The sequence below is a fragment of the Mesorhizobium sp. M0227 genome (assembly GCF_040321855.1).
In the GTDB taxonomy this organism is placed as follows: Bacteria; Pseudomonadota; Alphaproteobacteria; order Rhizobiales; family Rhizobiaceae; genus Mesorhizobium.
This window is the reverse complement of sequence record NZ_JAMYSJ010000014.1, coordinates 1-56,369: the sequence shown is the minus strand read 5'-3', so window position 1 is coordinate 56,369 and position 56,369 is coordinate 1. Positions and strand designations below refer to the sequence as shown.

The following is a 56,369-nucleotide window of genomic DNA, read 5'->3' as shown; positions in this document are numbered from 1 at the left end:
CATTATCTTCGCTGCCTACCATCATCGGTTTGCCGGGATTTCGGGGGAAGTCACCCTGCCAGCCGATTCACACAAGAGCCGCGCCCTCGGGCTGGAGAAGCGGACCTAGGCATTACGGGCTTATGGGGATTGTCTTGCACGACTATCAGACGACATTGAAGACGCGCGCGTCGCTTACCGGCACCGGCGTCCACAGCGGCAAGGAAGTGTCCATCAGCTTCGTGCCCGCGGATGCTGACACCGGCATCGTTTTCCAGCTTTTCAACGGTGCGGAGCAGGGCCGCGAGTTTCGTGCCCTGGTTTCGGAAGTCGGCGCTACCGACCTGTGCACCATGCTTGGTGATCCCGCCGGCGAGCATATCGCCACGGTCGAGCACATCATGGCGGCGCTGTTTGGGCTCGGCATCGATAATGTCGCTGTCGAGATCGATGGTTCCGAGGTTCCTATCTTCGATGGCAGCGCCATGGCGTTCGTCGAAGCCATCGATCAGGCGGGCATCGAGACGCTTTCGGTCAAGCGCCGCTATATCAGGGTCATCAAGCCGGTCCGCATCGAGAACGGCGCCTCGTGGGCGGAGTTTCGCCCCTATGACGGGACCCGTTTCGAGATCGAGATCGACTTCGAAAGTCCGGCGATCGGCCGTCAGCTGTTTGCCTCCGACCTCAATGCCGATATTTTCCGTCGCGACATCGCGCGCGCCCGCACCTTCGGCTTCATGAAGGATGTCGAGCGGCTGTGGGCTGCAGGCTATGCGCTCGGCTCCTCGCTGGAGAACTCGCTGGTCATCGGCGACGACAACCGCGTCATCAATATGGGCGGCCTGCGCTATCCCAACGAATTCGTGCGCCATAAAACGCTGGACGCCATGGGCGACCTGGCGCTGGCCGGCGCCCGCTTCATCGGCTGCTTCCGCTCCTATCGCGGCGGCCACAGGATGAATGCCGCGGCCCTGCGCCGTCTGCTCTCGGACCGCACGGCATTCGAAATCGTCGAGACGACACGCCGCGAGCGTGGCCGCAGCGCCGAGATGAACGCCGTCAATGCGCCACTCTACGCGCCCTGGATGATCTGATTTCCCGGGTTTTTCGGGTTCCATGGGCGATAGCGCATGTGGCAGGAATGCACCACTCGCCAGTGAAATTGCATTGACGTCCAAGCTGCGTCCGGCCGCCACAAAAATGTGCGATTGGCCGGAGATAGCGTTGTCGGGCAAGGCGGTTATGGTTTATGGCTGCTGCCGTCGATTAATGCATGTCGTTCAAAAGTGGGGACCAGTTTTGAAACAATGGCATGCAACTGGCATTGAAATGGCGCCGAAAGGGCGAGATCCAATCATGTTCTTCAAGCGAGTTGGTCAATTGAAAGCACCGCAGAGGGCTGTTTTCCTGGCGCTTTCAGTAGTTGTTCCATCGCTCTTTCTGTCGGCCTGCATGTCGTCGGAGAAAGATATCGACCTGTCGACCTATGTCGACCAGACCGAGCCGGCCGATGTTCTCTACAATCAGGGCCTTGCCAATCTCAATGCCGGGCGCCTGCAGGAGGCGAGCAAGAAGTTCGACGCCGTCGACCGCCAGCATCCCTATTCAGAATGGGCCCGCAAATCGATGGTGATGGGCGCTTTCGCCGACTATCGCCAGGGCAATTACGATGAGGCGATCGGCTCGGCCAAGCGCTATCTCACGCTTTACCCGTCGACCGATGACGCCGCCTATGCGCAGTACATCATCGGCTTGAGCTACTACCGTCAGATCAAGGACGTGACGCAGGACCAGAAGGAAGCGCGTCAGACCGTCCAGACGATGCAGGATCTGGTCACGCGCTGGCCGACATCGGAATATGTCGACGACGCCAAGGAAAAGATCCGCTTCGCCAACGATCAGCTGGCCGGTAAGGAAATGCAGATCGGCCGCTACTATCTCGAGCGGCGTGAATACATCGCCGCCGTCAAGCGCTTCCGCACCGTGGTCGAGAACTATTCCAACACCCGCCATGTCGAGGAGGCGCTCGCCCGCCTGACCGAAAGCTATTACGCGATGGGTCTGACCTCGGAGGCGCAGACCGCCGCCGCCGTGCTCGGCACCAATTACCCTGACAGTTCATGGTACAAGGATTCATACAAGCTCTTGCAGAGCAATGGGCTTGCACCGCGCGAAAATGCCGGGTCGTGGATATCCAAGGCCGGAAAGATGATCACCGGCGCCTGATCCCAAGCAGACGTTGCAGGCTTCACCAACGCGCCGTCTGCCTGGTTTTGTTGCTTGTCGCGGGTTCTAGCCGCAAAACCGCACGACACTTTTGCGGAACCTGCCTGGAGCACTCGGATCGAAGCGTGCGCTTTTTCGGATTGATCCGGTGCTCAAACAAAAAGATAGTGCGGCGCTGCGACTCCAAACCGTCGCGTGCCGTTCTAGATTTGGGTTCTGATGCTTTCCAGACTGTCGATCCGCGATATCGTCCTGATCGAGAAGCTGGATATCGACTTCCAGCCGGGTCTTTCGGTGCTGACCGGCGAAACCGGTGCCGGAAAATCCATCCTGCTCGATGCCTTGTCGCTGGCGCTCGGAGCGCGCGGCGATGCTTCGCTGGTGCGCCATGGCGCGGCGCAGGGGCAGGTCATCGCCGTCTTCGACGTGCCGCGTAACCATCCGGCGCGTACGCTGCTTGCCGACAATGCGATCGAGGATGACGGCGACATCATCCTGCGCCGCCTGCAGACGGCGGACGGCCGCACCCGCGTCTTCGTCAACGATCAGCCTTCAAGCGTCACCCTGATGCGCGATGTCGGGCGCGCGCTGGTCGAGATCCACGGCCAGCATGACGAGCGCGCGCTGGTCGATCCCGGAGCGCACCGCGAGGTGCTCGACGCTTTCGGTGGCCATCTCGGCGCCGTCCGCTCGACCGGCGAGGCATGGCGGCACTGGCGCGCCTGCGAGCAGGAGCTGTCGCGACACCGCGCCAAGGTGGCGGCGGCGGCGCGCGAGGCTGATTATTTGCGCGCGGCGGTGGCGGAACTGACCAAGCTCGATCCGCAGCCGGGCGAGGAGACTGATCTCGCCGAACTGCGGGCGTCGATGATGCGAGCGGAGAAGATCGCTTCCGAAATCCATGATGCGCAGGATGTGCTATCCGGCCCGTCCTCGCCCTTGCCGCAACTGGCCAGCCTGCTGCGGCGGCTGCAGCGCAAGGTGACGGAGGCGCCCGGCCTGCTCGACGATGTCGTCAAATCGCTCGATGAGGCGATGCTGTCGCTCGACGCGGCGCAATCGGGCGTCGAGGCAGCATTGCGCGCCACCGAATATGATCCGCAACGGCTGGAGAAAGCGGAGGAGCGGCTGTTTTCGCTGCGCGCGGCCTCGCGCAAGCACAGCGTCGCCGTCGACGATTTGGCGCAGCTGCGCGACACGATGTCGGCCGATCTCGCCGATCTCGATGCCGGCGAGGAGCGCCTGCACGGGTTGGAAAAGCAGGCCACCGCCGCGCGCGAGACCTATGACATTGCCGCCGCGCAGCTGTCCTCGCTTCGTCATGCGGCGGCGGTCGGCCTGACCAAGGCGGTGATGGCGGAATTGCCGGCTCTGAAGCTCGAACGCGCCGCCTTTATCGTGGAAATGAAGAGCGAGGTCGAAAGCCGCATGGAAGAGGGGATCGATCAGATCGAATTCTGGGTGCGGACCAATCCAGGCACGCGGCCCGGGCCGATGATGAAAGTGGCCTCCGGCGGGGAGCTTTCGCGCTTCCTTCTGGCGCTGAAGGTGGCGCTGGCTGACCGCGGCTCGGCACCGACGCTGGTGTTCGACGAAATCGACACCGGTGTGGGCGGCGCTGTCGCCGACGCTATCGGCCAGCGGCTGGCGCGGCTGTCGAAGCGCGTGCAGGTGCTGTCGGTGACGCACGCACCACAGGTGGCGGCGCGCGCGGCGACGCATTTCCTGATCTCCAAATCCGGCACCACCGACCGTGTCGCCACGGGCATTGCCGAGATGGACCGGCCGGCGCGGCAGGAAGAGATCGCGCGGATGCTGGCCGGCGCCACCATCACCGACGAGGCGCGCGCCGCCGCCGAGCGATTGCTGCGTGAGAATACCGCCGTTTCCTGATGGCGCTGCTTCCCGATCGGGGGTGCCTCTAACTGGTGAAATTCGACGCACGAACAGAGTCAGCATATGGCTCCATCCTGCTGTTTCGGCGTGGTTTTGTCAGAATTCAGCTCCCTTCCATCCGAATCCTGATCTATTGTCCCGGGCCAACAGCAGCCAGGTGCAAAACCATGTCCGAAAAACCAGTCGATGCCCTGACCGAAAGCGAGGCCGAAGCCGAGCTGAAACGGCTGGCGGAAGAGATCGCCGAGCACGACCGGCGTTACCATACCGAAGATGCGCCTGTTATCACCGATGCGGAGTATGATGCGCTGGCGCGGCGCAACCTTGCCATCGAGGAGCGCTTTCCAGCGCTGGTTCGCGAGGACTCGCCATCGCTGAGGGTTGGTGCAGCACCCGCGGAAGGCTTTACCAAGGTGCGCCATGCGGTGCCGATGCTCAGCCTTGCCAAGGCCTATACCGACGATGACGTCACGGATTTCATCGAACGCGGGCGGCGATTCTTCGATCGCGACAAGGAGCTCGACATCGCCTTCACCGCCGAACCGAAGATCGACGGGCTGTCGGCTTCGCTGCGCTACGAGAACGGTGTGTTCGTGCAGGGCGCAACGCGTGGCAACGGCGCCGTCGGCGAGGACATCACCGCCAATTTGAAGACTATCGCCGACATTCCTTCGAAGTTGAAAGGCTCGGGCTGGCCCGAAACCATCGAGATCCGCGGCGAGGTTTATATGACCTATGCGGAATTCGAGGCGCTGAAGCAACGCTCGGCAGCGGCCGGCGGCCAGGACTATGTCAATCCGCGCAATACGGCGGCCGGGTCGCTGCGCCAGAAGGATCCGTCCGTCACCGCCAGCCGCAATCTCAAATTCTTCGCCTATGCCTGGGGTTACACGACGGCGGATCCCGCTCCGACCCAATATGATTCGGTGCAGAAATTCGCCGAGTGGGGTTTCAAGATCAGTCCGTTGATGGTGCGGGCGAAATCGGCCGAGGAGTTGATCGCGCATTATCATCGGATCGAGGAGCAGCGCTCGGAGCTCGGCTACGATATCGACGGTGTCGTCTACAAGGTCGACCAGCTGGAATTGCAACGCCGATGGGGCTTCGTCACCGGCGAACCGCGCTGGGCGGTCGCGCACAAATTCCCGGCCGAACAGGCGATGACGACCGTGCAGAAGATCGACATCCAGGTCGGTCGTACCGGTACGCTGGCGCCGGTTGCGCGGCTGGCGCCGGTCACTGTCGGCGGCGTCGTGGTCGAGAACGTCACGCTGCACAATGAGGACTACATCAAGGGCCTGGACAGTACCGGCGAGCCGATCCGAGATGGCATCGATGTGCGCATCGGCGATACGGTCGTGATCCAGCGGGCAGGCGATGTCATTCCGCAGATCGTCAGCGTCGTCATCGACAAGCGGCCTGCTGATGCGGTGCCTTACGAGTTCCCTCACACTTGCCCGATCTGCGGCTCGCCGGCGACGCGCGAGATCAACGAAAAGACCGGCAAGGAAGATTCCCGCCGGCGCTGCACCGGCGAACTGATCTGCCCGGCGCAGGCGGTGGAGGGATTGCGCCACTTCGTGTCACGCGGCGCCCTGGACATCGAAGGGCTCGGCGCGGAAAACATAGACACGTTCTTCAATGCGGGATTGATCAAGACCGCCGCCGATATCTTCACGCTCAGGGACCGCCGTCCGGCTGTCACCAGGGCGCTGGCCGAGCGCCGTGAGGAGCAGGCAAGGCAGCGCGAGGCCGCATCGGGCAAGACACGCAAGAATGTGCGCAGCGTCGAGGATCGCAACTATGAGGGCCTCGACAAGCTGTTCGCCGCCATCGATTCGCGCCGCGAGCCGGAGCTGGACCGCTTCATCTTCGCGCTCGGCATCCGCCATATCGGTGAAACGACGGCCGCCGTGCTTGCCCGCACCTTCTCGACCATCGAGGAGCTGATCCGCGTCGGCAAGGAGACAGCGGCAGCGGAGAATCCACATACGGTTTTCCCCTCGGTCAACGGCATCGGCGATACCGTGATCGATGCTTTGCGCGACTTCTTCGGCAATGAGCGCAATGACGACGTGCTTGACGCGTTGCTCCGCCAAGTCAAGCCGAAGCCGTATATCGTCAACGTCTCGGCCGACAGCGAGGTCGCCGGCAAGACGGTCGTGTTCACGGGCTCGCTGGAGAAGATGACACGCTCCGAAGCCAAGGCGATGGCGGAGCGCCTCGGCGCCAAGGTCGCGGGCTCGGTTTCGGCGAAGACCGATCTTGTCGTGGCCGGGCCAGGTGCCGGCTCCAAGCTGAAGCTCGCCAGCGAACTCGGCATCGAGGTGATCGACGAGGATGCCTGGCTGGTGCGGATCGGCAAGGCATGACCGGACCGTTCAGCGGCTTCGGCCCCAAAGCCATTCCGTTCCTCAAGGCGCTGGATTTCCACCAGAGCCGCGAGTGGTTCCTGGAGAATCGCGACCTCTTCGAAAAGGATTTGCGCGATCCATTCGGTGATCTCGTCGAGACGCTGACCGCGCGCTTCGCGGAGGCAGGTCTCGGCCTGCGCGGCGACCGCAAGAAGTCGCTGTTCCGGATCAATCGCGACGTGCGTTTCGCCAAGGACAAGCGGCCCTACAACAGGCATTTGTCGGCCATCCTGTCGCCCGACGGCACCAAGATGGAGCAGGGCGTGTTCTACGTGCATATCGGGCTTGAGCGCTGCTTTGCCGACATTGCCTGGTGGCAGCCGGAGCCTGCGCTGCTGCTGGCGATGCGCAAAGCCGTCGCGACGAAGCCGGACAAGTTTCGCGCCCTGGTGGCGGCGCTGAAGAAGAACCGGCTTGAACTCGAGACCGAAGGCCGTATGAAGCGTACGCCACGCGGCTTCGAGGAAATCAGCGATCCCGATCTGGTCGCCGCCATCCGCCACCGGCATTTCTATGTCCAGCATGTCATCGATCCGGCCGGAATCCATACGGCTGATCTGGTCGATGAACTCGTCGATTTCACCTTGCGCGCCAAGCCGCTGCTCGACTGGGGCAGGGCGATTGAGGGCAAGATCCCGAAGGAATAAGCGTCTAACTCAGCCGATCCAGCGATCATTTCCGCTGATCGTTTGGCTCAAGCGAATTCGTGTGACACGGCGAGGCGCGCCACCTACATACCGCGCTTCCCTTGTTGTTGTGCATGTCGTTATCCCTGCTACGCACTTTTGGGCGACATGTATCAGGAGTGGTTGATGGCGACGGACGCAATTTCGGAGAGCAGCGAAAGAAGCGATTTCTGGCAGGGCGTGCGGCTGTCGATGCCTGTCGTGGTGGCGTCGGCGCCGTTTGCGGTGCTGTTCGGTGCGCTCGCCGTCGACAATGGTTTCTCGGTCCTGGAAGCCTTCCTGATGAGCGCGCTGGTCTATGGCGGCGCCAGCCAGATGGTCGGCATCCAGCTGTTCGGCCAGCATGTGGCGCCGTGGCTGATCGTGCTGTCGATCTTCGCCGTCAATTTCCGCCACGTGCTCTATTCCGCAGGCATCGGCCGGCGCATCGCGCACTGGCCTGTCACCCAGCAGGCACTTGGTTATTTCATCCTCACCGATCCGCAATTCGCGGTAGCCGAAGCGCGGGCGCAATCGGGCCAGACGGTCGGCTTTGCCTGGTATCTGGGGCTTGGCTTGCCGGTCTATCTGTTCTGGATCGTCGAAAGCGCGCTTGGCGCACTGTTCGGCAAGCTGATCCCCGACACGCATGCGCTCGGCATCGATTTCCTGCTGCCGATCTATTTCCTCGGTCTCGTGCTGGGCTTTCGCAAGCGGCCGCTGTGGCTGCCGGTGGTCGTCGCCAGCGCCGCCGCCTCGATCATCGCCTACAAGACGGTCGGCTCGCCTTGGCATGTCTCGATTGGCGCTGTTGCCGGTGTGCTGCTGGCGGTCATCCTGCCTCCCCATCACAGCGGCGTAAAGGCACGGCCATGAGCACGACCTTCTGGATCATCATCGCCGGCGCAATCGCGACCTATCTGACGCGCATCGGTGGGCATCTGGTCATCTCCCGCTTCGACACCATCCACCCGCGCGTTGAGGCCGGCCTCAATGCCGTGCCGGCCGCGGTGCTGACGACGCTGGTGGCGCCGGAACTGTTGAATGCCGGGCCGGCGGAATGGGCGGCTCTGGTGGTCACCGCGGTCGTCTCGCTGCGCGGTGGGTTGATGGCGATGTTTCTGGCGGGTGCGGCAGTGCTGATTTTGGCGCGGCAGTTCGTGGGGTAAAATTCTAAGCGCGAATCGGTTTGGACGTTAGCGCCGCCTTTATTGCCCTGCCGGGCACTTCTCCCCGTAAACGGCCGGGCTGTCACGTATGGATTCTTGCGAAGAAGAACCCCCACCCTAACCCTCCCCACAAGGGGGAGGGAACGCTGCCGCGTGCCTTTAATTCTTCTTGGCGCCGAAAAGACAGGCGATTCTCCTGGGTCAGCGCCAACGGAAGTCTCCCTCCCCCTTGTGGGGAGGGGTTAGGGGTGGGGGTCCGTGCCGGGCAGCCATCTCAAGAATCCATACGCGATAGTCCTGCCGTAAACGGGAGAAAGAAGCTCACCTCAAATCTTCGCGTCGTGCGGCAGCGGCGCTGTCGCCTTCTCCAGCCAGGCCAGCGTTTCGCCGTCGAGCATCGGGCCGATCTCGGTCAGCACGCGCGCATGGTACGTGTCCAGCCAGTGCAACTCGTCGCGCGTCAGGAGGTCCGACTGCACCAGTCTTGTGTCGATCGGCGCCAGCGTCAGCGTCTCGAAGCCGTGCATGGCGATATCGCCGCCCTCGATCTCTTGCGCCGGCGTCACCAGGATCAGGTTCTCGATGCGGATGCCGTAGGCGCCTTCCTTGTAGTAGCCCGGCTCGTTGGACAGCATCATGCCTTCGAGCAGCTTTTCGGTGCCGGTGCGGGCGATACGCTGCGGCCCTTCATGCACGGCCAGATACGAGCCGACGCCATGGCCGGTGCCGTGGGCGAAGTCGCAACCGTGCTTCCACAGCGCCATGCGCGCGACGGCATCGATCTCGGAGCCGCGCGTGCCGGCGGGAAAGCGCAAGGTGGAAATGCCGATCATGCCTTTCAGCACCAGGGTGAAGCGTTCGCGCATCTCCTGCGTCGGCTGGCCGATCGGCACGGTGCGCGTGATGTCGGTGGTGCCGTCCTGATACTGCGCACCGGAATCGAGCAGGAACAGCTCGCCGGCCTGCAGCTTGCGGCTGGTGGCGCGCGACACGCGGTAATGCATGATGGCACCGTTCGGGCCGGCGCCCGAAATGGTGTCGAAGGAGACATCGCGCAACGGCATCTGGGTCTCTTCGCCGGTCTGCCGGCGCTGTTCCTCCAGCCGGGTGACCACCGATATCTCGTCGAGCGATCCGGGTTTTTGCCGCTCCAGCCAGCACAGAAGCTTCGCCACGGCGGCACCGTCACGCCGATGCGCGGCGCGCGAGCCGTTGATTTCGGCCTGGTTCTTGGTGGCGCGCGGGATGCGGGCGGGGTCGGCTGCGGCGATCACGGTGCCGCCATTGGCCTCGACCAGCATGCGCAGCCTGTCGGCCGCCAGCACCGGATCGAGCGCGATTTTCGCGCCACTCTTGGCAAGTGCCGCAATCGCCGCTTCGAATTCGCCGGGCTCATGCGGCTCGGCGAGCTGGGTGAGGTAGGCCGCGACCTGGCGCGAGAACTTGCGCTTATCCATGAAAAGCTGGTGCGACCCATCGGCGGCGAGGATGGCGAAGCCGAGCGCCAGCGGCGTGTGCGGCACGTCGCCGCCACGGATGTTGAAGGCCCAGGCGATGGAGGAGGGGTCGGTCAGCACCGCATGGGTGGCACCATCCTTGGCGATCGCCGCCGCCAGCCGCGCCAGCTTGTCCTTGGCAAGCTCGCCGGCAAAGCCGATCGGGTGAAGCTCGACGGGAGCCACCGGCGCCTCGGGCTGATCCTTCCAGATAATGTCGATCGGGTTCTTGTCGAGCGGCACCAGCACAGCGCCCGATCTGTCGGCCGAAGCCTGCAGCGCCTTGACCTCGCTGATCGTGTGCAGCCATGGATCAAAGCCGAGCCGTGCGCCCTTGCCAAGATTGTCTTTCAGCCAGACGGCCGGGGGATTGTCGACCAGGCTTTCGATCGAAAAGACGTCGAGATCGACCTCGCTGCGCACCTGCAGCGTGTAGCGCCCGTCGACAAAGACGAAGGCGCGGTCGCGCAGGACGATGGCGACACCGGCCGAGCCGCTGAAGCCGGTCAGCCATTTCAGCCGCGCCGAGCGGTCGGCGACATATTCGCCCTGATGCTCGTCGGCACGCGGCACGATGAAGCCGTCCAGCCCGTTGGCTTCAAGCCATTGGCGCAGCAACGCCACACGCGGTTTGCCGACGGCCGGGTCGCCGGCGGAATCGAAGGTCTGGAACATTGTGGGCCTCCTGCGGTCAGCGCAACCGTAGCGTACGGTCGCGGAAATCGGAATCGATTTCCGGCTGCGCGCAACCTGCTACAGCATCGCTTGGCTGACAATCGGCGGAACTTGGTCCAAGCTCGGTCGGTGCCCGGGCTCAATGCTTGAGGTGGATCGTCACCCAGCCCTCGCGGTGCAAGGTTCTGACGTGGCGAAAATTCTGGCCGACATAGGCCGAGATGACGGCGTCCCGCTGGCGCTCGAGGATACCCGACAGCACGATCGAGCCGCCAAGTGCGATGTGATCGGCCATTTGCGGCGCCAGCCGCATCAGCGGCCGCGCCAATATGTTGGCGACGATCAGATCGAAGGGCGCGCGCTTGCCGAAGATCGGATGGTGAAAGCCTGGTGCTGTTGCTGTTTCCACCAGTGCCTTGACGTGGTTGAGCCGCGCATTGGCGGCAGCCACCCGCACCGCCACCGGATCGATGTCGGTGGCCAGCACAGGAATATGCGCCAGCTTGGCGACGGCGATCGCCAGCACCGCGCTGCCGGTGCCGAGGTCGAGCGCATTGCGCGGATGCTCGCGCCGCACCACTTTCTCCAGCATTTCCAGGCAGCCGGCTGTGGTGCCGTGGTGACCGGTGCCGAAGGCGAGGCCGGCCTCGATCTCGATGGCCAGTTCACCGCTGTGGCGCTTGCGGCGGTCATGCGCGCCGTGGACGAAGAAACGGCCGGCACGCACCGGCTTCAGCTCTTCCAGCGAATGCGCCACCCAGTCGATGTCGGGCAGGGCCTCGCGCTTGATCGGCTTCGATAGGGAAAGGCCGGCAAGGATCTCGTTCAAGCGGGTCTCGACCGCATCGACGTCGCCATCGGCATAGAGCGACACTTCGTGGATGTCCTTGTCCTCGTCGACCTCCAGGACGGCGATCGGCAGCCCCTCTTCCTCGAAGGCTGCCTCAAGCGCCGCGAAAATGCTGACGGACTCGATCTTTCCGGTGGTGAAGTAAAGGCGCGTCTGGGTCATGAAAAGGTAATCAGCCTTTCGCCGCCAGCCGCTTCAGCTTGGCGATGGCCGTATCGGCGCTTTCGCCGTAGGCGATGGTGCCGGCAAAGTCGCCATTGGCGTTGAGCAGCAGCACCGAGGCGGTGTGGTCCATCGTGTAGTCGCCGTCGCCGGTGTCGACCTTCTTCCAGTAGATGCCGAACGACTTGGCCATGGCATGGACCTTGTCCGGAGCGCCCGTGATGCCGACGATACGGTCGGAGAAATTGCTGACATAGGCGTTCATCACTTCCGGCGTGTCGCGCTCGGGATCGACCGAGACGAAATAGGCGTGCAGGTTCTTGCCGTCGTCGCCGAGCGTCTTCAGCCAGCCGGCCAGTTCGAACAGCGTGGTCGGGCAGACCTCGGGGCAATGGGTGAAGCCGAAGAAGACGACGCTGGGCTGCCCCCTGAAGGCGGCTTCGGTGATCGGCGTGCCTTTCTGGTCGACCAGGGTGAAGGCGGCCCCGAACGGTTCGCCGCCATAGTGGCCGCGGTACCAGTCGAAGGTCAGCCAGCCGATGCCGGCCGCCATCAGGACGAGAATGCCGACCAGGATAGAACGCATCATCATCAAAAGTCCGTCTGCAGAAATCGCCGCGCCGGCTCAATGCCGCGCCTGTGCGACAGTCTTAGCGGTTCGGCCTCGCACAGGCAAAGTGCCGCGTTGCCGCAACCGCGGCGGTGTCGACCTATCTGCTTGCAAAGCCGGGCTGCTCGCCCCACCTGTGACCGGCAACTCGAACCGCAGGAGGCTAGTTTGCGACGACTGGTTGGGCGACGGCTGCTTGGGCACGGACTGATTGGGCGGAAACTGATCGGCGGCGCCTTGGCCGCCTGCGTTGTCCTTGGCGCCGGTGCCGTGGTCGCCGAGGAAGTCGGCAAGGTCGGCGTCGACTGGCTCGGCAATGACATCATCGTCGAAGCGATCAAGGATCCGAAAGTGGAAGGCGTGACCTGCCACGTCTCCTATTTCGATCGCGGCATCATCGATCGCCTGCACAAGGGCAACTGGTTCGAGGATCCGTCCGATTCCTCGATCTCCTGCCGCCAGACCGGTCCGATCACCATCGGTGACATCGACATGAGTGAGGGCGGCGAGGAAGTGTTCAAGCAAGGCATCAGCCTGATCTGGAAGAAGCAGGTGGTGAACCGCATCTACGACAAGGCCAACGAGACGCTGATCTATCTCTCGCATTCGCGCCAGGTGCAGAACGGCTCGGCCAAAATGTCGGTCACCACCGTGCCGCTCTACGGTCAGAACGTGGTGTGGAGCAAAGGCAAGCCGTAACAGGCTGCCGACCTTCGGACGATTGGTCCCGCTTGCGGGACCAATCGCTCGGGGGTAAAGCCGCCGGCATGGACCGTTCCGAAAACCTCGTCCCGAAAGACCCCGAGCCACGCATCCATCCGACCGCGGAGCTGAAGGCGTGCAAGCTCGGCCGCTATGCCTCGATCGGCGAGCGAGTGGTGCTGCGCGAGGTGAATGTCGGCGACTTCTCTTATTTTGAACGCCATTCGGAAGCGATCTACACGACGATCGGCAAATTCTGCTCGATCGCCGCCAACAGCCGCATCAATGCGCTGGAGCATCCGATAGAGCGGCTGACCCAGCACAAGCTCAGCTACCGGCCGAACGAGTATTTTCGTTGGCTGGGCGTCGATGCCGCCTTCCGCGAGCGGCGGCAAGCGAAAGCGGTGACCATCGGCCATGATGTCTGGATCGGCCACGGCGCGGTGATCATGCCCGGGGTCGCCGTCGGCAACGGTGCCGTCATCGGCGCCAACGCCGTGGTGACGCGTGACGTGCCGTCCTATGCGATCGTCGCCGGCGTGCCGGCGAAGGCTCTCCGGCCACGCTTCGCTCCGGATATCGCGGCGCGGATCGAAGCTCTCGCCTGGTGGGACTGGCCGGTCGAAAAGCTGGCCAGAGCGGTTCCCGACATGCAGGCCATGCCGATCGAAGCGTTCCTCGATCGCTGGGAAAACGACGCCGTCTGACCAGTTCAAGTGCGTAGCGTTGAGACGGAGTCGGGCGACGCGCTTCAAGGCCCGCCGGACTGAAACCCCTTCCGCCATGCGGGGGTGGCGCAGCGGAAGGGGCTGGAGTTAAACCGCTGTGAAGCGGAAGGAACAGGCACTCTCGCCTGCAGGGTCATTGTGACATTGAACCCATAAGGCGTGTTTTCCAGGCTATTCTCCCTATGCGTGTAGGCAATTGTACCTGAGGTATTTGCTTGCATCGGGAACCTGAAACGGTCGCTGATTGTTCTCATCGCGCCGCAGCGTTGAGGATTTCGATAGATGGAAAAGCATTTCACCAAGGTCGCCAACTGGGTCGCCCGCATAGCCGGCCTGCCGCCGACATTCGCCCTCTGTTGCCTGATCGTCATCGTCTGGGCGGTGAGCGGTCCGTTCTTCGGCTTTTCGGACACCTGGCAGCTCGTCATCAACACGGGCACGACCATCATCACCTTCCTGATGGTCTTCCTGATCCAGAACACTCAGAACCGCGACGGCGCGGCGATCCAGGCCAAGCTCGACGAACTGATCCGGGTCGGCAAGGGCCACAACCACTTCATAGGCATCGAGCATCTGACCGAATCCGAAGTCGAGGAAATCCGCGCCAAATGCGAGCGTGCGGCAAAGCGGCATGACGAACAGATCGCCGACATGGCAGCGAAGAAGGTTGTGACGAGGAAGCGCGGGTCGAAAAAGCAGGCGGCCTAAGATCAGTCCTTCATGAACGCCGCGAAACTGTCCTTGTGGTCCGGATGCCAGCGGGACAGGGCTGGGCGGTTCTCGATGATGTCGCCGATCGCCCAGGCCATGCGCTTTTCATCCAGCGGGCGGGCCGCCTCATTGTCCGGGCACAGGATGTAGAAATCGCCTCTGGTCAGGGATTCCAGCATGAAATCCACAACCTGTTCGCCGGTCCAGGCGCCGGCCGGTTTTTCCGTCGCGCCCTCGGTCAGGCCGGTAAAGGTGAAGCCGGGGATCAGCAGATGGGCAGCGACATGGGCGCCGGGTTCGTTGCGTAACGCATGCGCCAGGCCCTCGGTGAAGGTTTTCACCCCTGCCTTGGAGACATTGTAGGCAAGATTGCCGGGCGGCGTGGTGATGCCTTGCTTGGAGCCGGTGTTGACGATCAGACCCGGCCCGGCCGAGGCCAGCATGCGCGGCGCGAAGGCCTCCACGCCATGCACGACGCCCCAGAAATTGATGTCCAACAGCCGTTTCCAGGCATCGCGGTTTTCCCATGGCTTTCCGGGATTGTCGCCGACGCCGGCATTGTTCATCAGCAGCGACACGCCGTCGAAGGCGCCGAACGCCCTCTCGGCGAGGCGGTCCACCTCATCCGCCTTCGAAACGTCGGCGGCGACGGCAAGCACGGCATCGTCGCCGGCAATCGCAGAAACGGCGCGCGAGGCGTCGTCAAGCCGCGCGCCGCCAATGTCGGCCAGCACGATCTTCATGCCCATCAGTGCAAGCCGCTTGGCGGCCGCCAGACCGATGCCGCTGGCGGCGCCGGTGATCACGGCGGCATTGCCTGGGGCAAGCGCGGGCAGGGCGGTCTGGATCTCGGCGTCGGTGATCATGGGCGATGGGTTCCTTGTTCGATGCGCCGAACTTAGCGCCGGAACCGATCGGTGCAAGCCTCTGCTCGCCTTGTCGGGTTGACCAGTTCGGTCGAGGCTGCGCATGTTGCCCTTTGCCTCCGCAAAAGAGATTTTGCCCTGGGGACAAACGGAGATTTCCTGATTGACGGACTGGGTTGCAATCCTGAAAGAACAGACCGCCATTGGCGACCAGATGGGCCGCGAGGTGCCGCAGATGCTGGCCAACCCCGACATCAGCGAAACGCAGGTGAAGACGCTCTTTTCCGCCCTGGAGAAACAAGCCGAGTTCGTCGAGAAGCTGCGCATGGCGCTGGAAAAGTTCGGCCATGATTTCTCGATCATCAAGGCCGCGGAACGGCTGGAGGAGCGCTATGCCGACCTTGCCGCATCGGTGGCGGAAAAACTGAAAGCGATGCGCAAGTAGCGCAACTCTGGGAAAGACGTGCAACGCTTTGCCTTGAAAATGCGTGAAGACAGCTACTTTTCAATCACCCGCGCAAAGCGCGTATCCGGTACGAGCCATATCATCGCGACCAGCACATAGAGTGCGACGCCGATCCACTGGCTGACGAAGGTCAGCACGACGGCTGCGATGTAGACAGTCAGCGAGAGCTTCCCCTTGCGGTCAGTACCCAGCGCCTTGGCAAAGGCGGTATCATTGCCGTGCAGCCGATGCAGCGCGGCGGCGAGTATGGTGTAGGCGATGGCGCATAGCGCGAGGTCGGTGCCATAGACGGCGACCGGCACCGGCGCAAAGTGGTTCTCGCCCATGAAGGCTGTGGTCACCGGCATCAGCGACAGCCAGAACAGCAGATTGAGGTTGGCCCACAGCACGCGCCCGTCGACCCGCTGCACGGCGTGGAACATGTTGTGCAAATTGTTCCAGTAGATGCCGACATTGATGAAGGACAGCACGTAGCAGAAGAAGATCGGCCACAACGGCACCAGGACGGAGAAATCCTCGCCATGCGGCACTTTCAACTCAAGCACCATGATGGTGATGATGATAGCCACGACGCCGTCGGTGAATGCCTCGACCCTGCCTTTGCCCATGGATCCCACCTTTGCCCGCGATGAATTGTCGAAAGAGAGTAAACGCTAGCGGATGTTGGGGAGCCAATAAATGGCAACCGGGAAATTCCTCAACCATGTCCAAGGAAAATCCGGCATCAGTCCCGCTGGTCAGGACGATTACGGCCGCCCACCGTTGACTTTTCTTGGCTTGGCCGCTCCTCTTGCAGGGCAGTCTTGGCCGAAGCAGATGTACGGCCGGGATTCTAATGGAGGGGACTGATGAGATTTCGTTTTCTGCTTGTGGTCGCGACCATCCTGGCCGCGGTCTTCGGGACGTCGGCCGCGGCCTTCGCCTACAGCGCCCACACCTCGACCAACCTCAACGTCCGCAGCGGGCCGGGAGCGGGATACGCCAGGGTGGGAACGCTGCCCGCCGGCTTCAGGGTCAATGTCACCGGCTGCCAGCCGGGCTGGTGTAGAATCCACGGCGGCGGCGTGAGCGGCTGGGCCAGCGCCGGTTATCTCGAACGCTCCCAGATCGTTCGCCCGCCGATCATCATCGTGCGCCCGCCGCATCGGCCGCACTGGCAGCACAGGCCGCACCGTCCTCCGCACCATCGCCCGCCGCACAAGCCGCGCCCCGGCAAGTGCAAGATCGCGCCCGGCTTCCCCTGCAGGTGAGGCCGACCGGTTGAGCGATAGATGACGGATCGGAGCCGCGATCCGAGCCTGTTCAGCCGGCAGATATCCCGCTCAAGCAAGGTCCACGGTGCTGTCAGGAGCCTCCCTGTCGGCTGGAACGTCGTGGATGAAACCGCGTTAAATCCTCGATCCCCGAAATTGGTGACGAGGTTGGCCATGGCCATTCGCAATTTTGCGCATACGCACGAAGGAGCAGGTGGCGACGCTCTTGCAATCCCCACCGTCGCCGCGATGATTGCGGTGCTGTTTGCCGGCAGCACGGTGCTGACGCCGCTCTATATCGTGTACAAGCAGCAATTCGGCTTTTCACAAATCACCCTGACGCTGATCTACGCCGTGTATGTCGTCGGCAATCTGGCGGCATTGGTGATGTTCGGCGGGGTGTCCGATGTCGTCGGGCGCCGGCCCGCGAGCCTGGCGGCGATGCTTGTCGCCATCGTCAGTGCGCTTGTCTTCCTGTTTGCCGGAAACGTCGTCTCGCTCGACGTCGCCCGCTTCCTGAGCGGGCTTGGCATCGGCGTCGGCGCGGGGACCGGAACTGCGTGGATTGCCGAGCTTCTTCCCGGCGCGGACAAGTCGCGCGCCAGTGTGATCGCCACCAGCACCAATTTCCTCGGCCTCGGCTTCGGCGCACTGATTTCGGGACTTCTGGCTGAATATGAGCCATGGCCGTTGCGGCTGATCTTCATCGTCTATCTGGCAGCACTTTTGGTGGTAACGATCCTGGTCTGGCGCACTCGCGAAACGGTGGCGAAGCCGGGCGGCCTGCGGCGGCTTTCCTTGCGGCCGCAACTTTCCGTCCCGGAGGAAATCCGTGCGCGCTTCGTCGCGCCGGCGGTGACCGGCTTCGGCGCGATGGCGCTGGTCGGGTTCTACGCCGCGTTGGCGCCGAGCATCCTGGCGCAGCAGCTGCATGTGACCAACCACGCCGTCGCCGGCGCGCTGTTCTTCGAACTGGCGATCGTCACCGCGATCAGCATTGTCGTTCTGATGCACATGAAGAGCAACAAAGCGATGCTGGCTGCGCTGGCATTGATGATCCCAAGCGTCTCGTTGGTGGTGGCGGCGCAGACACTGGCCTCGATGGCACTGATGGTTGCTGCGACGGCCTGTTGCGGCGTTGCGGCGGCGCTTGGTTACCGTGGCGGGCTGCAAGTGGTGAACGAGATCGCGCCAAAGGCTCGTCGCGCCGAAGTGGTGTCCAGCTTCTTCATCTGCTGCTTTGTCGGCAACGCCTTGCCCGTCATCGGCATCGGCATCGTTTCGACCTATGCCAGTCCTATCACTGCCAGCCTGGCATTCGCCGGCGTGATCGTGGCGTTTGCGTTGGTGGCACCGGCTTTTGAGCTGAAACAACACGGGCGTTGAGCCCTGGAGCTGTCCAGCGGAACCGGGTTGGCTTCAGCCGTTCGGTGTTTCAGGCGAAAGATGCGCGCGTCCGCGCGGCACGCCAAGACCGGTGTCCGGCGGCTCGCCGGCGGCCGGCCTGTTCTCGATCATGTGCGTGGTGCGCCAGCGGCCGAAACGGTAGTAGGCAGCGGCCAGTACAAGCGAGCTGATCGAACCCACCGGGAAACTCCACCACAGCGCTTCCTCGCCGATCACGCCACGCATGAAATAGGCAAAGCCGGTGCGCACGATCAGCACCGAAATGACCAGGATGATCAGCGGCGGCATCACGGCACCCGTGGCTCGTACGGTGGCAAACAGCACGATGGTTATGCCGAACAGGATGAACGACCACGAGGCGACATTGTTGATGTGGACGGCGATGTCGATCGCAGCACTATCGCTGCTCAGGAACAGGCTCAGCACCGAACGGTCGAAAACCGACAGCACGGCAACCAGCGCGCCGGTCAGGACCAGGTTGAAGCCGACGCCGGAGGCGGCGATGCGGCCGATCCGGTCCCAGCGCCCGGCGCCGACATTTTGTGCCGCCATCGAGGACACCGCGGCGCCGATGGCGAGCGCCGGCATCTGGATGTAGGTCCACAGTTGGGCGGCGATGCCGTAAGCGGCCGCGACCTGCGAGCCGTTGGAGTTGACCATGCCCATCACTGTCAATGCAGCCGCGGAGATGACGATCATCTGCAGACCCATCGGCACGCCCTTGAAGACGACGATGCGCAGCAAGGTGGGATCGGGCCGCAGCAGAGCGAGGTTGGCGCCGGCCAGCCGCAGCGGATGCTTGCGCACATAGAGCACGATCAGGATGGCGATCACGCTTACCGTCTGGCCGATCAGCGTCGACGTGGCGGAGCCGGCGATACCGAGTTCGGGAAACGGCCCGATGCCGGCGATGAGCAATGGGTTGAGCACGATGTCGAGGACGACGGCCAGCGCCATGAAGAAGAAGGGCGTGCGTGAATCGCCGGCACCGCGCAGCACGGTCATGACGAAGGACAGAAGGTTCATCATCGGCACGGCGACGAAGATGATGCGCAGATAGGAGCGCGCCAGCGGCAAGGCATCGGCCGGTGTGCCGAGCGTGTTGAGAATGGCGTCGACCCAGATCCAGCCGCAGACCGCGAAGACAACCGAGACGAGGAAGAAGAACGTCGCGCTGGTGCCGACGATGCGGCGCGCCTCGGGCAGGTCGCGGGCACCGACCGACTGGGCCACCAGGATGGTGGCCGCCATGCCGATGCCGAACACAGTGCCGAGGATCAGGAACAGGACGAGGTTGGCGTTGGAGGTGGCGGTCAGCGCCGATTCGCCGAGGAAACGGCCGACCCAGACGGCGTTGATCGAACCGTTGAGCGACTGCAGCACGTTGGAGCCGAGCACCGGCAGGGCGAACAGCAGAAGCGTGCGCGGGATCGGGCCGCTGGTCAGGTCGCCGGTGCCCCGGCGCGCGGGCATTTTTTCGTCCATGGCGGGCAGCTCGGCGGATGGTGATTTGGATCCAGTCCACGATGATATCGCAGGCGGGACCGAGATGCACCCTTGCGAACGCGCCGCACGGTTGAAAGGCCGCTGCCCCGTTCATGCCCAGCCGCGAGCCCCAGCGGACGCGCCAAGCGCGCCCGCCCGGGCAGTGGTGGTTACTTCTTGGCCAGACCCGGCAGCGTGACCTGATAGACCAGGAACATGGTGTCGACATTGGCGCCGTCTTCGGCCTTGTAGGGCGCGCCGACCTGAAAACCGTCCTGGGCGAGGAAGTCGTTGTCGTTGGCGACGAACAGGAAGTAGTCGTCGGGCAGCTTCGGATCCAGAACGCTGACCACTGACATCGCCTCCCACTTCTCGGACAGGTTATCCTGGTCGTTGGGCGCGCCATTGTGCAGGCCGAAGCGGCCGAGCTCGGCACTGTCGTTGATGTCGATGAATGGCGTCAGCTTGGCCGGTGTCACCGATGGGTCGACGACGCCCTTGGGGGCGACCGGCTTGTCAGCGGCGTCGAAGGCGCCGCCGGCGATGTCGGTCGCGGTGGATAGGTCGACGACGTTGACCTGGCGATAGAGCGAGGTGTGGCCCTTCAGCCCCTGGCCGTTGCCGCTGTCGCGCGCCAGCATCAGGAAGGTCTGATCCGACAGTGCCACGATCTCGCTCTGCGCGGCGACCTTGGTCTTGCCCTTGGCATCCTTGAACACCGGCAGCGGCACGACATACTCATGCGCCAGCTTGAGATGGCCGAGGTCGGATGCGTCGTAGACCAGGGCGCGGGTGTTCTGGCGCGTGGCGGGCGAATCGCCGCCGTCCTGCCGGGGCGCCGACTGCAGCACGGCGATCAGGAACTTGCCGTCTGGCGTCATTGCCATGCCTTCGAGGCCTTGGTTGTTCTGGCGGCCGGTTTCGGGATCCTTCGGATCGGGCTCGGCGGCACCGGGTCCCGGATTGTCCGAGGCGAAGTTCGGCGTGCCGTGGCGCATCGGCACGAGGGCGGCCGGTGGCTGGGTTGCCGACAGCAGATGCCCGTCGGCGGAAAACCGATAGATGTTCGGGCCGTATTCGTCGGAGATGAACATCGAACCGTCGGGCAGCCGCACGATCGCCTCGTTGTCGAGCGCCAGCTTGCCATTGTCGGCTTGCGGCAGGATCGGCATGTCGCCGCTTGCCGCGCGCACGCCGTTGAGCGGGTCGAGGCCGGTGGCATCAGCGCCCTTGTCGTCGGTGAGCAGCATGGTGTCGGCGAGCGTCGCCTTGACGCCCGTCTGCTCCTGGCCGGCAGCGGGTGCGGCACCCAATGCGGTCGGCATGAATTCTATGCCGATGGTGTTGAGGCGCGGCCGGTAGTCGGTGGTGCCGACGACATTGTAGCCGCGGTCGGGCAGCAGCCAGAGCGAACCCTTGTAACCATCGGCGCCGTGCGTCCAGCCTGATGTGTCGATCGCCATGCCGGAGCCCGAGCCGAAGGTCTCGCCGAACTTGTCGCGCTGAGCGGCCGGGATGCGGCCGACACCGACCAGCCCCTTGTTGACGAGGCCGCCGACGGTCGCGGTGCTGTCGGCGAGCGCCGGCGTCAAGGCGGTGAACAAGGCCAGCGCGACGCCGAGCGACGCGGTTCGGTACAGGTGTTTCATGGATAATCCTCTTTGTGACGGATGTGCCGCGAGGCGCGACATCGATGATGCCGCGCAGGCCTCCCCGAAACGCGGTCTACGGCGCGAACATGATGCTTACGTGACAGCGCGCGGTGCATGCCGGCGGTCGACGAAAAACGATGCGCGCGCGCGGCACTAGACACTTATGTCCAGTGAATATATGCTCCAGCCTTCGGACTAACCGTGGAGGGGAAGCCTTGAAGTCGCACTACCGCGCAGTCGTCATCGGAGGTGGCGTGGTTGGAGCCTCGGTGCTCTATCACCTGACGCGGTTCGGCTGGAGGGATGTGGCGCTGATCGAGCGCGCCGAACTGACGGCCGGTTCGACGTGGCACGCGGCGGCAGGCTTCCATTCGCTCAACGCGGATCCCAACGTGGCGGCGCTGCAGGACTACACCATCAATCTCTACCGGGAGATCGAGGCCGAATCCGGCTGGGATATCGGCCTGCACATGAAGGGCGGCGTCAACATCGCCAGCGATCCCGCGCGCTGGGAGTGGCTGAAATCGGCCTGGGCGGTGTTCCAGTCGGTCGGCATCGAGACCGCTAGGTTGGTAACGCCCGATGAGATCAAGACGATCTGCCCGATCGTCGACGTCACCGGTGTGCTTGGCGGGCTGCATGATTCCAACGAAGGCCATCTCGACCCGTACGGCACGACGCATGCCTATGCGGGTGCTGCGAAGAAGCGCGGCGCCGACATCATCCTGCGCAACCGGGTCGTCGAGTTGAAGCCGCGCGCCGACGGTCGCTGGGATGTCATCACGGAGCAGGGCACCATCATCGCCGAGCATGTCGTCAATGCCGGCGGGCTGTGGGCAAAGCAGCTCGGCCGCATGGCCGGCGTCGACCTGCCGGTGACGCCGATGGAGCACCATTATTTCATCACTGAGGACATTCCCGAGATCGCGGCGCTGGACAGGGAAATCGGCATCGCCGTCGATCTCGATGGCTTTTCGTATCTCCGGCAGGAGCGCAAGGGCGTGCTGCTGGGCGTTTACGAGCAGGCGCTGCAGGTGCGGCGCGCCGCCGGTCTCGTCGATATCTCGGCCTATTCGCGCTATGCGGTGGCGGGGCCAGGTGCGGAAGCCTGGCTCGACCGGCTGCTCGCCTGCAAGCTGCCGAAACCCGGACGGGCCGGCCTGGCGCCAATGCTCGGTCTTGACGGACGGCTGAAGGGCGACCTCACCGTCTTCAACTGGGGCGGCGGCAGCTATTGGCTGATGGGCTCCTACTATCTCCGGGAATTCCACATGCGCTGGTTCGAGAGCCATGCGGCTGAAGGCGTCACCGTCGCCGACCTGTCCGACACGATGAGCGGCTTTCTGCTGACCGGGCCGAACGCGCGCAAAATACTGGAGCGAACGACGCATCAGGATGTTTCCGGCGCAGCGCTGCCGTTCATGGCCTGCGGCGCATTTGATATCGGCATGGTGCAGGCACGTGTTGCGCGGCTGTCGATATCAGGCGAACTCGGCTTCGAAATCAGTTGCCCCGTGACCATGCATGCCACTCTGCGCGACACGCTGCTGGGCGCTGGCGAGGATCTCGGCTTGGCCGAAATCGGCTATTACGCGCTCAACGCATTGCGACTGGAAAAAAGCTTCGGCATCTGGTCGCGGGAATTCACGCAGGGCTATACCCCAGGCCAGACCGGTCTCGACCGCTTCATCGCTTTCGGCAAGGGTGACTTCACCGGTCGCGAAGCGGCGTTGAAGGAGCGCGACGCCGGTGCCTCGCAACGGATCGTGACGCTGGAGATCGACGCTATTGATGCCGATGCCAGCGGTTTCGAGCCAGTCTGGCATGACAGTCGGCGCGTCGGTTTCGTCACCTCGGGCGGATTTGGTTACACGATCGGCAAGAGCGTCGCACTGGCGTTGGTGGACGACGATTTTGCCGAGGAGGGGACGGCGCTTTCGGTGCACATTGTGGGCGTCGAGCGGCCGGCACGCGTCATCGCGGCCTCGCCCTACGATCCCGAGGGCAAGGCAATGCGGCAATGAGGAGGATTTCCGATGGTCGATGACGCGGCACGGGATGGCAGGCGCGAACGCCGGCGTGGACGCACGGGCGAGGCCGGCAGCGAAAGCAGCCGCCGGCCGAATTACCATTCGCTGAAGAACCCGTTCCTGCCGCAGCCGATCTTTTCGGACGATCAGGTGGCCGCGATTCACGACACCGCGCTGCGGGTGCTGGAAGAGCTCGGCATCAAGGTGCTGCTGCCGCAGGCGCGTGAGCTTTTCGCCAGCGCCGGCGCCCTGGTCGATCCGGACACCGACATGGTGCGCATCGGGCGCGACATGGTGACGGCGGCACTCGCCTCGGCGCCGAGATCGATCCACGCTCATGCCGGTTCGCGCGCCCGCGATCTGATGCTGGAGCTCGGCTCGATGACCTTCCTGGCCGGGTGCGGGGCGCCGAACGTCACCGATCTCGAGCGCGGCCGGCGGCCGGGAACACTGGCGGATTTCGAGGATCTCATGCGGCTGGTGCAGCATTTCGACGTGCTGCATATGCTGGGGCCCTGCATCGAACCGCAGGATGTCGACAACCGCTTTCGGCACTATGCCGTCAACCGCGCGCAGCTGACGCTGTCGGACAAGCTCCCGTTCGTCTTCGCGCGCGGCACGCCGCAAGTCGAGGACGGGTTCGAGATGCTTCGTCTGGCGCGCGGCCTGTCGCAGGACGAGTTTCTGGCAAATGCATATTGCTACACCGTCATCAACACCAACTCGCCGCGCCAGCTCGACATCCCGATGGCGCAAGGCATCATCGATTTCGCCCGCGCGGGCCAAATCTCCGTCATCACGCCGTTCTGCCTGGCAGGCGCCATGGCGCCGATCACGGTGGCCGGCGCGTTGACGCTGCAGCACGCCGAAGCGCTGGCCGGGCTGACGCTGGCGCAGATCGTGCGGCCGGGTGCGCCGGTCGTCTATGGCTCGTTCTCCTCCAATGTCGACATGAAATCCGGCGCGCCAGCCTTCGGTACGCCCGAGCATGTCAAGGCGACGCTGGGCGCCGGTCAGCTGGCGCGCTTCACCGGGCTGCCGTGGCGGTCCGGCGGCGGCAGTGCCGCAAACATCTCGGATGCGCAGGCCGCGCACGAAACGCAGTTCGCGCTGTGGGGTTCGGTGCTGGCTGGGGCGACGATGTGCATCCATGCCGCCGGCTGGCTGGAGGGCGGCCTCAGTGTCTCCTTCGAGAAGCTGATCACCGACATCGAGGCGCTGCAGACGGTGGCTGAACTTTGTGCCGCGACGCCCGGCGACACCGATACGATCGGCTTCGAGGCGATCGCCGAGGTGCAGCCGGGCGGCCACTTCTTCTCGGCCGGCCACACCATGGCGCGCTACCGCACCGCCTTCTACGAACCGCTGGTGGCCGACTGGTCGAATTTCGGCAACTGGACGCAGAGCGGCTCGAAGACGGCGAGCGAGCGCGCCACCGGTGTCTGGAGGCGGGTGCTTGCCGATTTCGCGCCGCCGGCAACGGCTGCCGCCACCGCCGGCGTGCTGGATGAGTTTATCGCGCGGCGCACGGCAGAGGGCGGAGCGGCGCCGGTGTCTTAAGGCCGCTCTCGCTGATCGCCCTGGTTGTGGCGCGATCCGGAGCCTACAGCGCCTCCCGCGCATTCAAGGTTGCGGCCGGTGCACTGCGGCACCGATGTGCTGTTTGAGGGGAGGACGACATCGGCGGTCCTGCTGCCACCATCAATCGCTGTCGCGTGCGACCAGCTCCAGCGGCCAGACCTCGCGGATGATCCGCGGCCCCTCCGGGCCGGCGAAGGCGGGAAGCGACGCCAGCAGCATTTCGGCGAGGCGTTGTCCCATTGGCTCCAGCGCCGGGCGGAAGGCGGTCAGCGCCGGGGAAAAATAGCGGCAGAGCGGCGTGTCGACGATGACGGTCACCGCCATGTCTTGACCCGGCCTGATGCCCATCTCGGCCAGCGCCTTGCAGCCGCCCAGCGCCATTGCATCATTGTTGAAGATGATGGCGGTCGGCGGGGCCTTGGAGCGCATCACCTGAGGCGTCACCTCGTAGCCGCCGGCCTCGTTGATGAAGCCGGAGGCGATCAGCTCGGGGTCGATCTCGATGCCGTGCCGCTTCAGGGCCTTGCGGTAGCCGGCCAGGAACAAATAGCCGAAGTTGAGGTCGAGCGACGGACGGACGGCGGCGATGCGGCGGTGGCCGCGCGCCACCAGGCGGTCGACGGCGTCGGCGCCGGCCTTCTCGAAATCGAGGTCGAGGGAAGGATAGGACTTGGCCCCGGAGCGACTGCGGCCGAGCGTGGCGAAGGGAAAGCCGGCTTGCGTGAGATAGTCGATGCGCTCGTCCTCGCGCCGCGTCCAGGCCAGCAGCACCGCGTCGGCGCGGCGCGTTTCGACGACACGGCGCAGGCGCTCCTGCTGGTAGTCGCCCGGCGCCCCCATGACCACGGTCAGGTCGAGCCCGCTTTCGGCAAGCCTGGCCTGCAGCCCGATCAGGAATGGAATGAAGAACGGCTCGCCATATTGCTGGTCACCGGGATGCGGCTGCAGCATGAACGCGATCGAATGGGTGGCGCCTTGCCTCAGGCTGCGGCCGGACTGGTTCGGCGAATAGTTGAGCGTCCTGGCCGCCTCGAGCACGCGCTGGCGCGTGTCGGCATTTACATCGGCGCGGCCGTTCAGCGCTCGCGACACCGTGCCGATCGATATGTTCAAGTGACGGGCAAGGTCGTGAATGCTGGACGCCAAGAGACTGTTCTCCCCCTTGCTTGGCTAGCACCGGTAGCCGCTCAGGCCAAGGCGGCAAGACGAATTTCGCCAAGGGCCAATTGACATTCTACGCCTCCGGGTGTGTTCTCGTAAACGTTTACGGAAAAACGTTTACGGTCCTGCCGTAGATGCCGTGACGATCGGCCTGGAGGGACCGAGCGGAGGAGGAGCGCTGGATGATCGATGTCGTCCTGGTCGGCTGCGGAGCGATGAGCAAGGCCTGGCTCGATGCCATCAGGCAGATCCACGGGCTCACCCTTGTCGGCCTCGTGGATCTCGATGCCGACAGGGCACGGGCGAGGGCGCGCGAATACGACCTCACCAATGCTGTCATCGGCAGCAATCTCGACGCCGTGCTCGACCAGACCAAACCGCAAGCGGTGTTCGACGTGGTGGTTCCAGCCGCCCGGCGCGAAGTCGCTTTTTCCGCTTTTGCCCACAATTGCCATCTGCTGACGGAAAAGCCGCTCGCCGACAGTCCGGAAAATGCGCGCGCCATCGTCGAGGCCGCGCGCCGCGCCGGGCGCATTCACGCCGTCGTGCAGAACCGCCGCTATGTCGCCAATGTCAGGCGCATCCGCAGATTCCTGGATTCCGGCGCCATTGGTACGCCGACCAGCATCCACGCCGACTTCTTCGTCGCGCCGCATTTCGGCGGCTTTCGCGAGGAGATGGCGCATGTGCTGCTGCTCGACATGGCGATCCACACCTTCGACGCCGCCCGCTACATGGTCGCCGGCGAGCCGGCCAATGTCCATTGCCAGGAATGGGAGCCGGCCAATTCCTGGTACCGGCAGGGATCGTCGGCCAGCGCCGTCTTCGATCTCGGCCGCGGCAAGGTCTTCACCTATGCCGGCAGCTGGTGCGCCGCCGGCTTCCGCACCAGCTGGGAAGGCAGCTGGCGCATCGTCGCCGAGCGCGGCAGCCTCATCTGGGACGGTCATGACGAGCTGAGGGCAGAAGCAGTGATGCCGGGCCGCGACGGAATGTTCGACAAAACCCAGCCGATCACGGTGCCGCCGCTTGATGCGTCCGATCGCGTCGGCGGCCATCTCGGCATTCTCCAGGATTTCGTGCACGCCATCGAGACCGGCACCGAGCCGGAAACGCGCGGCGCCGACAACATCAAGAGCCTGGCCATGGTTTTTGGCGCCATCGAAAGCGCCGATACCGGCCGCCGCGTGGCGATCGCAGAGGACGCACAATGACGCCGAACCCGCTTCTCGACATCCGGATCGGCACCATGGTGCGGGCCAATCTCGACGACCCGGCGGCTTACGTCAAACAGATCCTGCCGCTCGGCTTCGAGAGCATCCAACCCTTCTTCTGGCAGACGCTTGGCGGCAAGGACCTGCCGCTTCTCGCCGGCCAGATCCGCGAGGCGATCGGCGATGCCGACGTCACCGTGTCCTCGCTGGGCGTGTTCGGCAATCCGCTGGAAGACGGCGAGGTCGACCGCGGCGTGCTCAAGGCCTGGGAGACGGTGATCGACAATGCGCATCTGTTCGGCACCTCGATGGTCAGCGGCTTCACCGGCCGCCTGCGCGGCAAGAAGCTGACGGACAGCCTGCCGCGCTTCAAGGAGGTCTGGGGACCGTTGGCCAGGCGTGCCGCCGACAAGGGCGTGCGCATCGCGTTCGAGAACTGCGCCATGGACGGCAACTGGGCCGCCGGCGACTGGAACATTGCCCACAATCCGGACGCCTGGGAGCTGATGTTCAACGAAGTGCCCGACGACAATCTCGGACTGGAATGGGAGCCCTGCCACCAGCTCGTCTATCTGATCGACCCGATGCCGCAGATCCGCAAATGGGCGCCGCGCATCTTCCACGTCCACGGCAAGGACGCGACGGTGCGTTGGGACGTGATCCGCGAGCATGGCGTGTTCGGCCGACTGCCCTTCGTGCAGATGCGCACGCCCGGTTTCGGCGACAGCGACTGGACGCGGGTGATCAGCGAATTGCGACTGGCCGGCTACAAGGGCGCCATCGACATCGAAGGCTGGCACGACCCGGTCTATCGCGGCGACCTCGAGATCACCGGCCAGGTGCGGGCGCTGGAATATCTCAAGCAATGCCGGGGAGGGGCCAGCTACCTGCCGAACCCGATGTGAGGATCGGCCGGCGGGAGGAGCCGGCCGGGATGTCTGCAACGCACATTGACGAAGCGAATGTCGAAACCCCTCGCTTGCGAGGACAAAAAGGGAGGATAAGTGCATGAGCATGACGATGAGAAGGACAGTTCTGCGCTCGACCGTCGTGGCCGCCGCCACGGTGCTTGCCGCCGCGATCTCCACCTTGCCTGCGCAGGCGCTCGACGCCAAATGGTGCAAGGACGTCCACATCCGCTTCTTCGTCGGCGGCGCCGAGGGCGACGCTTTCGGCACCATCGTCTACAATGGCGCCAAGCAGGCAGAGGCCGATCTCGGGCCGAAGGTCGACTACATCTTCTCCCAGTGGGACATCGAAAAGATGGTGCAGCAACTGCGCGAGGCCGTCGCGGTCAAGCCCAACGGCATCGCCATGATGGGCCATCCGGGCGACGCGTCGATCATGCCGCTCGCCGAACAGGCGCACAAGGACGGCATCAAGATGATGTATCAGAACGTGCCGGTGCCGAAGGTGATGGCGGCATTCGGCGGCGGCTATATCGGCGCCCAGCAGGAACAGCAGGGCCGCGCGCTCGGCGCCGAGGCGTTCAAGCTGGGCAAGCTGAAGGCCGGTGACAAGGCGATCATGATCGGCCCGTTCGAAAACGAAAGTCGCGGCGCGCGCGAGCGCGGCACGGTGGCAGCGCTCAAGGAAGCCGGCGTCGAGGTCATCCAGTTGTCCTCACCGCCGAGCGGCGAATGGGCGTCCGATCCCAATCTGGCCATTCCGGTGATCACCGCGGCGCTGCTCAACAATCCCGACGTCAAGGCGGTCGGCTATCCCGGCGGGCAGATGCTCGGCAATGTCTCGACCTACATGCAGGCGGCCGGACGCAAGGCGGGCGAGATCTTCAACTTCGGCTTCGACACCAGCCCGCAGATCGTCGAGGGCTTCAAGGGCGGCTGGGTGCAATTGACCGCCGACCAGCAGCCGTTCCTGCAGGGCTACCTGCCGATCCTCAGCCTCTGCCAGCAGGTGGTGCTGGGGCTGGCGCCGATGAATGTCGACACCGGCGCCGGCTTCGTCACGCCCGAAAATTACGAGATCGTCGCTGAGCTCGCCAAGCAGGCGCTGCGCTGACCTCCCAAGCCGCCGGCCGGGATCTCAGGCCCCGGCCGGCGGGACCGCTGGCGACGAAGCCGGCACGAGACAATCAAAGCGAGGATCCGATGGCAGAACGCCTCATCGAACTGCGCGACATCAGCAAATCCTATGGCCAGGTCTATGCACTGGGCGGGGTCAATCTCAGCGTCGACCGCGGCGAGGTCGTCGGCCTGCTCGGCGACAATGGCGCCGGCAAGTCGACACTGATCAAGATCCTGTCCGGCGTGGTCAAGCCGACCAGCGGCGAAATCCTCGTGCGCGGCAAGCCGGTCACCGCATGGAGCGCCGCGCGTTCCCGCGAGGCCGGCATCGAGACGGTGTTCCAGGACCGGGCGCTGGCCGTGCAGCAGACCATCGTTCGCAACATCTTCATGGGCCGCGAGCTGACCGGCTTCATGGGCTTTCTCAGGGTCAACAAGGAGATCGAGGAGGCGAGCCGTTTGATGCGCGAGATCGGCTTCACCTCGAAAGTGTTCACGCCGCAGTCGATCGTCGGCCAGCTGTCCGGCGGCGAGCGCCAGGGCGTGGCGATCGCCCGCGCCATCTACAAGCAGGCGGAGTTGATCGTCCTCGACGAACCGACGACGGCCTTGTCGCTGACCGAAACCGCCAAGGTGTTCCATTTCGTGCGCCAGGTGCGGGCGAGCGGCCGCTCGATCCTGTTCATCGGCCACAACATCCATCATGTCTTCGACATCGCCGACCGCTTCGTCGTGCTCGACCGCGGCAAGGTCGCACTGACGACCGACCGCAGCGAGGTCAAGTCGGCCGAAGATCTCATCAACTTCATGGAAGAGGTCGCGCATCCCGGCGGATTGGCCGGGCTGCACGATGCCGGCGACGCGGAGCAGAGAGCACGATGAGCAAGACCATGGAGCCCGATCTGCACGAGCCGTCCGCCGGCATTCCTCGCCCCAGTGCCCAGAAAGAGTGGAAACACCCATCCGATCACTGGATGCGCGGCTTCATCCTCGACAACCGTGCCGCGCTCGGCACGCTCGCCGTGTTCATCGTCATGATGGCGGTGTTCATGATCGCGAACCCGACCGTCTTCACCACCTGGTATCTCTACCGCTCGGTGCTGACGACGCTGCCGGTGGCGCTGTTCGTGGTGGTGCCGCTGGTGTTCGTCGTCACCTGCGGCGAGATCGACCTGTCGTTTCCGGCGACGATGGGTTTTGCCTCATGGGTCTTCGCGCTGGTCGTGCAGGCCGGCTACGATCCGTTTCTCGGCATCGCCGCGGCGCTCGTCACCGGCATGCTGCTCGGCTTCCTGGTAGGCTCGCTGGTCGTCTATGGCGGACTGTCATCGCTGATCGCCACGCTCGGCATGAATTTCCTGCTGCGCGGCCTGATCCAGATCATCAACGAAGGCAAGTCGATGGCGCTGACCAGCCTCAGCGACAGCTGGGCCTACACGATCTTCTCAAGCCAGCTCCTGGGCATTCCGGTGCAGATCTTCTGGGCCATCGGCTTCGTCGTACTGTCGGCGATGCTCTATAACAGGCATCGCTTCGGCGCGCAGGTGAGGGTGGTGGGCGACAATCCCGACAGCGCCCAGCAAATGGGCATCGACGTCAAGCGCGTGCGGGTGAAAGTGTTCGTCTTCGTCGGCATCGGTGCGGCGCTCGCCGGCACCTTCTCGGTGATGATCAACTTCACCTGGTGGCCGACCGCCGGCGATGGCTATCTCTTGCCGGTGCTGGCCTCGGTGTTCGTCGGCGGCACGCCGACCTGGGGCGGCATCGGCACCGTGGTCGGCGGCGCCATCGGCGCCGTCACCGTGTCGTTCATCCAGACCGGCGTCGTCGCGGCGGGCCTCAGCGGTTTCTACGTCCAGTTCTTCAACGGCCTGATCATCATCCTGTCGCTGCTCGGGCATAAGTGGAACCAGGCAAGGTATCGGTGAGGGCTGTTTCGTTGGCGAACCGCATGCCTTGACGATTGGCGGACACATCAATCACTTCGTCATCCACGGGCGAAGCAGGAGCGCAGCTCCGTCGCGAAGACCCGAGGATCCATGCCGCGACCTTCGCCCAGGAATGCAGCGGAGCAGAATTCTGCACCGTGGTGACGCGTTTGAGTCCCGGCATGGATCCTCGGGTCTGCGCCGCGTCGCTACGCTCCTGCTCCGCCCGTGGATGACGAAGGTGGGGCTTCCGCCAGAGAATGGTCGCTTGTAGGGCAAGCGGGCGCTCACACCGCCGCGACGAACCCGTCCAGCACGCGCTTCTGGCCGGCCTTGTCGAAGTCGATGGTCAGCTTGTTGCCTTCGATCGCGGAAATGTTGCCGTTGCCGAATTTCTGGTGGAAGACGCGGTCGCCGACATTGAAGGGCGATGGCGTGTCGGCCACGGATTTGGCGACCAGTTCGCCGTCGATGGTGCGGCCTTTGACCGAGGTGCGGCCGGCGCCGTAGCCGGAATCGGTCTCGCCATAGCCGATGCGCTCGACCTGGTGGCCGGAGCGCGAGCCCCAGTTGCGGTCGGTGGCTTCGGTGCGGTTGGCCTGCGCGCGCTGCCAGCCCGGCGTCGCATAGGTGTTGGAGAAGGCGCCGGATTTTTCGGTGTCGGCGCCGACATTGTCGAAGCGCGAGGCGCCATAGGGGTTCTGCCGTCCTGCGCCCTGGCCGCCGCGGCCGGAGGCAAAAGAACCGCCGCCGTAGGAGTTGCCGTAGCCGCCATAGGAGTTGCCGCTTTCGGCGACCTCGACATGGGCTTCCGGCAGTTCGTCGAGAAAGCGCGACGGGATGGTCGACTGCCACAGGCCGTGGATGCGGCGGTTGGAGACGAACCACAGATGCAGGTTCTTCTTGGCGCGAGTCAGGCCGACATAGGCAAGCCGGCGCTCTTCCTCCAGCCCGGAGCGGCCGCCTTCGTCCAGCGCTCGCTGGTGCGGGAACAGACCTTCTTCCCAGCCGGGCAGGAAGACGGTCTCGAATTCGAGGCCCTTGGCCGAATGCAGCGTCATGATCGAGACGGCGTCGAGCCCGGCGTTCTGCTCAGCGTCCATGACCAGTGCGACATGCTCGAGGAAGGAGCGCAGCGATTCATACTCCTCCATCGAGCGGATCAGCTCTTTCAGGTTCTCCAGCCGGCCGGGGGCTTCAACCGAGCGGTCGTTCTTCCACATGTCGGTGTAGCCGCTCTCTTCGAGAATGGTCTCGGCGAGTTCGGTGTGCGGCGTGGTTTCCAGCGCCTTCTGCCAGCGTTCGAAATTGGCCGCGACTTCGCGCAAGGCGGCGCGCGGCTTCGGCTTCAACTCGTCGCTTTCGGCGAGCTTGGCGGCGGCTTCCAGCATTGGGATGCGCAGCGCGCGGGCCGTGTCGTGGATCTGGCGGATGGTGGCTTCACCAAGGCCGCGCTTGGGCACATTGACGATGCGCTCGAAGGCGAGGTCGTCGGCGCCTTGCGCCACCACGCGGAAGAAGGCCAGCGCATCGCGGATCTCCATGCGCTCGTAGAAACGCGGGCCGCCGATGACGCGGTAGTTGAGACCGAGCGTGACGAAACGATCCTCGAATTCGCGCATCTGGAAGGACGCGCGGACCAGGATCGCCATGTCGTTGAGATTGTGCTTTTGCCGCTGGTAGGTCTCGATGGTCTCGCCGACGGCGCGCGCTTCTTCCTCGGAATCCCAGGCGGCGTGGACATGCACCTTGCCGTCCTCCGGCTCGTTGCGGTCGGTGAACAGCGTCTTGCCGAAGCGGCCCTCATTGTGGGCTATGAGGTGGGAGGCGGCCCCCAGTATGTGCGCGGTCGAGCGGTAGTTGCGCTCCAGCCGGATGATGGTGGCGCCGGGAAAATCCTTGTCGAAGCGCAGGATGTTGTCGACCTCGGCGCCGCGCCAGCCATAGATGGATTGGTCGTCATCGCCGACGCAGCATATATTCACGCTCACGGGCTGTTCCGCGCCTGCCGGCGCGGGCCCTCCGCGGGGGCCTCGCAACGGCTCGGACGGACGGTCGTCCTTGCGGCCTTCGGCCGATTGGAGATTAGTCGCCGAAGGCTTGCGCCCGGCATCCGGCCTTTGCGCCAGGAGCCGCAGCCACATGTACTGGGCGGTGTTGGTGTCCTGGTACTCGTCGACGAGGATGTATTTGAAGCGCTTATGGTATTCCTTGAGCACGTCCGGATTGGCGCGGAAGATGCGGATCGGGTGGCAGAGCAGGTCGCCGAAATCGCATGCGTTCAGCGTCTTCAGCCGCTCCTGATAGGCCTTGTAGAGCTCGCGGCCCTTGCCGTTGGCGAAGGCGCGCGCATCGCCCTCGGCGATGTCGGCCGGGCCTTGCCCCTTGTTCTTCCAGCCGTCGATCATCTGGGCGAACTGCTTGGCCGGCCAGCGCTTGTCGTCCAGACCTTCGGCCTGGATCAGCTGCTTGATCAGCCGCACGACGTCGTCGGTGTCGAGGATGGTGAAATCGGAGCGCAAACCGGCGAGTTCAGCATGGCGGCGAAGCAGCTTCACTCCAATCGAGTGGAAGGTGCCGAGCCATGGCATGCCCTCGACATTGCCTTCGCCGATCAGCACGCCGATGCGGATCTTCATCTCGCGCGCGGCCTTGTTGGTAAAGGTCACCGCGAGGATCTGCGACGGGAACGCCTTGCCGGTGGCGAGGATGTGAGCGATGCGCGTGGTGAGCACGCGGGTCTTGCCGGTGCCGGCTCCGGCCAGCACCAGAACCGGGCCTTCGGTGGTTTCCACCGCCAGCCGTTGCTCGGGGTTCAGCCCCTTGAGATAGTCGGGCGCGTTGTTGTGGCCGCTGCGGGCAGCCATGGCGCGCGCGGCGATGCCCGACGGGGCCGTGGGCCGCGCATTGGGTTCGTCGAAAAAGGGCATGTCTTCGGAAAAGCCGGACATTGCCCCGAATGTAGTGATTCGGTGGGGAAAGACCAGAACTGTCTACGTTTTGTTCCGCTAAAGTGCCCGATTGCTGCCCCGCGCTCCCACTGCGGTCGATGTTATTCCAATTGCGATGGACCATTACCGCCTGCGCTTGAGGCCCGTGCTTGACAGGCGGGACCGTCAGGAGAAAGTTGTGCTTCGGGCAGCGACGCAATGCCGGGTTGCCATGGCCGCGCCGCGAAGCGCAACAGTCGAAGGAGTATCATCTTGGCTGTCACCATCACATCCCTCATTCTTTTCCTCATCGGCCTGGCACTCGGCGGCGGCGGCATCCGCCTGGCGATGCTGGGCGGCAGCTGGTACTATGTCGTTGCCGGCCTTGCCTTCCTGATCGCCGCCTGGCTGCTCTACCGGCGCCGGTCCACCGCACTGTGGCTCTACGCGGTGATCGTGCTCGGCACGTTGGCCTGGGCGGTCTGGGAAACCGGCTTCGACTGGTGGGAACTTGGACCGCGCGGCGGCATCATCGTGCTTCTCGCTTTGTGGCTGCTGACGCCGTGGGCGAGGCGGGGTCTTGCCGGCCCTGACGGGCGCGCACCGCTGATCCTTGCCGTGCTGGCCTCGCTGGCCGTCGCCGGTTATTCGATGACATCGGACCCGAAGGACATTGCCGGTGAACTCGGCACCGACAAGGTGGTCGCCAACGCCAATCTCGGCAATGATGTGCCGGCCGGCGAGTGGCACTATTACGGCCGCACGCAGTTCGGCCAGCGCTATTCGCCGCTCGACCAGATCACGCCTGACAATGTCGCCAAGCTGCAGCCGGCGTGGACCTACCAGACCGGCGACGTGAAGGGTCCGGACGATGTCGGCGAGACCACCTATCAGGTGACGCCGCTGAAGATCGGCGACACGCTCTACATCTGCACGCCGCACAATTTCGCCATCGCCATCGATGCCGCGAGCGGCAAGGAGAAATGGCGCTTCGATCCCAAGGTCAAGCTCGACAAGGACCGCCAGCACCAGACCTGCCGCGGCGTGGCCTATTATGCCGATGCCGCCGGCGCCGCCGGGCAGCCCTGTGCGACCCGCGTCTACCTGCCGACCTCGGACGCGCGGCTGATCGCGCTCGACGCCGCCAACGGGCAGGTCTGCCCGGCTTTCGCCGAGGGCGGCACGCTGAACCTTCTGACCAACATGCCCTATCCGAAGTCGGGCTATTACTACTCGACCTCGGCCCCGCTGATATCAGGCGGCAAGATCATTGTCGGCGGCGCGGTCAACGACAATTATTCGACGCAGGAGCCGTCCGGTGTCATCCGCGCCTACGACGCTGCCACCGGCGCGCTGGTGTGGAACTGGGATTCCGGCAATCCGGACCAGACGACGCCGCTGCCGGCCGGCCAGACCTATACCGCCAACTCGCCCAACATGTGGTCGACGCCGAGCGCCGACGAGAAGCTCGGCCTGCTCTACGTGCCGCTCGGCAACCAGACGCCGGACCAGCTCGGCGCCGGGCGCAGTGCCAATGTCGAGAAGTTCTCGTCGTCGATCACCGCGCTCGACCTCAACACCGGTCAGGTGCGATGGGTGCGGCAGACCGTGCACCACGATCTCTGGGACATGGACGTACCGGCACAGCCGAGCCTGATCGACATCACCAAACCCGACGGCACGGTGGTGCCGGCGCTGGTCGGACCGACCAAGCAGGGCGACCTCTATGTGCTCGACCGCCGCACCGGCGAGCCGGTCATTGCGGTCAACGAAGTGCCGGCGCCCGGCGGCGCGATCGAAGGCGACCACACATCACCGACGCAGCCGGTCTCCGATCTCACCTTCATGCCGAAGCCGCTGACCGGCGCCGACATGTGGGGCCTAACCATGTTCGACCAGTTGGCCTGCCGGATCGAATTCCAGGGCCTGCGCTATGAGGGTCGCTATACGCCGCCTTCCGTCCAGGGGTCGCTGATCTACCCCGGCAACTTCGGCACCTTCAACTGGGGCGGCGTCGCCGTCGATCCGGTCCGGCAGGTGCTGTTCGGCATGCCGACCTATCTGGCGTTCAAGTCGCAGTTGATCCCGCGCGATCAGGTGCCGCCGCCGGACGAAGGGCGCGGCAGCGAGCAGGGGCTGAACCGCAACGAGGGCGCGCCCTATGCGGTGGTGATGGGGCCGTTCCTGTCGCCGCTCGGCATTCCTTGCCAGGCGCCGCCCTGGGGCTATGTCGCCGGCGCCGATCTCAGGACCGGCAAGATCGCCTACAAGCACCGCAACGGCACCGTCTACGACATGACGCCGCTGCCGCTGCCGCTGAAGGTCGGCGTGCCCGGCATCGGCGGGCCGATGATCACCGCTGGCGGCGTCGCCTTCCTGGGGGCCGCAGTCGACGACTACCTGCGCGCCTACGACCTGACATCGGGCAAGCAGCTGTGGCAGGCGCGGCTGCCGGCCGGCGGGCAATCGACGCCGATGACCTATACGGTCGCCGACGGCCGCCAGTTCGTGGTCATCGTCGCCGGCGGCCACGGTTCGGTCGGCACCAAGCCTGGGGACTATGTGATGGCCTACGCGCTGCCGAAGGGGTAACGCGATCTTTCAGAGGTCGCGCCGCCCCTCGTCTGTGCCGGTATCTATTCCCCGTATAGTGACGGGGAAAAGTGCCCGACTGGGCGATGAGGGGCGGCAAATCTTCCGATCGGCCCGTTCTCGATCAGCCGATCCCCAGATGACCCTTCAGGCTGGGCACCGAGCCGAGCACCTTGTTGGTCAGGTCGGGGCCGGCGGCGGCTTCGGCCTGCTGGATCAGCGTCGCGCCGGCCTTCTGGATTTGCGCCATATCGAGCCCGGATGCTTTGAGCGCGGCGATGCCGTTGATCAGCGCGCCGACCTTCTCGCCGAGAACGCCGCCAAGCGCGCCCTGCAACGACGACAGAAAACCGCCACCGCCGGCCGGAGCGGCGGCCATGACGTCATATTGATGGGCGAGGTCGTCGGCGCCGGGGATCTTGGCGAAGAACGCCGAGGCGCTTGTGCCTTCCGCCTCGTGTTCGAGCACCGAGAAAATGGTGCCGACGACTTTCTCCGTCGTCGCCTGGTCGAGGCCGGCCTTCTGCGAAACGGTGTTGACGATGTCCTGGACGTTCATAGCGTCACCTCAACCCTGGTTTTTCGTGTTGCGGTTCCGCTCAGCGCGGACCCTGATCAACGATCGTCTGCCTGCGTTCAGAACCATCGAGCACAGGGCCAAAGCGACGGCCGCCGCAAGGACGAGCGCGCTGGCGAGGATCGGGGAAGGCATGGTCATGGTCATCGCTTCCTTCTGGGTTTGACGTGTAGGCACGCGGTCAAGATACCGTCGATAGCCACCTTCCCTCACGATTGTGGCAGCGCCAGCAGGATTTGTCGCCAATGACCAAAAAGTGATGACACGGCCGCGCATGGCACCGGCTTTACTGCCCGGCCGCGGCTGGCTGCATACCCTGAAGCGATCGACGGCCGCGATGAGTGGTCGACTGGATCATGCCGGCTTGGTCCCTATGTAGCTGGGGAATTGAAGCCCGAAGCAGAGGAACTCTTCCATGACGAAACCCGACGCCAAACCCGCCATCACCCAGGCGATGATCGATGCCTATGACGAATATACGCATCTGACGCTCGATCGCCGCCGGTTCATGGAGCAGTTGACCCGGCTTGCCGGATCGGGTGCGGCGGCGGCCGCGATCGCGCCGCTTCTGGCGGCAAATTCGGCGCAAGCGGCTGTTGTCGCCGACAACGATCCGCGGGTGAAGGGCGAGGACATCAGCTATCCCGGCGGCAGCGGCGAAATGAAGGGCTATCTGGTCAAGCCGGTGGACAAGGCGGGCAAGCTCGGCGCGGTGATCGTCGTGCATGAGAACAGGGGGCTCAACCCGCATATCCGCGATGTGACGCGACGCGTGGCGCTGGAGGGGTTCGTGGCGCTGGCGCCGGATTTTCTGTCGCCGCTCGGCGGAACGCCAACCGATGAAGACAAGGCGCGCGACATGTTCGCCAAGCTCGATCCGGCGCAGACCATCGCCGACGGTGTTGCGACCGTCGCTTTCCTCAAGAGCGACAAGGACGGCAACGGCAAGGTCGGCGCCATCGGCTTCTGCTGGGGTGGCGGCACGGTCAATATGCTGGCCGTCAACGCGCCCGATCTCAGTGCCGGCGTTGCCTATTACGGCATGCAGCCGAAGGCCGCCGATATGTCCAAGATCAAGGCGGCCTTGCTGCTGCACTATGGCGGACTGGACGAGCGCATCAATGCCGGCATCGACGCCTTCAAGAAGGAACTCGACGCGGCGCATGTCGAATACACGGTCTATGTCTATGAAGGCGCCAACCATGCCTTCAACAACGACACGTCGGCAGCGCGCTACGACAAGAAGGCGGCCGACCTGGCCTGGGGCAGAACGATCGCCTTCCTCAAGCAGAAACTGGCATAGGGGCGTCCGTCTAATCCGTGTTCGCCGGCTTGTGGAAGGCGACGCCGGCGGCCACAAGCGCAATGCCGAGGCAATCGGTAAAGCTTGGAATCTGGCGCAGCACGACGACGCCGATCAGCGTCGCGGTGACGGGCAGCAGCGACAGCATCAGCGCGAAGCTCGCGCGTGGCAGCCGCGACATGGCGAGCTGGTCGCAGATGTAGGGGATAACCGACGAGCAGATGCCGACGCCGATGGCGGCGAGCAGCAGCGGCGGCGAGAAAAAGGCCGGCAGCGCATCGGTGAAGCCGATCGGCAGCACGACCACGAAAGCGATCGCCATGGCGGCACCCAGGCCGGCAATGCCGCTGCCTGCGCCCGAAGCGGCGACGCGGTGGCCGAGCACGATGTAGCCGACAAACAGCGCGCCGTTGAGGAAGGCCCAGAACAACCCGATGCGATCATCGGACCACTTGACGTCGATGAGCAGCAAGGTGCCGGTCACGGCAACGGCAAGGGCGGCGAGATTGCGCGGGCTCCTGAGGCCGATCGCCGCGACGCCGATGGTGCCGACGAATTCGATCGCCGCCACCAGCGAGATCGGCAGGCGGTCGAGCGCCAGGTAGAACGAACAGTTCATCACCGCCAGACAGGCCCCGAAGGCCAGCAAAAGCAGCCTTGTCGAGCGATCGGCGCGGGCGAAGGTTCGCCATGGGCGGGTCAGGGGTGCGAAGATGAGTGCTGCCGTGGCGATGCGCAGCCACGCCATGCCGAGCACGCCGACATGCGGGAAAAGCAGGACGGCGAATGCCGGCCCGAGATAGTGGAAGACGGCGCTGACGCCGAACCAGACATGCGGCGGCAATTTTTCCGTCAGCCTGCCGACGGTGGAGTTGGCAGGGGCAGGGTCTGCTGTAAGAGCTTGCGTTTGATCATCCATCGGATCAGTATCGCAGGCATATTTGCCGGTTTATATGAGTGATGATGGGCTGGTCTGGCGAGATCTCCCTCGGAAGCAAGGAATTTCCTATGAAGCGCCTTCGAACTGAAAGTGCCGACCTCGATGTCGCGGACATGAAGATCCTGCGTCTGCTGGAGAAGGACGCGCGCACCAGCACGGCGGAGCTGGCACGCTCGGTTGGCCTGTCGGCGCCGAGCGTGGCAGAGCGCATCAAGCGGCTGCAGGAAAGTGGCGTCATCGAGGCCTATTCGGTCAGGATCAACCCGGCGGCACTCGGCCTGCCGCTGTCGGCATGGCTGCGCATCCGGCCGGTGCCGGGGCAACTGGCCGTCGTGGCCGAGATCATCCGCGAACTGCCGGAGATCGTGCAATGCGACCGGGTGACCGGAGAGGATTGTTTCGTCGCGCTGGCGCATGTCGGCTCGGTGGTTGAACTTGAGCGGGTGATCGACCGCATCATCCCCTACGCGATGACCAACACGGCGATTATCCAGTCGTCGCCGGTGGTGGCGCGCTCGGCTCTGGCGGCGTTGCGGCGCCAGGCTTGACGTACAGGGAGAGACCTATGCGTGGCCGCGCTTCATGCGCGCCTGCTTCAGGATGGCGCGCCAGCGGATCATGTCGAACGGGATCGGCTCGTTGTTGTTGGCGATGTGGAAGATCTCGTTGTTGACGTTCTTGAGCGAGCGCCAGAAATCATAGTCGGTGATGCGCGGATCGGCGGCCAGCCTGTCCACCTCGACCTTGATGTCGGTTTTCATGCACTTTCCTCGAACCGGCGCCGCGCCGCCCGTGTGGCTACCTCGATGCGGATCGTTTTCGACCGACCCGCTGAGTCGCGCAACGGCTCAAATGGCTTGTTCCCGTTAAAACCTTGGTAAGGTTAACGTGGCCACGGCGCCGCTTCAAGCGTCGCCGCCGGCCGATGGGAGGGTTCCGCGATTTTAGATTGCCGGTGTGGCTTTGAAGCCGGAAACGAGAAGTATCGGCTTCGCCCTATTTGCGTTTGATGCCGATCGAGCGGCCGGCCCGTTCCGGCATCGGCAGTGCCGAATGGGCGGCGCGCATGGCTTCGACCCTGGCCAGCACATCGGCGGGGAAGGGCGCCACCTTCGGCCCGGACATGTCGACATGCAGCGACAGCGATTCGGACGTCGCGGCCAGCCAGCCGTCGACATGGCGGATTTCCTGATAGGCCCGCAGCCGCTTGTCGTCGTGGTCGATGAGCTGGAATGAGACCGTGACCTTATGCTCGAGGTGCAGCTCCTGCACGTAGCAGACATGGACTTCGGCCGTGTAGATGGTGAGGCGACGATCCCTGGCATAGTTCGGTCCCATGCCCATTGCCTCGAAGGCATCGTCCGAGCAGCGGTCGAACAGCACGTTGTAATAGGCCATGTTGAGATGGCCGTTGTAGTCGATCCAGTCCTTCTCGATGTCCATGGGTTTTGAGACGAAGGGAGTGGGGATGGGCATCGAAACTTCCTTGTTGGACCGAGCGTGGCGGGTAAGACTACGCATCCATAATCGCATAACAAGCGTGGACACTGGTCCATTCGCCGAGGAATTCATGGCTCTGAGCGACCTCAACCCGGTCGAACGCTCGGACCGGCTTGTTAATTTTCTGGCAGAGTGCGACGAGCAACCAACATCGCAAGACCGCCCAGCGGGAAGAAAAACATCATCACTATTTTTCCAACCGCAGCCCAGAAGAGTGTCAAATCATCACCTGCGGTATAGCAAGCAGCATTTAGCCAGCAGTGTTCAGTTTTTGTTTGAAATTCGTCGATACCAAAATAGGCGCTCAGACTCGTAAGAATGCCGAAAATAACACCAGCGAAAGCGGTCAAAGTATTTGGTCTTTTGCGCCCGCCAGCATTGAGTCTTTCGGTTATCTCATTTTTTGGCATAGCGACATAGTATATAAAAATCGAAATAGAAGATATGAAACCTGCAAAAAGAAAGCAAGTTATTATGGATTGAGCTCTGAAGATCGATTTATCGGAAAGAGGCGGTTGAATGGAATTCGCGTATTTGGCAACAACGGGGAAAAGATATGATCCCAGGGCAGATAATATCGAACCTATCTCGCCTATGAAGCCTTGATCGGGCTCGCCGTAGGTAAGCGCGATGGCAAGCGACTCGCCGGACAAGAAAGTGGCAAAGATAAAGACACAAAGATATCCGCCATAACGCCGAGCGAAAGGACCGGGCTTTCGATCAGTGCCCGGGTATGCTCGAGTGCTTAACACAGCGAATAGCCCTATGAAGCCAAAGAAGATGACCGCACCAAACCAGCCGACGCGACTTTGGGTGGCCGCTGTATGCACCGCCCATCCAGGCAAGAGCGCCAGGAAAAAAAGTATGTATCCTGCCAGTACCGAATTTTTCATTTCCGACCCGAGGTCACGGCAACCATTTGACTAGCCGAATGGACATCTATGCGGCAAGTGGCTTAGACCTCCTGCAGAAAAGTTGGGATAGAAAAATATGGCTCTGAGCGACCTCAACCCGGTCGAACGCAACGAGGAAGGCATCGCAGCGGTGCTCGGCATCCTCAAGCAGCAGCTTGGCGAGCGATTCCAGACCGGCCAGGCCATCCGCTCCCAGCACGCCCACACCACCACCTACATCCCGACGCAGGCGCCTGACGGCGTCGCGTTTCCGGAGACGACCGCGGAGGTGCAGGACATCGTGCGCGCCTGTGCCGCGCATCATGTGCCGGTGATCGCCTTTGGCGTCGGCTCCTCGCTGGAGGGTCACACCAACGCACCGGGCGGCGGCATATCGGTCGACACCTCGCGCATGAACCGCATCCTGGCGGTCAATCCGCAGGATCTCGACTGCACGGTCGAACCTGGTGTGACGCGCGAGGATCTGAACCGGCACCTGCGCGACACCGGCCTGTTCTTCCCAATTGATCCGGGCGCCAACGCCTCGCTCGGCGGCATGGCGGCGACGCGGGCGTCCGGCACCAATGCCGTGCGCTACGGCACGATGCGCGAGAACGTGCTGTCACTGACCGCCGTCATGGCCGACGGCGAAACGGTGACCACCGGCAAGCGGGCGAAAAAGAGTTCGGCCGGCTATGATCTGACGCGGCTGCTGGTCGGCTCGGAAGGCACGCTCGGCATCATCACCTCGCTGACCTTGAAGCTGCAAGGCATCCCGCAGGCGATCTCCGGCGGCGTCTGCCCGTTTCCGAGCGTCGAGGCGGCCTGCAATGCTGTCATCGCGACGATCCAGATGGGCATCCCCGTGGCGCGCATCGAACTGGTCAACGCGTTGCAGATGCGGGCGATGAAGAACTATTCGAAGCTCGACTATCCCGAAAGCCCGTGCCTGTTCGTCGAGTTTCACGGCAGCGATGCCGGCGTTGCCGAACAGGCCGAGACCTTTGGCATGATCGCGGAAGAGAATGGCGGCGGGCCGTTCCTGTGGACCAGCGTCGCCGAGGAGCGCACAAAACTGTGGAAGGCCAGGCACGACGCCTACTGGTCGTCGCTGACGTTGCGGCCGGGCGCCAAGGGGCTGTCGACCGATGTCTGCGTGCCGATCTCGCGCTTTGCCGAATGCGTCATGGAAACCGAAGCCGACATAGCGGAGATGGGTCTGATCGCGCCGATCGTCGGCCACGCCGGCGACGGCAATTTTCACGTGCTGGTGCTGATGGATGTCAACGATCCCAAGGAGATCGCATTGTCGGAAAAGTTCGTCTCGCGGCTCAACATGCGGGCGATCGCCATGGACGGCACCTGCACCGGCGAGCACGGCATAGGCCAGGGAAAGATCGGCTTCCTGCGCCATGAACTCGGCCACGGCGTCGACATCATGCGCACGATCAAGCAGGCCCTGGATCCGCTTGATATCATGAACCCGGGCAAGATTTTGCCGGGGGACTAGGCGAGTCCTCCAGCGCAAGGCCGCAGGCGGCTCGTCTTGACCATGCCACCATTTTCGGGCCGAGACTTCGGCGAGCAGCGAGGCCTGAAACAGACAGGCGTGCCAGCGGAGGAAAAGTGTCATGGCGATTTCACGCAAGGAAGAGGCGCGTGCGCTGAGCGCCGACGAACAGGAACTGGTGGAGAAATCGCACCATCCTTCGGTGCAGGAGCTTTCCGACGCCGATGTTGCCGGTCTGGTCAAGCTGTTGCGGGACCGGCGCGACAAGGCGCAGACCGAGGCGCATCGGCGCCGCCGCGAAATGCGGGGCAAGGGAGCGCCGAAAGGTGCTTCGCCCTCAAAGTCCGATGGCGGTTCGCAGGTAAAGCTGGCGGTGCTAGCCATGGCGATGCGGCGGCTGAATGGCGAGGCCGAGCGGCGCCGGCAACTGGCGGCCAGCGTTTCGCTGGTTGGGAATGCGCGCAAGGTGCTGGCCATGAAGCAAAATGCGCCGGCGGACGGTCCCGCGCTCAATTCGCGGACGGCTCACAAGGGCATGCGCGCCGTGGCTAGCAAGCGGGCGCCGAAGCTGGTCCGGCCAGCGGAATTCGGCCGGCAGCGCAAGGCGGGCAAGGTGGCACAAGCGAAGCGCGACGCACGCTGATCTTCGCCGATAGAGGCCGTCAGCCGTTCTTTACCGGGCGGCGGGAACCTTCTCCTGCGCGCCCTCGACAAGCGCCTGCAGCATGGGGCGGGTTGGCGCGAAGAACGTTGTGCCGGTCTGCGGCGTCGAGAAATCGAGCAGGCGGTCGTAGGCGCCCGGCGGGTCGCCGATATACATGCGCTGCAGCATTTTTTCGATGACCCAAAGATATCTGGAATAGCCGATGAAGTAGGTCCCGAACTCGTTTTGTCCGGGCCTGCCGAACGGCATGTTGTCGCGCAATATGTCGTACTCGTTGCCATCGGCATCCTCGATGGTGGCCAGCGACTTGTGTGATTTGCGCGGCGCGTCGTCATCGTCGATTTCGATGTTGTCGATCTTGGTGCGGCCGATGATCGCTTCCTGCTCGGGCGTCGGAATGCGCGCCCAGGCCTGCATGTCGTGCAGATATTTCTGGACGACGACATAGCTGCCGCCAGCGAAGTCGGCGTCTTCATCGCCGACGAGCGCAGAGGCGGGCAAATCGAGGCCGGTCGGGTTGGCCGTGCCGTCGATGAAGCCGAGCAGGTCGCGCGCATCGAAATAGCGAAAGCCGGAAACCTCGTCGACGACGCTCACGCCGTCGCCGAGATTGTCGAGCAGAATGCGCTCGAACTCGAAGCACATGTCGGGGCGTTCGGAGCGGATGTGGAAGAGAAGATCGCCAGCGGTCGAGGGCGCCGAATGAACGGATCCCTTGATCGGCGCAAACGGTTTCAGTTCCAGCGGCCGCCGATCTGGAGAAAGACGATCCCAGAGATCGCGGCCGATGCCGGCAATGCACGAAAGCCGCCCGGAAAGATCGCGGAACCCGACGGTTTTGACGAGATCGTCGAGCCCACCAAGCACGGAGGCCACCTTGGCGAGCGCGGTCTGCTCGCCGGCGACGGTGACGACAAGAAAGACCGCCGAAAGCGACAGCGGAGCGTCGACGCTTTGCGCGTCGATCGGCACGCGATCCCAGTTCTTCCCAGACATCCGAATTCTCCGCTTTGCGAGGATTTGTTTCAGATCATCCGGGATCGCGCAACACTGGATGAATTGCCTCTTTATCGACACGCGGATGCGGGTAGAGTGCGGCAGAATTTCAATCAACCCATTCGGAGCTGATGCTCGCACGCCTGTTCGTGATCTTTGGTGGCCTGTTCGTGCTGGTGCTATGTGCGGCGCTGGTGGTGCCGTATTTTGTCGACTGGACCGGCTACCGCGCCCAATTCGAGCGCGAGGCGAGCGCCATTCTCGGCCGCAAGGTGACCGTGCAGGGCGACGCCACGGCAAGGTTGTTGCCGTTCCCCTCGGTGACCTTCTCGAACGTCGCTGTCGCCGGCGGCCCCAATGGCCAGCCGGCCATGACCGTCGAGACGTTTTCGATGGATGCGGAACTGGCGCCCTTCCTGCGCGGCGAAGTGCTGATCTTCGACATGCGGCTGGTGCGGCCGAAAGCGACCATCGACATCGCCAACAATGGCACGGTCGACTGGGCGATGCGGCCGTCCTCGCCCTTCGACCTCGATCAGATCTCGATCGAGAAGCTGACGGTGACGGAAGGGCAGATCGAACTGCGCCATGCCGCCGGCGGGCGCAGCCATTTGTTTTCCGAGATCAATTCGACCATCTCGGCCAAGTCGCTGGCCGGGCCATGGCGCATGGACGGCACGCTGCGGCTGGACGGGTTGCGCACCGCGGTCACCGCGTCCACCGGCAAGGCTGAAGGCAACGGGCAGATGCGGCTGCGGCTGAAGGCCGATCCGGACGCCTATCCGCTGGTCATCGAAGCCGACGGCAATGCTGGCATTGTCAATGGCGCTGCCGTCTATTCCGGCCAATTCAAAATCTCCGGTGCGGACAAGAACAGCGCCGAGCTGCGCAGCACCGACGGTGAGACGGTGAAGGTTTCCGCCGGCAAGCCCGATCCGGGCTTTCGGCTGAACGGCAAGTTTTCGCTCGACCACCAGAAGTTGGGCGTCGACGAATTCCGCTTCGAGACCGGGCCGCTCGACAACCCCTACACCGCCGATGGCGAGGCTTCTGTCGATCTCGGGCTGAAACCGAGTTTCGCCATCGAGGCCAATGGCGCGCAGGTGCAGTTCGACGAGGCGGTGGGCGCCGAGGCCGGCGCCGGCCTGACGCTGGACCAGCGCATCGCGGCGTTTGAGCAGGCGCTGCTCGACATGCCGAAGCCGACTATCCCCGGCACCGTCGAGGTCAAGCTGCCGGCGGTGGTGGCCGGCGACACCACGGTGCGCGACGTGCATCTTTCCGCCGAGCCGGTCGATGGCGGCTGGTCGGTGAAATCGCTTGCCGCGACCTTGCCCGGCCGCACCACGCTGGAAGCCGATGGCATGCTCGTGCTCAATTTGGAGGGTCATTTCGGCTTCAACGGCTCGCTGCTGCTGGCCGTGGCGCAACCCTCCGGCTTTGCCGCCTGGCTGTCGAAGGATGTCGACGAGGCGATCCGCCGTCTGCCTGCCGCCGGCTTGAAGGCCAAGGTCGACCTCTCGCAGAAGCGCCAGGCCTTCAGCGATCTCGAATTGATCCTGGGCAAGGCTAGGTTTTCCGGCCGCATCGATTCCACCCAGCCCGACGATGCCAAGCCCTCAGTGCTGATGCGTCTCGAAGGGGGCGACCTCGATATCGACGGGCTGGCGGCCTTCGCCTCGATCTTCGTCAGCGACAAGGGGGCCAATCGCTTTGCCGACCGCGACCTCGATTTCCAGATCAAGGCCGGGCCGGTCAATGCCGGAGGGTTGACCGCCGATACGATCGACACGGCGCTCAGGCTGCGCGATGGGCTGCTCGAAATCGACCGGCTGTCGGTGGGCGGACTGGCCGGCGCCTCGATCAGCGCCACCGGCCGGGTCAAGGATTTCCCGGCGAGCCCGACCGGCAAGCTCGATGCATCGGTGGTTGCCGTCGACCTGAAGCCGCTGGTCGACGTCGCCGCCCAGCACTATCCCGACAGTGCCGTGCTGAAAGGGCTGGCGAGCCGTGCCGCTGCCTATCCCGAGCTGTTCCAGGATGCGCGCATCGACCTGGTGGCGAGTGCGGCCGACAATGGCGACGGCACCACGGGGCTGGCGGTGAGCGGGCAAGGCAAGGCGGGCGGCTCGGCCTTTTCCGCATCGCTGTCGGGGAAGGGGGCGGTGGACAAGCTTCTTGAAGCGCCGGTGGCGCTTACCTTCAATGCCAAAAACCCTGACGCCACCACGCTGCTGGCCCTCTACGGCCTGCCGGCGCTGCCGCTCGGCATGCTGGGCGAGGCAAGCACCGATATTCAGGCCAAGGGAACGCTTGGTGGCGGCCTGACGACGAATTTCAGCCTTGCCGGCAACGACTTCAAGGCTGGTTTCGAGGGAACGATCGCCGATACGCCGCAAGGCTTCGCCGCCAAGGGCAAGCTCAGCCTCGACGCCGCCGACATCGAGCCATGGCTGATGACGACAGGTATCGGCCTGCCGGGCATGGGGGCGGGCATGTCGACGTCGCTCTCGGCGCAGGGCGATTATGGCAACGGTCTGCTGGTGCTGGACGAACTCAACGGCGCTATCAACGAAGCGGCGGTGTCCGGCGACGTCAATATCGATGTAAAGGAGGGGGTCGACGGAAAGGCCGGCGTGCCGCATCTGGCCGGGGCGCTGGCGCTCGACGAACTCGACCTCGATCCGATGGCGGTGGCGCTGTTCGGCGATTCCGCCTTTCTTGCCGACAAAGACGGGGCCGACAAGGAAGGGGCAGGCAAGGGTGGCGTGTGGCCGGCGACACCGTTCAGCCAGAAGTCCAACCTGCCGTTCACCGCCGACCTAGACCTGACGACGGCAGCGCTCGCCGCCGGTCGGTTCGCCACCGCGTATGATGCCGCCTTTTCGCTCAAGCTGGACCAGGAAGGCATCCGCGTTTCGGATTTGAAGGCGAAATTGCTGGGCGGGGCGCTCACCGGCCTGTTCGAACTGAAGAACAATGACGGCACCGGCCTGTTCTCTGGCCAGATGAAACTGGCGGGCGCCGATCTGGCGACCGTGCTGCCGGATGCCGGCATCAACGGCATCGGCGACTTCTCGACAGCGCTGTCAAGCAGCGGCAAATCGGTCGAAGGGATGGTGGCCGCCTTATCAGGCTCCGGCACTGCGGCGTTGAAGGGCGTGAAAGTTGCTGGCGTCAATCCAGATGCGTTCAGTGCGTTCCTCGTCAAGGCGGATGCGATCGGGCGTGACATCGATGCGGCCAAGACTGCCGGCTTCGCGCCTGACATCGCCGCTGATGGCAGTCTAGCCGCCAAGGACACCGACATAGCCTTCACGGTTGCCGGCGGCACGCTGCGGGCGCCGCCGGTCAGCCTGGAAAATCCGGCGGCGACCTTGTCCGCCGACGTCACGGCGGATCTCAACGCGGTCACGGTGTCGGCCAAGGGTGCGATCACCTATCGGCCGGGCGACGAGGCGCTGGTCGGCTCCGAGCCGGTCGTGAATTTCACCGCCGAGGGGCCGTTCGGCGCGGTGAAACGAGCATTCGACAGTGAGCCGCTGGCGCAGTTCCTGACCCAACGCGCGCTGGAAAAGGAACAGCAGCGCGTCGAGGCGATGCAGGCCGCGCTGCTCGAAAAGCAGCGGCTTCGGCGCGAGGTCCGCTACTACGCGGCGCTGCAGGATGCTCGCGACAAGGCGGCCGAAGAACTGCGCAAGCAGCAGGAAGCGGCGCGGCTGAAAGCCGAGGCGGACGCCAAGGCAAAGGCGGAAGCGGATGCCCAGGCCAAGGCTGAGGCGGACGCAAAGGCCAAGGCCGATGCCGATGCGAAGGCGGCTGCCGAAAAGCAGGCCGCCGACGAGGCGGCCAAAGCGCAGGCCGAGCAGGAGCGGCAGAAGGCGGAAGAGGCGGTGCGCATCGCGGCGCAGGAAAAGGCAAGGCTCGAGGCCGAGCGCAAGGCCGCGCAGCAGGCTCCCAAGGTGGAGCGTGCCCCGCCACCGGAAGCCAATGACAATCCGCCGCCGGCCAAGCCGAAGTCCAATCCGTTCACGATCGACAATCTGCTGAAGTCGCTGCAGTAGGCAGTAGGGGAGGCCTTTCCGCCCCGAGACCGTTTCAAAGAACGAACAGTTCGGCACCGTCGGTGGTGTAGCGGGCGTGGCGAAAATCGCGGATGGCGGCAAGCCTGCCGTCCTGCCAGGCCAGCAGGATGAAATAGGTGGGGCGCCCTGTTGGGTCATTGGGATCGCGGACGAGGACTGCTGGCCTGTCTTCGACGAAGCCGAGCATAAGATGCCAATCCTGCACGCGGGAATAGTTGCTGAAGTAGGTGGCGACCTCCTTGCGGCCATTCAGCCGCGCCCTGGCCACCAGTTCCAGCCGCACCTCATCGGCCAGCATGTCGCGCACCGCATCGAAGTCGCGGGCGTTGAAGCGGTCGATGTAAGCGTCGAGCAGCAGACGTTGCGCGGCGCTCAGTCTCGGAACAGGACGGTCGTCCGGTTCGTCCGCAAGATTGCGCAGTCGGTGGCGGCCACGATGCAGCGCCGCCTTGATGGCGGGGATGCTGGTATCGAGCGTGGCGCTGATTTCCTGCAGCGAATAGCCCAGAACGTCCATCATGATGACGCTGCTTCGCTGCGTGACGGGAAGGCGCATGAAAGTGTGCAGGCTGGCCGCGGCGGCCTGACGATCGGCGGTGGGATTGGCCGGGTCGACGATCATATCCGGGTCCTCATCGGAAAAGGCCTTTTCGCGGGCTCGCCGGCGCAGAAAGTCGAGCGCAGCATTGTGGGCAATGCGAAACAGCCAGCCCTCCGGGTTGGCGATCGGGCCGGCATCCGGCAGCGCCTCGAACGCCTTGGCCAGGGCTTCCTGCAGCACGTCCTCGCCGTCGATGACCGAGCCGGCCATGCGGGCGCAGTAGCGGTGCAGTTTGGGACGCATTTCGCCGAACAGGCGGTCAAAAGGCTCGCGGATCTCGCCAGGAATGTTCATGCACCTCTGTTTGCCGTTACTGGTCCAGCATCCGGTAGTGGCCCACCACGGTCATTTCCTCGCGCTGCGGACGCTCGATCAAGCGATCCCTGATGCCGCTCTGGAAGGCCTCGAATGCCGCCAGCCCGGTGATGATGTCGGCATGGGCCTCGGTTTCCGTCTCGACCAGATGGACAAAGGTCCCGTCGTCGGACCGCCATGTCATGTAGCGAACACCTTCCGGCGACTTTTCCCGCAGCTCCTGGAACACGGCCTTGACCAGCCGTTCATTCTCATCGGTCCGTTCCGGTTTCGTCTTGTAGCGTATCAGGTGGCGTTTCATCGCGTTTTTTCCTCTTCGTGCCCTGCGCTTTGCGGGCCGCTTACGTCCGAGACGTTGTGGCGAAGCCAAAGGATTCGGGAGGCCGGGAAAATAGTTCGGTGCCGTTTTCGTGCAAGGTCTGGAGCCTTACGCATGGTCCCGATCGAGCAGCCGGCGCAGCATCGGTTCGATGCGTGAAAGCTCGTCGAGATGTGCCGCCGACAGCTCGGCCAGGCAATCGTCGGCGCGCTCGGTCAGTTGCAGCAGCACGCGGCGGTGGTCGTCCTTGTCCTGATTTCTGGCGACCAGCCCTGTTTCGCAAAGGCGGTTGACCAGTTCGACGGCGCTGTGGTGGCGGATGCGCAGGCGTTCCGCGAGATCGCCAACCGTCACCGGGCCGCCGCCGGGGAATCCCTTGATCGCCAGCAGCGCCTGATGCTGGCGCGGGGTCAGGCCGGCGTCTTCCGCCTGGACCTGGCTGAATTCGAGGAAGCGGCGGATCAGGTAGCGAAACTCCGATAGCCGCTGGTAATCGGCTTGGCTGATGGCGGGGCGTGATTTTTGTGGCTGCGACATATCAGACATGTGTTCGTTTTCCGGCGAAAGCTCAAACGGATTTCGGGCGAAACCGGCTTGAATATTTATATCGTGTTACGATACATATCCACCAACAAGCCCGGCTGGCCGCTTCGACCGTGCCGCATCTCAGACGTACGGCGCGCCGCCAGGAAGCAAACTGCCATGAAGACCCCTCACTCGAACCCGGAGCATCTGCGCGATTTCACCACGGATGCCAGGGTGCTGTTCGTCGCCGCCATTGCCGTGGTGGTGGCGACAGCTGGACTGGTTGCCGGCATCGCGCTTTTGAAGCTGATCCGGCTGGCCACCAACATCGCCTATTTTGGCCAGTTCACGCTCGCCGATCTGAAGCTCGAGGACACGCCGCTGGGCTATGCCTCCGTCATCGTCCCTGTGATCGGTGCGCTGATCATCGGCCTGATGGCGCGCTTCGGCAGCGAGAAGATCCGCGGTCACGGCATTCCCGAAGCCATAGAGGCCATCCTGCTCGGGCGTTCCAGACTCGACGCCAAGGTGGCGATCCTGAAGCCGCTGTCGTCGGCGATCTCGATCGGCTCCGGCGGACCGTTCGGCGCCGAGGGCCCGATCATCATGACCGGCGGCGCGATCGGTTCGCTGATCGCGCAGATGCTGCCGGTCAGCGACAACGAACGCAAGACGCTGCTGGTGGCCGGTGCTGCGGCGGGCATGACCACGGTGTTCGGAACCCCGATCGCCGCCATCATGCTTGCGGTCGAACTGCTGCTTTTCGAATGGACTCCGCGCAGCTTCATCCCGGTGGCGGTCGCGGCTGTTATCGCCGAGGTGGAGCGCACCATGCTGCATCTGCCCGGACCGATCTTTCCGTTTCAGGGCGGCATGGAGGTGTCCTTTGTCGGCCTTGCCGGCTGGGTGGCGATCGGCGTTTGTGCAGGACTTTTGTCGGGGCTGCTGACGCAGATGGTCTATGCCTGCGAGGACGGTTTTCAGAAGCTGCCGATCCACTGGATGTGGTGGCCGATGCTTGGCGGACTGGTGGTCGGCATCGGCGGGCTGATCGAGCCGCACGCGCTCGGCGTCGGCTATGACAACATCACTGACATGCTGGACGGCCGCACCGTCGCGACGGCAGCACTCCTCCTGCTGGTGGTGAAGGCGATCATCTGGTCGGTAGCGCTCGGCTCGGGAACGTCGGGAGGTGTGCTGGCGCCGCTGTTGATCATGGGCGGGGCCATGGGCGCTGTGCTCGCCGGCGTTCTGCCTGCCGCGGATCCGGGTTTCTGGGCGCTGCTGGCGATGGCCGCCACCATGGGCGGCACGATGCGTGCGCCGCTGACCGCCACGTTCTTCGCCGTCGAACTGACCGGCAACACGCATATGCTGGTGCCGCTGATTGCTGCCTGCGCTGCGGCGCACGCCGTCACCGTGCTTCTGATGAAGCGATCGATCCTGACCGAAAAGATCGCCAGAAGGGGACATCATCTGGTTCGCGAATACCGCGTCGACCCTTTCGCCCTGACCAGGGTGCGCGAGGTGATGACGTCACAAGTCGAAAGCGTGCCGGCGACGATGACGCTGCATGGCGCGGCAGCGTTCCTGACAGCGCCGGAAACACGGCATCCGAGTTTCCCGGTGGTCGATGAGCGCGGCCATGTGCTGGGCCTCATCGATCCGCCGGCGATATTGCGCTGGAGACGCGCCGGCACGCACCGCACCACCACGCTTGGCGAACTGCTGGCCGGCAGCAAGGTGACGCTGGCCTATCCGGACGAATATCTCGAAGGCCTCTCCGACAAACTGCTGCTGGCCAACGTCTCTCATCTGCCCGTCGTCACTCGCGAAGGCTCGTTGCTGGTCGGCTATGTCGGCTGGAAGGATTTGATGCGCGTGCGGTCCAGGAAACAGGCCGAGGAGCGCGAGCGTTCGACCTTGCTTGGCTTCGGCACCAGACACACGAAAAAGAACGACGCCGTCGAAAGCCTTTAGATTCTCTCTGCGTGCTTCGCCCACTCCAGCACATAGAGCCTCAGCGCCGAGGACAGGTTGGTGTCGCGGGGCCGCGTCTCGTCGACTTCGGCGACAAGCGCAGCGAGCGTCAGCTCCCTGGTCGCCGCGATCGCGACGAGGTCCTCATAGAAGGGCTTTTCAAGCGAGTAGCTGGTGCGGTGACCACGAATGGTCACCGAGCGCTTTTCGACCGCGCTCACTGGTGACAGCTCACTGGTCGTCTTCGGCGCCGGATGGCTCGCGGCGGTGCCCAGCGACGAAGTTTTCGGCCTTGTCGGCGACTATGCGGTCGCGTTGCTTCTCTGCCTTGGAGCGACCGTACAGTGCCCGGTTCTGTTCGGCGACGCGCACTTTCTCGTCCCGCGCCTTCTGCTTGCGAGCCTGGCGGAGATTGACGATGTCAGCCATGGCGTGAACCGCAGGCCTATTTCTTGCGGAAGGCGTCGAGCGAGACCACTTCGGCGCCCTTGGTGCTGGCGTCCGCCGCTGCGGGCTTCTTCTCCGCCTCGGCGGCAGCTGCCTTCTTCTCCGCCTTCGGCTTTTTCTCGGAGACGATGGTCAACGGCTCAGGCGAGGCTGGAGCGGCTGGTTCCTCGGCTGCCGCGCCATCCGTCTTGACGTCGAATTCGAGTTCGAAATTGACCGACGGATCATAGAAGCCGCGTACGGCCGAAAACGGGATTTCGAGCTTTTCCGGCACATCGGAGAAGGACAGGCCAACCTCGAAGCCGGTATCGGTCACCTTCAGGTCCCAATACTGGAACTGAATGACGATGGTCATCTGCTCGGGATAGCGCTCGCGCAGCCGCGAAGACACGCGTACGCCCGGCGCGCCGGTCAGGAAGGTGATGAAGAAGTGGTGGTTGCCGGGGAGGCCGGTGCGCGCGACCTCGGCCAGGACCTTGCGCATGACGCCGCGCAACGCCTCCTGGGCCAGAATGTCGTAGCGGATGTGGTCGTCGGCCATGTGGCGGTCGGGTTCCGTTGAATCGTCCGCATAGCTGTAATCAAGCTTGAGGGCGGCGTAAACCGCATATAGATCACCCTCGCGCGGAAGCGAAGACTATTGCCAGCGATTTGATCGCTCAGGCGCTGGCGAGCGCGCTTTGCTTTTCGGACGATGCCGCGGACCGGCGCTTGCCGAAGGCGCGCAGGAATGTGCGCACGCCATTGGTCGCGGATTGCAGCACCTCGTCCTCGCGCGGCGAGCCGCCAAGCATGAAGGTGGTCTGCAGTTCGGCATTGACGAGGCCAAGGAACTGGCGTGCCGCCACATCCGGGTCCTCGATCGTGAGATAGCCGCCATAGGCGAGGCGGGCCAAGCGGGCGGCGATTGCCGGCCATGTTCTGCCCGGTCCCTGTTCGCGCCATTCGGCAAACAGTTCGGGATAGCGCTCGCCTTCGGTCTGGATCAGCTTGCGCAGGAATTTTCCGTCGCGGTTGCAGATGCAATTCTGGTTCAAGCGCACGGCAAAGCCGATCAGATCGGCTTCGAGATCCTTGGGCTGGTCGGGGAAGGTGGCAATGGTGGCGAAGATGCCGGCATTGCAGCGTTCGGTGAGGTCGCGGACCACGGCGACGAACAGTTTCTGCTTGTCGCCATGATGGTTGTAGATCGTCTGGCGCGAAACGCCGGCTTCGGCCGCGATCAGATCGATGTTGGCGCCGGCGAAACCTTCGCGGCAAAACACGGCAGCCGCGGAATCGACGATCGAGAGGCGCTTGGCCTCATGGCCGCGTGGCGGGAAAATGTCAGGAGAAACGTGCAGCTTCATAAAAAACTATATAGAGGTGATTGACGATTTAGACAAGAGTGTCTAAATTTGTGGACACAAGATAAAGAGATTTCGCGTGAGAGAGACGGATAGAATTCGCTCTCGAGCTGTCGGAAGCTCACGGGATGGAACGTCCTAGGTTAGACGTCGCCTAGCGGCGGCAACCAGATTTGAAAGAGCCTTTATCATGAGTCCCAAATTCCTCCGCATCGCGGTCGTGCTCGGCTTGTTGTCCGCCATCGGCCCGTTCGCCATCGACATGTATCTGCCCGCGCTGCCGTCGATCGGCGCGGATCTGCATGCCAGCACCGCTGCGGTGCAGATGAGCCTGTTGATCTTCTTCCTGTCGATGGGGTTTGGCCAGATCGTCGTCGGGCCGATTTCCGACATGATCGGCCGCAAGCTGCCGCTTTATGGCGGTCTTGCGCTGTTCATGGTTGGCGGCATCGGTTCGGCAATGGCGCCGACCATCGAATGGCTGATCGCTTTCCGTTTCCTGCAAGGGCTTGGCGCCAGCGCCGGCATGGCCGTTCCGCGCGCCATCGTGCGCGACCTGCACACCGGTAATGAGGCCGCCAAGCTGATGTCCTTGCTGATGCTGGTGTTCTCGGTGTCGCCGATCCTGGCGCCGCTGACCGGCAGCGTGATCATCGAGAATTTCGGCTGGCGCGCCGTGTTCTGGACGGTGACGGGCGCGGCTCTGCTGGCCACCATCCTTCTGGCGACTTCGCTCAAGGAGACGCGGCCGGTGGAAGATCGCGCCGGGTCCTCCTTCGGCACCGCGCTGTCGGCCTACCGCTTCCTGATGGGTGATCGCAACTTCCTCGGTCTGACGGCGATCGCCGGCTTCGGCATTGCCAGCTTCTTCGTCTATCTGTCGAGTTCGTCGTTCATCCTGATCGACCATTACGGGCTGTCGCCTTCGGTCTACAGCGTGTTCTTCTCGATCAACGCGGTCGCCTTCATCGGCATGTCGCAGATGACGGGGCTGCTGGCCGAGCGCTTCGGCCTGAGGCGCGTGGTGCGCGTCGCGGTGACCGGCTATGCGACGACGATGGTGGTGCTGTTCGCGGTGATGGCGACGGGCATCGACCGGCTCGATATGATGGCGGCGCTGCTGTTCGTCGGCTACGGCTTTCTCGGCCTAGTCATTCCGACCACCTCGGTGCTGGCCATGGAAGAACATGGCGAGATTGCCGGCACCGCTTCAGCGCTGATGGGCACGCTGCATTTCGCCATCGGCGCACTCGCCATGGGTGTCGCCGGCGTGTTCTTCGACGGTACGCCGCTGCCGATGGTGGCCGGGATCACGCTGTGTGCGGTGATTTCCTTCACGCTGGCCAAGATCACGCTCGGCCGCTCGCGCGAGGTTGCCGAGGCACCGGCGGAATAAGCAACCAAAACAAATGAAAAAAGCCCCGTTTTGAACTGACCCCCGAAAGTTGGACACAACCTTCGGGGGTTTTGCATGTCCAAATACAGCGAGAGTT

50 protein-coding genes are annotated in these 56,369 nt (G+C 63.9%); 28 read left to right on the top strand and 22 right to left on the bottom strand.

Annotated elements, in window-relative coordinates:
- Positions 1-122 precede the first annotated feature (122 nt).
- From lpxC to NKJ00_RS19825, 7 genes are all read left to right on the top strand, one after another.
- Positions 123-1,073, top strand: a complete 951-nt coding sequence (lpxC, locus tag NKJ00_RS19855) for a UDP-3-O-acyl-N-acetylglucosamine deacetylase (RefSeq protein ID WP_023813134.1) — start codon at positions 123-125, stop codon at positions 1,071-1,073.
- A 262-nt stretch (positions 1,074-1,335) separates the two neighbouring features.
- A complete protein-coding gene (locus NKJ00_RS19850) occupies positions 1,336-2,205 on the top strand; it encodes an outer membrane protein assembly factor BamD (RefSeq protein WP_023813133.1) in 870 nt (289 codons plus the stop codon).
- A gap of 219 nt (positions 2,206-2,424) precedes the next feature.
- Positions 2,425-4,098, top strand: coding sequence for a DNA repair protein RecN (recN, locus tag NKJ00_RS19845; protein ID WP_352442242.1), 1,674 nt, complete (start codon positions 2,425-2,427; stop codon positions 4,096-4,098).
- A 170-nt stretch (positions 4,099-4,268) separates the two neighbouring features.
- Positions 4,269-6,473, top strand: a complete 2,205-nt coding sequence (gene ligA, locus NKJ00_RS19840) for an NAD-dependent DNA ligase LigA (RefSeq protein WP_352630877.1) — start codon at positions 4,269-4,271, stop codon at positions 6,471-6,473.
- Positions 6,470-7,162, top strand: a complete 693-nt coding sequence (locus tag NKJ00_RS19835) for a DUF2461 domain-containing protein (protein ID WP_352630875.1) — start codon at positions 6,470-6,472, stop codon at positions 7,160-7,162. The genes ligA and NKJ00_RS19835 overlap by 4 nt, the downstream gene beginning before the upstream one ends.
- 165 nt (positions 7,163-7,327) lie before the next feature.
- The gene (locus NKJ00_RS19830) at positions 7,328-8,056 is read left to right on the top strand and encodes an AzlC family ABC transporter permease (protein WP_128303502.1); all 729 of its coding nucleotides are present in this window, start codon (positions 7,328-7,330) and stop codon (positions 8,054-8,056) included.
- On the top strand, positions 8,053-8,349 hold the full coding sequence (locus tag NKJ00_RS19825) for an AzlD family protein (RefSeq protein ID WP_057142891.1): 297 nt from the start codon (positions 8,053-8,055) through the stop codon (positions 8,347-8,349). Before NKJ00_RS19830 ends, NKJ00_RS19825 begins: the two co-directional genes overlap by 4 nt.
- A gap of 326 nt (positions 8,350-8,675) precedes the next feature.
- Here the strand turns inward: NKJ00_RS19825 and NKJ00_RS19820 are convergent, their stop codons facing one another.
- The 3 genes from NKJ00_RS19820 to NKJ00_RS19810 form a co-directional block, all read right to left on the bottom strand.
- Complete coding sequence (locus NKJ00_RS19820) at positions 8,676-10,520, bottom strand: aminopeptidase P family protein (protein WP_352630873.1); 1,845 nt, start codon at positions 10,518-10,520, stop codon at positions 8,676-8,678.
- Positions 10,521-10,659: 139 nt separating this feature from the next.
- Positions 10,660-11,532 (bottom strand): 50S ribosomal protein L11 methyltransferase, encoded by an 873-nt coding sequence (locus tag NKJ00_RS19815; RefSeq protein ID WP_352551809.1) that lies wholly within the window; start codon positions 11,530-11,532, stop codon positions 10,660-10,662.
- A gap of 10 nt (positions 11,533-11,542) precedes the next feature.
- On the bottom strand, positions 11,543-12,121 hold the full coding sequence (locus NKJ00_RS19810) for an SCO family protein (protein WP_128303538.1): 579 nt from the start codon (positions 12,119-12,121) through the stop codon (positions 11,543-11,545).
- Between the two features lie 189 nt (positions 12,122-12,310).
- Between NKJ00_RS19810 and NKJ00_RS19805 the strand changes: the two genes are divergently transcribed.
- From NKJ00_RS19805 to NKJ00_RS19795, 3 genes are all read left to right on the top strand, one after another.
- A complete protein-coding gene (locus NKJ00_RS19805; protein WP_245486122.1) occupies positions 12,311-12,841 on the top strand; it encodes a CreA family protein in 531 nt (176 codons plus the stop codon).
- 68 nt (positions 12,842-12,909) lie between these two features.
- Positions 12,910-13,551 carry a DapH/DapD/GlmU-related protein gene (locus NKJ00_RS19800; protein WP_128303506.1) on the top strand — a complete coding sequence of 214 codons (642 nt, stop codon included), beginning with the start codon at positions 12,910-12,912 and terminating at the stop codon, positions 13,549-13,551.
- 303 nt (positions 13,552-13,854) lie between these two features.
- Complete coding sequence (locus tag NKJ00_RS19795) at positions 13,855-14,280, top strand: low affinity iron permease family protein (protein WP_128303507.1); 426 nt, start codon at positions 13,855-13,857, stop codon at positions 14,278-14,280.
- Positions 14,281-14,282: 2 nt separating this feature from the next.
- On the opposite strand, the gene NKJ00_RS19790 is transcribed toward NKJ00_RS19795, so the two are convergent.
- The gene (locus tag NKJ00_RS19790; protein WP_128303508.1) at positions 14,283-15,149 is read right to left on the bottom strand and encodes an SDR family NAD(P)-dependent oxidoreductase; all 867 of its coding nucleotides are present in this window, start codon (positions 15,147-15,149) and stop codon (positions 14,283-14,285) included.
- A 163-nt stretch (positions 15,150-15,312) separates the two neighbouring features.
- On the opposite strand from NKJ00_RS19790, the gene NKJ00_RS19785 reads away from it, so the two are divergent.
- Complete coding sequence (locus NKJ00_RS19785) at positions 15,313-15,594, top strand: hypothetical protein (RefSeq protein ID WP_023813121.1); 282 nt, start codon at positions 15,313-15,315, stop codon at positions 15,592-15,594.
- Between the two features lie 53 nt (positions 15,595-15,647).
- Here NKJ00_RS19785 and NKJ00_RS19780 read toward each other — a convergent pair whose 3' ends face one another.
- A complete protein-coding gene (locus tag NKJ00_RS19780; protein ID WP_128303509.1) occupies positions 15,648-16,223 on the bottom strand; it encodes a TMEM175 family protein in 576 nt (191 codons plus the stop codon).
- A 240-nt stretch (positions 16,224-16,463) separates the two neighbouring features.
- Between NKJ00_RS19780 and NKJ00_RS19775 the strand changes: the two genes are divergently transcribed.
- Together NKJ00_RS19775 and NKJ00_RS19770 are read left to right on the top strand one after the other, a co-directional pair.
- Complete coding sequence (locus NKJ00_RS19775) at positions 16,464-16,865, top strand: SH3 domain-containing protein (RefSeq protein WP_023813119.1); 402 nt, start codon at positions 16,464-16,466, stop codon at positions 16,863-16,865.
- A gap of 177 nt (positions 16,866-17,042) precedes the next feature.
- Positions 17,043-18,254 (top strand): MFS transporter, encoded by a 1,212-nt coding sequence (locus tag NKJ00_RS19770; RefSeq protein WP_352630868.1) that lies wholly within the window; start codon positions 17,043-17,045, stop codon positions 18,252-18,254.
- Positions 18,255-18,287: 33 nt separating this feature from the next.
- Here the strand turns inward: NKJ00_RS19770 and NKJ00_RS19765 are convergent, their stop codons facing one another.
- Together NKJ00_RS19765 and NKJ00_RS19760 are read right to left on the bottom strand one after the other, a co-directional pair.
- Entirely contained in the window at positions 18,288-19,760 is a 1,473-nt protein-coding gene (locus NKJ00_RS19765; protein WP_128303511.1) for an MATE family efflux transporter, read from the bottom strand.
- 170 nt (positions 19,761-19,930) lie between these two features.
- Positions 19,931-21,409 carry an esterase-like activity of phytase family protein gene (locus NKJ00_RS19760; RefSeq protein WP_128303512.1) on the bottom strand — a complete coding sequence of 493 codons (1,479 nt, stop codon included), beginning with the start codon at positions 21,407-21,409 and terminating at the stop codon, positions 19,931-19,933.
- Positions 21,410-21,627: 218 nt separating this feature from the next.
- Here NKJ00_RS19760 and NKJ00_RS19755 point away from each other — a divergent pair, with 218 nt between their 5' ends.
- Together NKJ00_RS19755 and NKJ00_RS19750 are read left to right on the top strand one after the other, a co-directional pair.
- Positions 21,628-23,436 carry an FAD-dependent oxidoreductase gene (locus NKJ00_RS19755; protein ID WP_352630866.1) on the top strand — a complete coding sequence of 603 codons (1,809 nt, stop codon included), beginning with the start codon at positions 21,628-21,630 and terminating at the stop codon, positions 23,434-23,436.
- A gap of 12 nt (positions 23,437-23,448) precedes the next feature.
- Positions 23,449-25,002: a trimethylamine methyltransferase family protein gene (locus NKJ00_RS19750; protein WP_352611252.1), complete on the top strand. Its 1,554-nt coding sequence runs from the start codon at positions 23,449-23,451 to the stop codon at positions 25,000-25,002.
- A 141-nt stretch (positions 25,003-25,143) separates the two neighbouring features.
- Here the strand turns inward: NKJ00_RS19750 and NKJ00_RS19745 are convergent, their stop codons facing one another.
- Positions 25,144-26,169, bottom strand: coding sequence for a LacI family DNA-binding transcriptional regulator (locus tag NKJ00_RS19745; RefSeq protein ID WP_128303515.1), 1,026 nt, complete (start codon positions 26,167-26,169; stop codon positions 25,144-25,146).
- Between the two features lie 197 nt (positions 26,170-26,366).
- Between NKJ00_RS19745 and NKJ00_RS19740 the strand changes: the two genes are divergently transcribed.
- The 5 genes from NKJ00_RS19740 (at position 26,367) to NKJ00_RS19720 (ending at position 31,353) form a co-directional block, all read left to right on the top strand.
- Complete coding sequence (locus NKJ00_RS19740; RefSeq protein WP_352611250.1) at positions 26,367-27,398, top strand: Gfo/Idh/MocA family protein; 1,032 nt, start codon at positions 26,367-26,369, stop codon at positions 27,396-27,398.
- On the top strand, positions 27,395-28,303 hold the full coding sequence (locus NKJ00_RS19735) for a sugar phosphate isomerase/epimerase family protein (protein ID WP_352630863.1): 909 nt from the start codon (positions 27,395-27,397) through the stop codon (positions 28,301-28,303). Before NKJ00_RS19740 ends, NKJ00_RS19735 begins: the two co-directional genes overlap by 4 nt.
- Before the next feature lie 103 nt (positions 28,304-28,406).
- On the top strand, positions 28,407-29,420 hold the full coding sequence (locus tag NKJ00_RS19730; RefSeq protein ID WP_352611246.1) for a substrate-binding domain-containing protein: 1,014 nt from the start codon (positions 28,407-28,409) through the stop codon (positions 29,418-29,420).
- Positions 29,421-29,509: 89 nt separating this feature from the next.
- Complete coding sequence (locus NKJ00_RS19725; protein WP_352611244.1) at positions 29,510-30,307, top strand: ATP-binding cassette domain-containing protein; 798 nt, start codon at positions 29,510-29,512, stop codon at positions 30,305-30,307.
- On the top strand, positions 30,304-31,353 hold the full coding sequence (locus NKJ00_RS19720; protein ID WP_127293063.1) for an ABC transporter permease: 1,050 nt from the start codon (positions 30,304-30,306) through the stop codon (positions 31,351-31,353). The genes NKJ00_RS19725 and NKJ00_RS19720 overlap by 4 nt, the downstream gene beginning before the upstream one ends.
- Positions 31,354-31,640: 287 nt before the next feature.
- Here NKJ00_RS19720 and NKJ00_RS19715 read toward each other — a convergent pair whose 3' ends face one another.
- On the bottom strand, positions 31,641-34,304 hold the full coding sequence (locus tag NKJ00_RS19715; protein ID WP_352611242.1) for an ATP-dependent helicase: 2,664 nt from the start codon (positions 34,302-34,304) through the stop codon (positions 31,641-31,643).
- A gap of 252 nt (positions 34,305-34,556) precedes the next feature.
- Here NKJ00_RS19715 and NKJ00_RS19710 point away from each other — a divergent pair, with 252 nt between their 5' ends.
- Positions 34,557-36,875: a glucose/quinate/shikimate family membrane-bound PQQ-dependent dehydrogenase gene (locus tag NKJ00_RS19710; protein ID WP_352611240.1), complete on the top strand. Its 2,319-nt coding sequence runs from the start codon at positions 34,557-34,559 to the stop codon at positions 36,873-36,875.
- Between the two features lie 124 nt (positions 36,876-36,999).
- On the opposite strand, the gene NKJ00_RS19705 is transcribed toward NKJ00_RS19710, so the two are convergent.
- Positions 37,000-37,434, bottom strand: coding sequence for a hypothetical protein (locus NKJ00_RS19705; RefSeq protein ID WP_352611238.1), 435 nt, complete (start codon positions 37,432-37,434; stop codon positions 37,000-37,002).
- Between the two features lie 433 nt (positions 37,435-37,867).
- Here NKJ00_RS19705 and NKJ00_RS19700 point away from each other — a divergent pair, with 433 nt between their 5' ends.
- Positions 37,868-38,755, top strand: coding sequence for a dienelactone hydrolase family protein (locus NKJ00_RS19700; RefSeq protein WP_128303523.1), 888 nt, complete (start codon positions 37,868-37,870; stop codon positions 38,753-38,755).
- Between the two features lie 10 nt (positions 38,756-38,765).
- On the opposite strand, the gene NKJ00_RS19695 is transcribed toward NKJ00_RS19700, so the two are convergent.
- Complete coding sequence (locus NKJ00_RS19695; RefSeq protein ID WP_352611237.1) at positions 38,766-39,674, bottom strand: EamA family transporter; 909 nt, start codon at positions 39,672-39,674, stop codon at positions 38,766-38,768.
- An 89-nt stretch (positions 39,675-39,763) separates the two neighbouring features.
- Between NKJ00_RS19695 and NKJ00_RS19690 the strand changes: the two genes are divergently transcribed.
- Positions 39,764-40,243, top strand: a complete 480-nt coding sequence (locus NKJ00_RS19690) for an Lrp/AsnC family transcriptional regulator (protein WP_128303525.1) — start codon at positions 39,764-39,766, stop codon at positions 40,241-40,243.
- Between the two features lie 15 nt (positions 40,244-40,258).
- Here the strand turns inward: NKJ00_RS19690 and NKJ00_RS19685 are convergent, their stop codons facing one another.
- From NKJ00_RS19685 to NKJ00_RS19675, 3 genes are all read right to left on the bottom strand, one after another.
- Positions 40,259-40,456, bottom strand: a complete 198-nt coding sequence (locus tag NKJ00_RS19685; protein WP_013531006.1) for a hypothetical protein — start codon at positions 40,454-40,456, stop codon at positions 40,259-40,261.
- A gap of 235 nt (positions 40,457-40,691) precedes the next feature.
- Positions 40,692-41,171 carry a thioesterase family protein gene (locus NKJ00_RS19680; protein ID WP_023813101.1) on the bottom strand — a complete coding sequence of 160 codons (480 nt, stop codon included), beginning with the start codon at positions 41,169-41,171 and terminating at the stop codon, positions 40,692-40,694.
- A 140-nt stretch (positions 41,172-41,311) separates the two neighbouring features.
- Complete coding sequence (locus tag NKJ00_RS19675) at positions 41,312-42,088, bottom strand: hypothetical protein (RefSeq protein WP_128303526.1); 777 nt, start codon at positions 42,086-42,088, stop codon at positions 41,312-41,314.
- Positions 42,089-42,185: 97 nt separating this feature from the next.
- On the opposite strand from NKJ00_RS19675, the gene NKJ00_RS19670 reads away from it, so the two are divergent.
- Positions 42,186-43,598 (top strand): FAD-binding oxidoreductase, encoded by a 1,413-nt coding sequence (locus NKJ00_RS19670; RefSeq protein ID WP_128303527.1) that lies wholly within the window; start codon positions 42,186-42,188, stop codon positions 43,596-43,598.
- A gap of 121 nt (positions 43,599-43,719) precedes the next feature.
- Complete coding sequence (locus tag NKJ00_RS19665) at positions 43,720-44,241, top strand: hypothetical protein (protein WP_128303528.1); 522 nt, start codon at positions 43,720-43,722, stop codon at positions 44,239-44,241.
- A gap of 30 nt (positions 44,242-44,271) precedes the next feature.
- Here NKJ00_RS19665 and NKJ00_RS19660 read toward each other — a convergent pair whose 3' ends face one another.
- Positions 44,272-45,258, bottom strand: coding sequence for a Dyp-type peroxidase (locus tag NKJ00_RS19660; protein ID WP_352611233.1), 987 nt, complete (start codon positions 45,256-45,258; stop codon positions 44,272-44,274).
- A 131-nt stretch (positions 45,259-45,389) separates the two neighbouring features.
- Between NKJ00_RS19660 and NKJ00_RS19655 the strand changes: the two genes are divergently transcribed.
- Positions 45,390-49,322, top strand: coding sequence for an AsmA family protein (locus NKJ00_RS19655; RefSeq protein WP_352630860.1), 3,933 nt, complete (start codon positions 45,390-45,392; stop codon positions 49,320-49,322).
- A 34-nt stretch (positions 49,323-49,356) separates the two neighbouring features.
- On the opposite strand, the gene NKJ00_RS19650 is transcribed toward NKJ00_RS19655, so the two are convergent.
- The 3 genes from NKJ00_RS19650 to NKJ00_RS19640 form a co-directional block, all read right to left on the bottom strand.
- A complete protein-coding gene (locus NKJ00_RS19650) occupies positions 49,357-50,238 on the bottom strand; it encodes an RNA polymerase sigma factor (protein WP_128303531.1) in 882 nt (293 codons plus the stop codon).
- Positions 50,239-50,254: 16 nt separating this feature from the next.
- The gene (locus tag NKJ00_RS19645; protein WP_128303532.1) at positions 50,255-50,560 is read right to left on the bottom strand and encodes a hypothetical protein; all 306 of its coding nucleotides are present in this window, start codon (positions 50,558-50,560) and stop codon (positions 50,255-50,257) included.
- Between the two features lie 126 nt (positions 50,561-50,686).
- Positions 50,687-51,124 (bottom strand): MarR family winged helix-turn-helix transcriptional regulator, encoded by a 438-nt coding sequence (locus NKJ00_RS19640; protein ID WP_352611230.1) that lies wholly within the window; start codon positions 51,122-51,124, stop codon positions 50,687-50,689.
- Positions 51,125-51,280: 156 nt separating this feature from the next.
- Between NKJ00_RS19640 and NKJ00_RS19635 the strand changes: the two genes are divergently transcribed.
- Positions 51,281-53,083 (top strand): chloride channel protein, encoded by a 1,803-nt coding sequence (locus tag NKJ00_RS19635; RefSeq protein ID WP_023813095.1) that lies wholly within the window; start codon positions 51,281-51,283, stop codon positions 53,081-53,083.
- Here the strand turns inward: NKJ00_RS19635 and NKJ00_RS19630 are convergent.
- The 4 genes from NKJ00_RS19630 to NKJ00_RS19615 form a co-directional block, all read right to left on the bottom strand.
- Positions 53,080-53,304: a ribbon-helix-helix domain-containing protein gene (locus NKJ00_RS19630; protein ID WP_128306086.1), complete on the bottom strand. Its 225-nt coding sequence runs from the start codon at positions 53,302-53,304 to the stop codon at positions 53,080-53,082. The genes NKJ00_RS19635 and NKJ00_RS19630 overlap by 4 nt on opposite strands.
- 10 nt (positions 53,305-53,314) lie before the next feature.
- Positions 53,315-53,512 carry a DUF4169 family protein gene (locus NKJ00_RS19625; RefSeq protein WP_127260259.1) on the bottom strand — a complete coding sequence of 66 codons (198 nt, stop codon included), beginning with the start codon at positions 53,510-53,512 and terminating at the stop codon, positions 53,315-53,317.
- Between the two features lie 16 nt (positions 53,513-53,528).
- Entirely contained in the window at positions 53,529-54,071 is a 543-nt protein-coding gene (locus NKJ00_RS19620) for an SspB family protein (RefSeq protein ID WP_128306087.1), read from the bottom strand.
- 118 nt (positions 54,072-54,189) lie between these two features.
- Positions 54,190-54,879, bottom strand: a complete 690-nt coding sequence (locus tag NKJ00_RS19615) for a TetR/AcrR family transcriptional regulator (protein ID WP_128306088.1) — start codon at positions 54,877-54,879, stop codon at positions 54,190-54,192.
- A gap of 187 nt (positions 54,880-55,066) precedes the next feature.
- Here NKJ00_RS19615 and NKJ00_RS19610 point away from each other — a divergent pair, with 187 nt between their 5' ends.
- On the top strand, positions 55,067-56,272 hold the full coding sequence (locus NKJ00_RS19610; protein WP_352611229.1) for a multidrug effflux MFS transporter: 1,206 nt from the start codon (positions 55,067-55,069) through the stop codon (positions 56,270-56,272).
- Positions 56,273-56,369 lie beyond the last annotated feature (97 nt).

Coding starts and splice junctions, on each gene's coding strand:
- NKJ00_RS19700 (WP_128303523.1), top strand. CDS start 37,868: ATGACGAAACCCGACGCCAAACCCGCCATCACCCAGGCGATGATCGAT.
- recN (WP_352442242.1), top strand. CDS start 2,425: ATGCTTTCCAGACTGTCGATCCGCGATATCGTCCTGATCGAGAAGCTG.
- NKJ00_RS19770 (WP_352630868.1), top strand. CDS start 17,043: ATGGCCATTCGCAATTTTGCGCATACGCACGAAGGAGCAGGTGGCGAC.
- NKJ00_RS19790 (WP_128303508.1), bottom strand. CDS start 15,149: ATGATCACCGACGCCGAGATCCAGACCGCCCTGCCCGCGCTTGCCCCA.
- NKJ00_RS19720 (WP_127293063.1), top strand. CDS start 30,304: ATGAGCAAGACCATGGAGCCCGATCTGCACGAGCCGTCCGCCGGCATT.
- NKJ00_RS19640 (WP_352611230.1), bottom strand. CDS start 51,124: ATGTCTGATATGTCGCAGCCACAAAAATCACGCCCCGCCATCAGCCAA.
- NKJ00_RS19705 (WP_352611238.1), bottom strand. CDS start 37,434: ATGAACGTCCAGGACATCGTCAACACCGTTTCGCAGAAGGCCGGCCTC.
- NKJ00_RS19715 (WP_352611242.1), bottom strand. CDS start 34,304: ATGTCCGGCTTTTCCGAAGACATGCCCTTTTTCGACGAACCCAATGCG.
- NKJ00_RS19820 (WP_352630873.1), bottom strand. CDS start 10,520: ATGTTCCAGACCTTCGATTCCGCCGGCGACCCGGCCGTCGGCAAACCG.
- NKJ00_RS19660 (WP_352611233.1), bottom strand. CDS start 45,258: ATGTCTGGGAAGAACTGGGATCGCGTGCCGATCGACGCGCAAAGCGTC.
- NKJ00_RS19690 (WP_128303525.1), top strand. CDS start 39,764: ATGAAGCGCCTTCGAACTGAAAGTGCCGACCTCGATGTCGCGGACATG.
- NKJ00_RS19675 (WP_128303526.1), bottom strand. CDS start 42,088: ATGAAAAATTCGGTACTGGCAGGATACATACTTTTTTTCCTGGCGCTC.
- NKJ00_RS19760 (WP_128303512.1), bottom strand. CDS start 21,409: ATGAAACACCTGTACCGAACCGCGTCGCTCGGCGTCGCGCTGGCCTTG.
- ligA (WP_352630877.1), top strand. CDS start 4,269: ATGTCCGAAAAACCAGTCGATGCCCTGACCGAAAGCGAGGCCGAAGCC.
- NKJ00_RS19665 (WP_128303528.1), top strand. CDS start 43,720: ATGGCGATTTCACGCAAGGAAGAGGCGCGTGCGCTGAGCGCCGACGAA.
- NKJ00_RS19795 (WP_128303507.1), top strand. CDS start 13,855: ATGGAAAAGCATTTCACCAAGGTCGCCAACTGGGTCGCCCGCATAGCC.
- NKJ00_RS19650 (WP_128303531.1), bottom strand. CDS start 50,238: ATGAACATTCCTGGCGAGATCCGCGAGCCTTTTGACCGCCTGTTCGGC.
- NKJ00_RS19620 (WP_128306087.1), bottom strand. CDS start 54,071: ATGGCCGACGACCACATCCGCTACGACATTCTGGCCCAGGAGGCGTTG.
- NKJ00_RS19850 (WP_023813133.1), top strand. CDS start 1,336: ATGTTCTTCAAGCGAGTTGGTCAATTGAAAGCACCGCAGAGGGCTGTT.
- NKJ00_RS19800 (WP_128303506.1), top strand. CDS start 12,910: ATGGACCGTTCCGAAAACCTCGTCCCGAAAGACCCCGAGCCACGCATC.
- NKJ00_RS19765 (WP_128303511.1), bottom strand. CDS start 19,760: ATGGACGAAAAAATGCCCGCGCGCCGGGGCACCGGCGACCTGACCAGC.
- NKJ00_RS19680 (WP_023813101.1), bottom strand. CDS start 41,171: ATGCCCATCCCCACTCCCTTCGTCTCAAAACCCATGGACATCGAGAAG.
- NKJ00_RS19655 (WP_352630860.1), top strand. CDS start 45,390: ATGCTCGCACGCCTGTTCGTGATCTTTGGTGGCCTGTTCGTGCTGGTG.
- NKJ00_RS19685 (WP_013531006.1), bottom strand. CDS start 40,456: ATGAAAACCGACATCAAGGTCGAGGTGGACAGGCTGGCCGCCGATCCG.
- NKJ00_RS19610 (WP_352611229.1), top strand. CDS start 55,067: ATGAGTCCCAAATTCCTCCGCATCGCGGTCGTGCTCGGCTTGTTGTCC.
- lpxC (WP_023813134.1), top strand. CDS start 123: ATGGGGATTGTCTTGCACGACTATCAGACGACATTGAAGACGCGCGCG.
- NKJ00_RS19750 (WP_352611252.1), top strand. CDS start 23,449: ATGGTCGATGACGCGGCACGGGATGGCAGGCGCGAACGCCGGCGTGGA.
- NKJ00_RS19835 (WP_352630875.1), top strand. CDS start 6,470: ATGACCGGACCGTTCAGCGGCTTCGGCCCCAAAGCCATTCCGTTCCTC.
- NKJ00_RS19670 (WP_128303527.1), top strand. CDS start 42,186: ATGGCTCTGAGCGACCTCAACCCGGTCGAACGCAACGAGGAAGGCATC.
- NKJ00_RS19815 (WP_352551809.1), bottom strand. CDS start 11,532: ATGACCCAGACGCGCCTTTACTTCACCACCGGAAAGATCGAGTCCGTC.
- NKJ00_RS19725 (WP_352611244.1), top strand. CDS start 29,510: ATGGCAGAACGCCTCATCGAACTGCGCGACATCAGCAAATCCTATGGC.
- NKJ00_RS19825 (WP_057142891.1), top strand. CDS start 8,053: ATGAGCACGACCTTCTGGATCATCATCGCCGGCGCAATCGCGACCTAT.
- NKJ00_RS19645 (WP_128303532.1), bottom strand. CDS start 50,560: ATGAAACGCCACCTGATACGCTACAAGACGAAACCGGAACGGACCGAT.
- NKJ00_RS19735 (WP_352630863.1), top strand. CDS start 27,395: ATGACGCCGAACCCGCTTCTCGACATCCGGATCGGCACCATGGTGCGG.
- NKJ00_RS19695 (WP_352611237.1), bottom strand. CDS start 39,674: ATGGATGATCAAACGCAAGCTCTTACAGCAGACCCTGCCCCTGCCAAC.
- NKJ00_RS19615 (WP_128306088.1), bottom strand. CDS start 54,879: ATGAAGCTGCACGTTTCTCCTGACATTTTCCCGCCACGCGGCCATGAG.
- NKJ00_RS19810 (WP_128303538.1), bottom strand. CDS start 12,121: ATGATGCGTTCTATCCTGGTCGGCATTCTCGTCCTGATGGCGGCCGGC.
- NKJ00_RS19625 (WP_127260259.1), bottom strand. CDS start 53,512: ATGGCTGACATCGTCAATCTCCGCCAGGCTCGCAAGCAGAAGGCGCGG.
- NKJ00_RS19635 (WP_023813095.1), top strand. CDS start 51,281: ATGAAGACCCCTCACTCGAACCCGGAGCATCTGCGCGATTTCACCACG.
- NKJ00_RS19730 (WP_352611246.1), top strand. CDS start 28,407: ATGAGCATGACGATGAGAAGGACAGTTCTGCGCTCGACCGTCGTGGCC.
- NKJ00_RS19740 (WP_352611250.1), top strand. CDS start 26,367: ATGATCGATGTCGTCCTGGTCGGCTGCGGAGCGATGAGCAAGGCCTGG.
- NKJ00_RS19830 (WP_128303502.1), top strand. CDS start 7,328: ATGGCGACGGACGCAATTTCGGAGAGCAGCGAAAGAAGCGATTTCTGG.
- NKJ00_RS19780 (WP_128303509.1), bottom strand. CDS start 16,223: ATGGGCAAAGGCAGGGTCGAGGCATTCACCGACGGCGTCGTGGCTATC.
- NKJ00_RS19775 (WP_023813119.1), top strand. CDS start 16,464: ATGAGATTTCGTTTTCTGCTTGTGGTCGCGACCATCCTGGCCGCGGTC.